The following is a 57,412-nucleotide window of genomic DNA, read 5'->3' as shown; positions in this document are numbered from 1 at the left end:
TTGCGGGCATCGCTGGTTTTAAATTCGTATTCGCGTGTCGCCGTGACGTTGTCATTGCAGATATTATTAACAAACTCTTCTCCCTGATCTTTGGAGATGAAGAGATCACGCAGATGCAGCTTTAACAGCTCTTCCTTGGAATAGCGCAGCGTTCTCAGTGCGGTGGGATTGGCATCGATGATATTTTTATCGCAATCGGCGAGGATGATGAGATCATGCGCCTTTTCAAATATGCCGTAATATCTTTTTTCACTTTCTTCTATAAAGCGGAGGTGACTGTATTCATCCAGGGCGTAACGGATGGACCTTTCGAGCAGGTCGGCATTGATCTCTCCTTTTACCAGATAGTCGTAGGCGCCGGCGAGCATGGCTTCGCGGTCGATGCTGTAATCGCCTTTACCGGTGAGCATGATCACCGGCATCTCATATTGCAATTGCTGGAAATGATGCAGGATGTCCAGGCCGGTGTAAGGCCCAAGACGGTAATCGACCAGGTAGATGTCGTGTGCTTTCCTTTCAATGGCGGCGATGCCTTTCTCAAAAGTAGGCGCCCATTCCAGTTGATATTGCCCCGGAGAGATATCGTTGAGTAGTTCACTTACCAGAAAAAAATCATCTTCATCGTCGTCGATCATCAGAATATTAACAGGTACTTCAGTCATGGTCAAAAGCTCGCGGTTAAAAACATGTAAAGGGCTGCAAAAAGTGGATGCTGCCTCATTTTGGCGACAGAGGTTCCATAGCAATAACGGTGCTAGGCTTTTTGTTGTTCAGTACTGCCGTTCACTTTTTTTGCGGCCTGATGCAATGGCAGGATGATCACGAAGGTAGCGCCTTTATCAGGATACCCATATGCCTGTATGAAGCCATGGTGGCTGTCGGTGATCTTTTTGCAGATGGCAAGTCCTATGCCAGTGCCGGAGTATTCACTGATGCCATGCAGGCGCTGGAATATGAGAAAGATGCGTTCGGCATAGGCCTGGTCGAAGCCGATACCGTTATCTTCAATGTTGATGCGGCAAAACTGGTCGTGCCAGCGGTTCTCTTTCACGATACCAAGATCCTGCCCGTCCAGTACTTCGCTCCGGATAGTGATTTCCAGCCGGCGCTCGGGGTGCGCAAATTTGATGGCATTAGCGAGGACATTCTGGAACAATTGGTGGAACGATGTGGCGCTGCCTTCTATCACCGGCATAGGGTCAAACTTCACCTGTACATTCTTTTCCTCGAGTGTTACCTCGAGGTCGCTGATCACTTCCTGCAGCAGCTCATTCATGTTCACTTCGGTAATACTTTCCGGTGTGATGCGGCCGGCGCGGGAAAATACCAGCAGGTCGTTGATGAGCACGCGCATGCGCGATACGGCAGCCACCATACGGTCCAAGAGCTGACTGGCATCAGGCGGCAATTGTTCCTTGTACTTCACCTGCAGGCGGTCGCTGAAGGTGGATATCTTGCGAAGCGGCTCCTGTAGGTCGTGAGAGGCTACATAGGCGAATTGTTCCAGCTCCTGGTTGGTTTTATTGAGCAGCGTGATGTTCTGTTGCAGATCGCGCTGATATAATTTCAGTTTGCTTTCAATATGCAACTGCAATTTAAATTCACGGGTGAGGGTAACGTAGGAATAGATACCGATCACAATGGCCACCAGTGAGGAAATGAAGATCATGGGCACCCATAGCACAGAGAAGAAGTGAAACAGTTCTGATTTCTCATGCACCTGGTTTTCTTCAATGCGTATCATATCCTGTACTTTGCGGTCGATCCGGTCCATGGAGCGTTCGCCTTCCTGTACGGTGGCTTTTTCGCTGCCGGCTACAGGTGTGTAGCTACCTCCCAGCAGTTGTTCATATTTGATGGTGAGCAGATCGCGGAGGGTGTCCAGATGTCTTTGCTGGCGCGGGTTATCAGCGGTTACTTTTCTTAGCAGCTGGTATTCTTTCTCAATACGCAGGCTGCGTTCTTTCATGGAGGGCACCAGAAAAGAGCTGTCTTTGGTGAGATTGAAACCGCGTATAGCGGCTTCGGCTTCTTTTAACTGCCGTGTAATCACCTCCAGGCGTTTGGATACTTCAATGGCATGATTCAGTCTGGCGGCGTTGTCCAGCAAGTTCTTCGCTACGAGATAGGAGAAGATCGATGCGGCGATGATCACCGTAAATGCAATAAAGAAACCAACCCGTATTTTTTTATGTACTGAAAAATGCATGTACTTCAAGTTACTAATTACCGCGCAAATATCCATCGAAAAAAGGAGGTCTTGCCCGCAATTGCAGACTGGGCATCATTTTCCACAGTATGCCTACTATTTCTACATCCATCCCGGGAAGTATAAACGGGAACTGGTCCGGAACGAACTTTGATTTTTGAAAGATAAAACCCATATCATGATCAGTATCGTACCGGAGCATGAACCATTGCCTCCAACACCCGATAAACCGAAGCCGGATAAGCCATCGCCGGGAACCCCGCAGCCGCTGCCTACGCAGCCGCCGCCGGACCAGCCGGAGATAGAACCGGTGCCGGAGGAGGTGCCCGATAGAGATATCAAGCGCAAACCTGCCAATCCGCAAACAAAATAGAAGGCCGCCACCGGCGGCCTTCTATGCAATGCGTTCCTTGCCTGCTACCCGAATAAGAGCTGTTCTTCCCGGTCTTCTACCGGTATCTGCTTGATGAAATCATTAAAGCCCGACTCCTCATGCGAACTATACACGCCGTAGGCATCTATCACATAGCCTTTATCGCCCTCCTTGTCTTCCATCACATAAAGAATAGATGCATCCGAAGGATCAGATTCGCCTTCAAAACGGTAGGTTTTGATAATGGTCAGGTCTTCCGGATTATAGATCTTTTGAGTATCAGCAGATTGCATACGCCCGTGGTCACTCATCCTGAGTTCATGATCAAAGCCACGCTCATGCAGCTTTTCAAGCACACGGGTCAAAGTGGTCATTTCTCCTGGCTTTTCCATAAAATAAGGTTTTGATTGAAAAGCAAAAAACCAAAAGTTATGCCGCCTTGTTATTCAATTATAAGCCTGCATAATGGTACCATTTGTGTAATGGGTAACAGTATTCATCACCTTAAAACTTCCAAATATGAGAGCGATCTGGTCTGGCGCCATCGGTTTTGGCCTGGTAAACATCCCGGTGAAAATGTACAGCGCCACACAAGACAGTCATCTTGATCTCGACATGCTGGACAGCAAAGGCCTGGCCCATATCAAGTACAAACGCGTGAACGAAGAAACAGGCCGCGAAGTGCCATGGGAGCAGATTGTAAAAGGTTATCTGTATAAAGATGAATATGTGGTGCTGGAAGATGAAGATTTTGAAGCAGCAGCGCCGAAGAAAAGCAAGATCATCGAAATAGCGTCTTTTGTAGAAGAGAATGAGATCGATGATATCTACTTCGAAAATCCTTATTTCCTCGAACCCGGCAAAGGCGGTGAGAAAGCCTATGAGCTGCTGCGGCAAACGCTGGAGAAAACCGGCAAAGCAGGCCTCAGCAGTTTTGTATTGCGTACCTCCGAACACCTCGCCGTTATACGTCCGCGCGAAAATTACCTGCTCCTGCAACAACTCCGCTTTCAGGAAGAACTACGCTCGCCCAAAGACCTCGAATTGCCCACCAACGTAAGGTTACAGAAAAAAGAACTGGATATGGCCATGGCATTGGTAAAGGAATACACCGAGAAATTTGATATCAGCGCCTACAAAGATGAATACAACGCAGAACTGCTGAAGATCATCAAAGCCAAAGCCAGCGGCAAGAAAACGGTGGTCAAAAAACTGCGCGTGGTACATACCAAGAGTGATGAATTGTTTGATCAGCTGAAAGCCAGCCTGAATAAAGGATCGAAGAAGCGTGCATCGTAAGAACACTAAAACTGTTCACTATGGCTACTTCCAACGAAGACCGCACCCTTACGCTCAATGGCAGGAAAGTAACCCTGACCAATCAGCGTAAACTATACTGGCCCGATGAGAAGATCACCAAAGGCCAGCTGATAGATTATTATCTCTCCATAGCAGATTATATCCTGCCACATATCAAAGACCGCGCATTGTCGCTGCACCGCTTTCCCAACGGTATCAAGCGGCCGGGATTTTATCAGAAAGACCTCGACCTGGACCAAACGCCTGACTGGGTCAAGAGCGTGCCCATGCTGGCCACCTCCACTGGCAAAGAAGTGGATTATCTCGTATGTAACAATGCCGCTACACTGGCCTATATGGTGAACCTGGGCTGCATTGAAGTGAATCCCTGGCTCTCCCGCATCCGCAAGCCGGAAACGCCCGACTATGCCGTGCTTGACCTCGATCCCGAACAGATCGATTTTAAATATGTAGTGGAAACGGCCCAGCACATCAGGGAATTATTGGACCATTGGGGCGTGAGCTGCTATGTGAAAACGTCCGGCTCCCGTGGCCTGCACATCTTTATCCCGCTCGTTCCCAAGCATTCCTACGACGATACCCGCGCTTTTGCCGAACAGGTAGCCAATGCCGTAAATGCGCAGCTGCCGGCTACTACCAGCGTTATCCGTTCCAAATCGCAACGCAATAAAAAAGTGTATATCGATTTCCTGCAAAACAGCCGTGGACAAACGATTGCGGCGCCTTATTCCGCCCGTCCCAAACCCGGTGCTACCGTATCGATGCCGCTACTTTGGGCAGAAGTAAATGAACGGCTGAACATTCATGACTTCAACATCTTCAACTCACTGCAACGGCTACACGAAAAAGGAGAGATATGGCATGATATGCAAAGCGATACCAACGATCTGCGCAAAATAGTGCGGACAGCAAGAGCAGGCTGACGCCTGTTTTTTGATAGCGCTTTCTGCTATCTTTGCAAATTATGTCAAAAGGTCAAATATTAATCATCGATGATGAAGACCAGCTGCGGAAGCTCATGAGCCGCCTGCTTGGCCTGGAAGGATATACCATGTTTGAGGCGCCTAACGTGCGCGCCGCTATGAAGATCCTCGAGAAAGAAGAGATCCGCGTGGTGCTCTCCGACGTAAAGCTCCCCGATGGCAACGGTGTGGAACTGGTGCCGGTGATCCGTTCCAAATACCCCGAAACAGAAGTGATCGTGCTCACCGCTTATGGCAACATCGCCGATGGCGTGCAGGCCATTAAGAACGGGGCTTTTGATTATATCACCAAGGGAGATGATAACAACCGTATCCTGCCGCTGGTGAGCAAAGCCATGGACAAGGCCGGCCTGCAATTCCGCATACGCGACCTTGAAAAGAAGATTGGCGGCAAATATAATTTCGATAACATACTGGGGTCATCTCCCGAAATCAGCGCTGCGGTGGCCCTCGCGCAAAAAGTGGCGCCTTCCGATATGACCGTGCTGCTCCTCGGCGAAACCGGCTCCGGCAAGGAGGTATTCGCCCAGGCCATCCACCAGGCCAGCAACCGCCGTCAGCAGCCCTTTATAGCGGTAAATTGCAGCGCCTTCGGCAAAGAGATACTGGAAAGTGAACTGTTCGGCCACATCGCAGGCAGCTTCACCGGTGCGGTGAAAGACAAAAAAGGTTTTTTTGAAGAAGCCCGCGGCGGCACCATCTTTTTGGACGAGATCGGCGAAATGGCCATAGAACTGCAAGCCAAGCTGCTACGTGTGCTCGAAACGCAGGAGTTCTATAAAGTAGGCGAAGCCCGTCCTACCAAAACGGATGTGCGCATCATCGCCGCCACCAACCGCCACCTCGATCAGGAGATCGCCGATGGCCATTTCCGCGCCGACCTTTACTACCGCTTGTCGGCCTTCCAGATAAGACTCCCCTCGCTCAATGAACGCAAAAAGGATATTCCTTTGCTGGCTACCTGGTTCATGCAGCAGTTCGCCCCCAAGCTCAATAAACGTCTCAGCGGCATGACGCCCGCCTTCCTGGCGGCTTTGCAGCACCACAGCTGGAAGGGCAATATACGCGAACTGAAAAATGTGATCGAACGTGCCGCCATCCTAACGGATACGGATATACTGGATACCTCCGTGTTGCCCTTTGATTTTCAGCAGGGCGCCGCGGAAAACGAATCGTCCATGAGCCTGGCCGATATGGAAAAGAGGCATATCACCCGCGTGCTGACCTTTGCCAAAGGCAACAAAACCAAAGCCGCAGAAGTACTGGGCATCGGTCTTACAACGCTTTATAACAAGATCAAAGAATATAATATACTGGTATCATAGCAGCCATCCCATTAACAGGCAGGCCAGTACGATAAAAGGAGAGGGCAGGCGGGTAAACAGCAGCAATGCCAGCGTGGCCACCATTACAGACAGGTTCACGCTGTTCACCGGGATGGCAAAGAAGAGGATAAAGGTGGCTGCCCACATGATCCCCACCACCACCGCATTGATACCTTCCAGGGCGCGGTAGATGACCACATATTTTTTCAGGTTATGCCATATCGGGAAGAAGAACAGCACCAGTAACAGGCTGGGCAGGAATATCGCTACAGGCGCCAGTATGCAGCCCAGGAACTGATAACCCATCCCCAGGTTGCGCATAGCCATACCGCCCACATAAGCTGAGATAGAGAAGGTAGGCCCCGGCAAGGCCCGCATGATACCGGCGCCCGTCAACAGCTCTTCTGCCGTCAGGAACTGCGTTTTGGCGCGGGTTACGTACTGTTCCAGCATCATCGCAATGAGGATATCGCCGCCGCCAAATACCAGGCTGCCGAAACGGTAGAAGTTCTCGAAAAGGTTGAAAGGCCGCCGTGTGATCCAGTGATGCGTACGTGCCAGCTCCGAAAAAAATCCCGCCAGCACAAATAGTAATACAAACAACCAGATATTACCCCACTGTATTTTTTTGGGCTTGTCTTCAAAATCAGGGATACGCTTGTTACTGAAGTTGGATACGATGCCACCCAATATGATCAGGGCCGGAAAAGTCCAGGGCGATTTCAGGTAAAAGGCCGTGAACATGGCCACTATCATGATGATGAAGGTGGCGGTATTATTGATGCTGATGCGGAAAGCCTTGATACCGCCATAGGCGAGGAAGCCTACCGCCATCGGCTGTACGTATTTGAAGATATCGGTCCGCAGGGTGCTGCGGTCGAAATACTGCAATAAAAAGCTCAGGGAGCCCATCAGCAGGCAGGCCGGCGTGATCCATATCAGCAGCGTTAAAATGGCCAGGGATACGCCTCCGCGCTTATAGCCGATGAGGGTGAGGGTTTGGGAAGAAGAGGCCCCCGGCAGCAGCTGGCAGAAGGCGTTATACTCCATCAGTTCCTGCTCCGTCACATCCTTACGTTGATGTACAAACGTTTTCATCATCATTGCCAGATGGCCTTGCGGGCCGCCATATGCAGTGAGGCTATGAAATAACACAGCTTTCAGGAAAGGAATGTGACGTAAAAACACAGTTTTTCAGGGATTTCCTTGTTCAGGAAAATAAGTTAATGAAAAAAAACAGCACAAAATACAACAGCGTTGCTAATAATGCCAGCGCACAGTTGCAATAAAGGCACGGTACTTGTAATATGGGTGGCTATCGATAATGATATGGCCTTTTATCCGTTGTATTCTATTGATTAGCCGCCGAAAACTGTCCCGCCAGACGGACAAAAGAATAACCATATTTGTACCATTAAAGAAATACCTGCGCCTAGAGCAACGATAAACTTAAAGTCCCGGGAAGTCAATTCTTACCGGGACTTTTCTATTGTTGGATGTTAAATGTAAAAGAGCATTATTTCTTCAGCCCGATCTCGCGCAGGCGTTCATCGAGGTATTCGCCGGCAGTGATAGGCTCGTAGGCCAGCGGATTTTCTTTGGTGATGCAGCTTTCCAGGCTATCCAGTTTCATCCCTGATTTAGGATGCAGGAAGAAAGGAATGGAGAAGCGGGAGGTGCCCCAAAGTTCGCGCGGCGGGTTCACCACGCGATGGGTAGTGGATTTCAGACGATTATTGGTGAGGCGTTGTAACATATCGCCTACGTTCACCACGATCTGCTCTGGCAGGGAGGTGACCGGTACCCAGTTGTTTTGCTTGTCGAGGATCTGCAATCCATCGGCAGAAGCGCCCACCAGCAGGGTAATCAGGTTGATATCTTCATGCTGTTCGGCCCTGATGGCTGATTTCGGCTCCTGTGTAATAGGAGGGTAGTGGATCGCTCTCAGGATGGAATTACCATTATGAATTTTGTCGTCGAAATAATGTTCATCCAGGCCGAGGAACAAGGCGATTGCCTGGAGCAGGTAACGGCCTGATTGCTCAAAGCCGCGGTAGGCCTTGAAGAAAGTAGGCGTAAACGCCGGCACTTCCTTCACCTGCACGTTCGGCGGATAATTTTCATCTACCTGCTCGTTATCTTCCACGGTTTGCCCGAACTGGAAAAACTCTTTCAGGTCAGGGGCTTCATAGCCTTTCGCATGTTCTTTTCCGAAAGACGTATAGCCGCGCTGGCCGGCCAGTTCCGGGATCTCGTATTGATGCTTGATATCAAAAGGCAGCTGGAAAAACTGCTGTACGTACTTGTAGAGGTCTGCAATCAGTTCATCAGGAATACCATGATTCTTTACTGCCACAAAACCTACTTCCTCATAAGCCTTCCCAAGTTGTTGCACAAACGCTGCTTTTCTGCCGGCATCTCCGGACGTGAAATCCGCGAGGTCCACGGATGGGATAGTGTGGGTGGTAGCCATAAATAGATTATTGTTTTGGAAGGTTAAAGGTACGTAATTCACTCAAAATACCTTTGTTCCTCCGGCGTAATATCTACTATCGCATACCGGTCTATCTTGTTGATCAGCATTTCGTCCATGATATCTACCAGGTTGGCGTAGTTCGCTTTCCTGTCTGCTTTGATAAGTATCATCAGCTCATTTTTGTGATAGGCACGCTGCACTTTTTCTTTTTTTCCGATGATCACATCACGGATACCTTTTTGGTTGGAGAAGCTGGAATAGTGCACGGACGGCGCATCTCCGCCACTGCCTTCATACCATGCAATGCGGCCGCCGGGGCCAAGGATCACTGTCAATGCTTTTTTTTCCGCTAAGGCCATGGAGTCGCCATCACTGCGGGGCATCAACAGTTGCATGGTCTTGGGTTGCGCCATGGTGGTGGTAAGCATAAAGAAGGTGATCAACAGGAAGCCCAGGTCTACCATTGGCGTCATATCCACGCGGGTAGATTTTTTGGTGGCGCGCGTTCCGGAGTGGCCGTGGCGGCCACTTTGCGGGGATGTATTCATCTCTGCCATAAGGATCAGTTTTTCTGTGAGGAAAATATTTTGTGGAAGCGCTTCCTGTTATCAAGACGCGTGGAGAGATAAATTCCATAAAAAAGCCCGGCTATGGAAGCCGGGCTTGATATGATGATCGGGCGCTGATTAAAACTCGGCGCTCTTGGGTGTTCTCGGGAACGGGATCACGTCGCGGATGTTGGTCATGCCGGTCACAAACAGGATCAAACGCTCAAAGCCAAGCCCGAAGCCGGAATGCGGCGCCGTACCAAAGCGGCGGGTATCGAGGAACCAGCTCAGTTCTTCCACGGGTACGTGCATCTCTTTCATGCGCGCTACCAGTGTGTCGTAATCTTCTTCACGTTGCGAACCGCCCACCATCTCACCGATGCCCGGGAAGAGGATATCCATCGCACGTACGGTTTTGCCGTCTGCATTGAGCTTCATGTAGAAAGATTTGATCTCTTTCGGATAATCGGTGAGGATCACCGGTTTTTTGAAATGTTTCTCTACAAGATAGCGTTCATGCTCGCTTTGCAGGTCGGCGCCCCAGCCTTCGATGAGGTATTGGAACTTTTTATTTTTGTTAGGTTTACTGTCTTTCAGTATCTCGATCGCTTCCGTGTAGGTGAGTCGCATAAACTCGTTGTTGAGCACGAATTCGAGCTTTTCGATGAGGCCCATTTCGCTGCGTTCCTGCTGCGGCTTTTGTTTTTCTTCTTCTACGAGGCGTGCCGCGAGGAAATCGAGGTCTTCGCGGTTATGTTCCAGTACGTAACCGATTACGGATTTGATGAAGGCTTCGGCGAGGTTCATGTTATCTTCCAGTTCATAGAAGGCCATTTCGGGTTCTATCATCCAGAATTCAGCGAGGTGGCGGGCTGTGTTGGAGTTCTCCGCACGGAAAGTAGGCCCGAAGGTGTAGATATCGCCGAAGGCCATAGCGCCCAGCTCACCTTCCAGCTGGCCGGAAACGGTGAGGTTGGTGGAGCGGCCGAAGAAATCTTCTTTAAAGTCTACTTCGCCGGATGCTGTGCGTGGCGGCTTGTTCACATCGAGTGTGGTTACCCGGAACATCTCGCCGGCGCCTTCTGCATCGGAGGCGGTGATGATCGGCGTATGGAGATATACAAATCCGCGTTCGTTGAAAAACTTGTGCACAGCAAATGCGAGCGTATGGCGAATACGAAAGATAGCCCCGAAAGTATTGGTCCGGAAGCGCAGGTGCGCGATTTCGCGGAGGTATTCCAGGCTGGGCTTGTTCTTCAGCTGCAGGGGATATTTTTCAGGGTCGCAATCGCCGAGGATCCCGATGGTGGAGGCTTTCAGCTCCACGCGCTGGCCTTTGCCGAGAGAGGCGATCACCTCTCCGGTAGCACTGATAGAGGCGCCGGTGGTGATGCGCTTGATCAGCGCAGCATCTATATTATCTGTATTAATAACGATTTGCAGATTATTATTGGTAGAGCCGTCGTTCAAAGCGATAAACTGGTTATTGCGGAAAGACCGCACCCAACCCTTTACTGTGACTTCGTAGTTCGTCCTGTCGTCTGCCAGGATCTGTTTGACTTTCGTCCTTTGGCTCATAATATTAAAATTTTAGGATTGCAAAAATAAGTGGAAAACTTCAGAGTGCATAGCCTGCCTGCTTGCATTTACCGCGAATTTTGCAAGCGGAGGTTGCAAAAGAAATGTTAAAAATCACGATAATATAATATTCGGAGGGCTGAACGGAGGGCGCACTGCTGCTGGGATGCCGGGGGGCGGGAGCCCTGCAAGTGAGTAGCTGCAAGGTAATCAGGGGAATTTGGCGGTCAATTTTATTTGGATAATAATAAAACTTGTTTTAATCTTGCGTTACAATCTGTCTGATTAAGTTCACATTTCCATCTTCATCAGCAGTTCCTGAACTCAATCATTCCCTATCAAATTTAATAATCAAATTAAATTTATTGACTCAAAACAATTATTAGTAATTGGTGTATGTTGGTATGCAGTGGTACCCACCTCACAACACTCCTAAAATTTGACAACACAGATGATGTACGACATCTTACAATTGAACGACATGCTCGTTCCTGAGCTGCTTGATATTGCAGAGAAGCTTGATGTTCCCAACGCAAAAAAACTGAACAAACAGGACCTTATCTACAAAATCCTCGATAAACAAGCAGTAATGGCTTCTGAAGATAACCCGGCCAACGGAGAAGAAAAGAAAGCACGCAAACGCAAACCAGTAAAGAAAGACGAAGCAAATCACACCGCCGAAGAACCTGTTCACGCTGAAGAGAAACCTGCCGCTAAAAAAACCAAAAAGGTAACCGGAACCAAAACAAAAGAAACGGAAGAAACTCCAGAACCCGCTCCCAAAGCTAAGATCAAAGACTTTGACATCGACCTGGACAGCATCCCTTCTCTTACTTTCGACGACGATGATGATATTATCATTCCCGCTTTTACAGAAGATGAGGAAGAAGAAGTAATACCCGCACCAGCGCCGGTTGCACAGGAAGAGGAAGAAGAAGAGGAAGAGGATGATGATTTTGTAATGCCGGATGAAATAGAAACTGTTTCTCCTGCTGCACAGAAAAACCGTTTCCCTAACAAGAAAGAACCTGTTTTTAATATAGAGTTTGATGGCGTGATCGTCAGCGAAGGCGTACTGGAAATGATGCCCGATGGCTATGGTTTCCTGCGTTCTTCTGATTACAACTATCTCAGCTCACCGGATGATATTTATGTATCTCCATCGCAGATAAAACTCTTCGGCCTTAAAACCGGCGATACCGTGAAAGGCGCTGTACGCCCACCGAAAGAAGGAGAGAAATATTTCGCGCTGCTCAAAGTGGAAACCATCAACGGTAAATCACCGGAAGAAGTGCGCGACCGCGTGCCTTTCGATTATCTCACACCGTTGTTCCCCTTCGAGAAACTGCGGCTCACCACCACTTCCAATAACTACTCTACCCGTATCATGGATATGTTTACGCCTATCGGTAAGGGCCAGCGCGGACTTATTGTTGCGCAACCCAAGGTAGGTAAAACCATGTTGCTGAAAGAAGTGGCCAACGCCATCGCTACCAATCACCCTGAGATCTACCTGATGGTGGTGCTCATCGATGAGCGCCCGGAAGAGGTGACCGATATGGAACGTAGCGTGAAAGCAGAAGTGATCGCATCTACCTTCGACGAACCCGCAGAGAAACACGTGAAAGTATCCGCTATCGCTTTACAGAAAGCAAAACGCCTGGTTGAATGCGGCCACGATGTAGTGATCCTGCTCGACTCGATCACCCGTCTTGCCCGTGCACACAACACCGTAGCACCCGCATCTGGTAAGGTGTTGAGCGGTGGTGTGGAAGCTAACGCCATGCAGAAACCTAAACAGTTCTTCGGCGCCGCCCGTAAGATCGAAAACGGCGGCTCTCTTACCATCCTCGCTACTGCACTCATCGACACCGGTTCCAAAATGGACGAAGTGATCTTCGAAGAGTTCAAAGGTACCGGTAACATGGAGCTGGCACTCGATCGTAAACTGGCTAACAAACGCATCTTCCCGGCTATCGATGTTTCTGCATCTTCTACCCGCCGCGACGACCTGCTGCTGGATAAGGATTCATTGAAACGTATCCACATCCTGCGTAACCACCTCGCTGATATGAACACAGATGAGTCTATGCACTTCATGCTGCAACATATGCGTGGCACAAAGAACAACGAAGAATTCCTGATCTCCATGAATGGATAATCAGTAAGGATATCAAACAAAAATCCCGCTGTGGCTTACCGCAGCGGGATTTTTTTATTGGATCAATAATTATATTGTTTCTTTTGTTGCCCCGGCGCAAATGGTTTGGCCGATTGCGTGCCGTAGATCTTTTTCGCCTGCCCCGGCGGCAGGCCATGCGGGTTGCCGCCTTGCGTTTGATAAGTAACGCAACTGCCCATTGAAATAATTAGCGCGGCTGCGGTGAAACAGTACTTCAGGTTCCTCATGACTGGTTAATTTGCTCTGTTGCAAAGATACAAAAAAACGCCCCACTGTATTGCTACAGCGGGGCGCACCGTTTATTAACCTTTAACTATTTCACATAAAACATGTGTGCAACAACTAGAAGATGAAGTTAACACCCAACGCGAATTCCTTCGTGAAGTTGAAGTTGAAATCGTTGTTGTTGGTTTTGACGCCGGAAACTTCGTTCTTGTCCTGTCTGAAAGCGTAACCCAGACCACCGAACTGACCTTCCAGCATAAAGTGTTTAGTCACGAAGTAAGTGATACCAGGAGCTACATTTACTTTGAAACCATTGTAGCTGCTTACTTTATCGCCACCTATTTTTTTGTTGCCAAAATCATAAGCTGCATTCGCTTCTGCGAAGAAAGCAAATTTGCTCTGACCCAGCATGTGGTAGTTACGAACGAAAACGCCCGGAGCAATGCCGAAAGTTTTGGTTTTTACATCTTTAATGTCTTTTTCGAAGCCGAAGTTTGATTCAGCGAAAACACCCAGTACCCAGTTAGGATTCAGTGCTACGCCTACTTTGGGGCTGATACCGAAGGAAGTATTGGTATTTTTGTCGCTAGCGTCTTTTACTTTGTCGGAGTGACTTTTTACGTTAACATTGCCGCCCAGGATAACATCGCCTTTTGAAAACTGAGCCTTTGCTACTTGTGTGCCGAACAGTGCTACTGCGGCCATTACAATCAACTTTTTCATCTTTCGTAAATTTAAATATTCAATAAAACTGTACTTACATTCTTTGATTCTTCTACATACATTAAAGCCAATCTCAATTGATTGTTGGTCGATATCTTAAGCCATTAAAGAAAATGGCGAGTACTTCTTTTTCCTTGTCCATAAAGCATCTCAGGCCTTCGCGGTCATGCGGGTCGAAGCCCGAAGCCTGCCACTTGCACCAGATCACCCACAGGCCAAACAACACATTTACCAGCAGGTTGGCCGCTTGTGAAGCATCGGTGCGCTCATTCAATTCGCCGCTGCTGACGCCCTTTCTGATAGTGCCCTCCAAAAACGCGATCTCCACCTGTTGCAGCAATTCAATGATCTGCCGCATCATCTTCGAAGGCGCTTCCTTTACCCATTCATTCACACCGAAGAGAAAATGATATTCCAGTAACATCCGCTCTTTCAGCTCCAGGTAACGCGCTATCACCGCATCCACGCAAGGCGCCGCTTCCACATAGGCCGACATGTCAATGAAACAATCGGCTATCATCCGCTCCACCACCGCCACATAGATGGACTCCTTGTCGGAAAAATAGTAATACAAAGAGCCTTTGGAGATTTCCAGGTCACGGGCTACCTCTTCCATGGTCGTTTTCGACAGACCGAAACGCTTGAATCGCTTCAGTGCTGCTTCCAGTATCATTTCCCGTTTCTGATCCTGTTCTACCATAGTATAGTTCTCCACAAAATGGTCATACTGACCGTTTGACTATTTTGTTTTGCGGGTCAAATGTACGACCAAAACCTAATCCACCAAATTTTTTTGTTAAGAAATTGTTACGTACTCTTCGCGCGCTTGCATTATCAGTATAAAAAACAGGGATATCACTTTCATTTATAAAAAAACGAAGAAGCGGGATTGAACAAATCGGAAAAAGAGACGCTGAAATTTTGAAAAACCTGAAACCACGGAGCCGGATATACGTTTTTCCTAACGGTTGCTGTGGAGCCGCACGATGAGGTCTTTCCTTCTTCTCTCTGCAATCTCCAATACAGTACCGCTTTTGAGCACTATCTTGCCATCGTCGGGGGAGAAGTAGCCAATACTCGAAAGCTGCACCAGCTGCTGATGATTGATCTGGAAGAATTTCAAGCCGGCAAACAGATCGGCATAGTAGCGGAAAGGCCGCGCCGACTGTATGTACGTGCCGGAGCCGAGTTGGAAATAACATTTGTCCATACTGGATTCCACATATTCTATAGAAGGCAGCGTTATCGTATATTCTTCTCCGTTAGCGCCGGGTATCACTATTTTCCAGGAGGATGGCAGGCTGTTGTTGAAATTATTCATCAATACCTGGTAACGTTGTTTGCTTTGCATGGCCTCGATCCGGCGTGTGATCGTATTCACGGCCTGCAAGAGGCTTTCCTTGTCGATAGGCTTGAGGATCAGCTCCACTTCACTGAAGCGGATCACATGCAGGAATTTTTTCTCGAAGGCGGTAACGAAAATTGATTCAAAGCAGCCATCGGACTGTGTATTGGCGAGTATGTCAAACCCGGTGCCATCGGGCATTTCGAGATCCAGGAATACCAGTTGTGGCTGATGTTCTTTTATTTTGCTGATGCCGTCAGCGCAATCGGAGGCCATAGCTGCAATGCTCACTTGGGGGCAGTACTTTTCCAGCATAAGGGCAATAATGTCCCGGCTGTTCCGCTCATCATCAATAATAATTGCCTTTATCATATTGCATGCTCTAACATTAATAATTATAACTGGGGGATCAGGATATGTACAGTGGTGCCGCTATCTTCCTTATTCTGCGCTGATTTGTCGATGATCTCTATTTGTATTTCGGTATTATACATTTTGTTCAGCAGCTCTGCGCGGTTCTGGCTGATCTCCATTCCTGAAGACTGATGATGATTGGGCAGGGCGCGCAAAGCGCGGCTGCGGGCGATGCCGATGCCGTTATCTTCCACCACGCATTCGAGCATGTCGGAGGCTACCTGCGTAAAGCGGATGCTTAATTTACCAATAGCCTGCGAGGGGTTGGTCATGCCATGTTTCACGGCGTTTTCCACATAAGGCTGTAACAACATGGCAGGTATTTCCAGTTCAGCGGTGGCAATGGCCGGATCTACAATGATCTCATATTCCATCCGGTTCTCGAAGCGCATTTTTTCCAATCCAAGATATGTGTTGAGATACGTGATCTCATCGGCCAGCGAGATGAAGTTGCGCCGGGAGAAGTCGAGCGTTTTGCGGATAAGATAGGAGAAGTCAGAGAGATATTTTTGCGCATATTCAAAATCCCTTTGCATCACGAACAGCTGGATGGAGTTGAGGCAGTTGAAAATGAAGTGGGGATTGATTTGCGCGCGGATGGCCTTCAGCTCTATCTCCGTTAATTTTTTATCGTATTCTGTTTCCAGCTGTTTTTTTCTTTGTTCTTCCAGCTCTTGTTTCTTGCGGAGTATTTCGGTAGTTTGTTCTTTTACCAGTTCTTCGAGTTGTTCATTCAGTTTGCGTTGTAATTCCTTGTTCTTGTTGAGCTGTTTAATGAGCAGTTCCTGTGTGCGGGTGCGTTCATGATGCACCAGTTTATTACGGTAGCTCAGGCCGGCGAGGAAGAACATGGCCTGTAGCAGCACGCCGCCGATGAGCAGCATGGTAGGCGCCGCGAGCTCGCCGAGCGCGCCCAGTAGTCCGAGCGGCCGCACATGCATCAGAAAGGAGCCACAGCAGGCCAGGTACAGGCATACCGATCCGAAAAGGAAAAACCGCACCAGCGGATGATGCCGCGAACGCCGCGCCAGCGCTACGAATACAGCCAGCAATGGCGCCAGCGTTCCAAAATATACATAACTGTAAATGATCGTAGGAAGATGGTATTGATCTTCTGAAATACAATACATGCACACAATGATCAGCCCGCCCACTGCCGCCGCCACCCAGGTAAACACCCGTTCCATAAAGGGATAGCGTTCTTTCAGGTTCAGGAAGGCGTTGCCGAAGAGCAGGTACATCAGGTAAAAACAGAATAGCAGCGCCGGAATATCCCAATAATATTTCAGCATGGGCCAACGATGGAAGAAAGAAAGCTGATAGGGCTTGCTTTCCAGTCGCAGGGCAAAGAAAAATATCAGGCCCAGCACATATATCGCAAAGTAAAGGTAGGAGCGGTCCGGCAGCTGGATATAGTTGATGATCGAGATGCTGAAAAATACCAGTAGCATGCCCAGCAACACGAGTATTATCACGGCTTCCTTGCGGTAAACGTCCAGTTGTTTGTTATGGAACTGCACAAAGGCGGCCGCGTTGAAAAGCACCGGCATCAGCGGGTTTTCGTTGAATGATTTATTAACGATGTGGAGATAGAAAGTTCGGGTTTCGCCAGGTGGAACGGCTACCTGGAAACCATAGTGGTCCCACCTTTCCACGCCGCCACGGTCGAGCATGAGGCCTGTTTGCATGAGCAATTGCGGTTCGCTGCCTGGCGTTTGCACATACCAGTACATATAGTCGTGCCAGCCGGCAAAAAACGTATAGTCGATCGGGTTAGTGCCTGTATTTTTTACGTGCAGTTGTAGCCAGCAATTATTGGAGCGGCCGTTATTGCGTTGGGCGTCATGGAAAGCGGCGTCATTCCTGGAAAAGCTCATCCGGGAAACATCCTGGATGCCCATCTTTCCATGCTGGTTGGCGTAAACGCCGGTATAGGGCCGCAGGTCCAGTTTCAGGAGTGCGGGGGCCAGGGAGGTCACCAGCGTATCAGCTTGCTGACGGGGATTGATGGCAAAGGTACCTGCCGTGTAGCAATACAACAGCAGCATTAGTAAGATGCGCTTCACGAGGCGGCGTATATAAATGATTACAACAATTTATCGATGGCGGCAGCCAGCTTTTTGTCTTTCTCTGTGATTATATTACCTGCATCGTGTGTACTGAGGTAGATCTCTACTTTGTTATACACATTGATCCAATAGGGATGATGATCCATCTTTTCAGCTACCAGCGCCACTTTGGTCATAAATGCAAAGGCCTCCCGGAAGTCTTGGAACGTGAATGCGCGATAAAGCTGATTATTTTTTTCTTCCCACATAACAGGAATTTTTTAAGATTTATTTTCAGGGGTTTCTCTGTAGGTCTTTGGTCAAATTATCAAAAAATAAGGTTCATCTTATTCCTGATGTCCCGGATATCCAGTAAAGATACTAATTGTACCGGCGGAACGCTACGTAATTCTTCCAATAATTTTTTTACATCTTCGGGGCGGTAGTAGTCGCCTTTGATCAGCCAGAGATAGTGAATATGTTTCAGCTCGGGCAGCAGGAATTCGGCGCGGCAGTGGTTGTTGTAGAGATAGTGTGATACAGAATTGGTAGGCTCCTGAAATTCAAATACGGTAAAATGAAAGGAGCGGGTCTTCTTCGACAAGGTAATTTCCAGCGAATTATTTGCCCGGAAATTGGTGTGCAGTTGTTTGTTGATATGCCAGCAGAGCTGGTAATCACGGGCGGAAGAGACAATGCCTATCAGGTGGGAGCTTTCAAAAAAATCTTCCACCAATTGATCCTGGTCCAGCTTGAGTTTGAGTATTGACATACTGAAATTTACGACAAATTTTTTCCGCCGGGCGGCCATAGCGGATTTTTCTCGCAAAGTCGCAAAGCAGCAAAGATCAGAGCGGATTTTTAAGCTCGCAGAGCGAGAAGCTGATATGGTTTGCGGGCTTAAAGTTCGTTCTGATCTTTGCTGCTTTGCGACTTCGCGGGAGGAATTTGCCGGCGGGCGAGCAGCTCGCTCCGCTTGGGTTCCGGCACTCTCTCGTAGGAATAAGGACAATGTTTGCAGCCGTTGCCGCAGCAGTGGCCTCTGTCCAGGTGGTATTTTTCCGTGAATACCATATACCCGTCTTCATTATAATAGAAATCAATCTTCTCCACTAAGGGCTTCATCGGAAGGAAGTTTAATGCTGCGCCAATCGATCGGCGCTTCGGGTAACCTGAATTTCAGGTAGCGGATGGTGCGGCCATCTTTCAGGTGCATGCCTTCATAATAGGTTTGGATACGCAGGAGGGCGGGCACTTCCGGCATAGCGTATACGTCAGCTATGTCTTCAATGGTGGTGCAGCCTGCTGCGGCGATCACTTCCTGTGTAAAGCGGTAGAGCTCTGCCGAATCCGTTTTCAGGTTGATGGTAGCGCCTGGGGCCAGCAGCGGCTGATACAGCTGTAGGAACTTCGGATGGGTGAGTCTTTTCTTGGCTTTCGACTGCCGCAGGAAGGGATCGGGGAAGGTGATCCATATCTCTTCTATTTCGCCGGGGGCGAAATAGTTATTGAGTTTATCTATTTGTGTGCGGAGGAAGGCGGCGTTAGACAGCTTTTCATCCAGCGCGGTTTTGGCGCCTCTCCAGATGCGGTTGCCTTTAAGGTCCACACCGATGATGTTCCTGTTGCTGAACATACGTGCCAGGCCCAGGGTGTAATCTCCTTTACCACAGGCCAGTTCCAGGGTGAGGGGATGATTGTTTTGAAAGTGTTCGTGCCATTTTCCCTGCATGCCTTCCGGGTAGATGAGTACGTTGGGGAAGGTCTCTATTTCTGCAAAGCGTTGTAATTTTTTCTGTCCCATTCCGGCAAAAGTAAGCCGAAAGCGGAACATTGGAAAGGGGATAAAAGCAAAAAAGCCCGCGAAGCAATGCCCGCGGACTCTTTAAACCAATTCAGCTGTAGGAGGAGGATTCGAACCTCCACGGGGCAGTTAGCCATAACACAAGTAAGATTAGTGGTCAACCCAATTATGTTACGTTTATCCTGGACTCCCCACCCCCGAGACAAGAGGGCATGTCTGCCAATTTCATCACCCCACAAAGTTTGTGTAATCATTGTCAGCGGCGCTTTTCGATCGCTGTATCAGTAACGATTATAATGCAAATCTAAAGAGATGGGGAATTTCTTGCAAATTTTTTAAGAAAAATTTTTGAATTTTCGATATTTTTTAAATATTTGCATATAAGTTTAAAACAATCAAAAACAAATTGTAAAAATGAGCCACAATTTGAATATTGACAAACTCGACCTGCAGATCATCAGCGAGATGATGAACAACGCTGAGATATCTTATGCAGACCTGGGAAAGAAACTGTTCGTTTCCGGGGGCACTATCCACGTGAGAATGAAGAAATTGCAAGAACTAGGTATAGTTAAAGGTACTAAATTACATGTAGATTTAAAAATGATCGGCTACGATGTGATCGCCTTTATCGGTATCTATCTTGAAAAAAGTTCCATGTACGACACTGTGGCCAAAGAACTGAGAAAGATCCCTGAAATGGTACGCCTCAACTACACCACCGGCAGCTATAGCATGTTTGCGGAAATCATCTGTAAAGATATCACGCAATTACGCCGCATCCTGCATGATGAACTGCAAAAGATCAAAGGCATAGAAAGAACCGAGACCCTTATTTCTCTCGAAGAAAGTTTCTATCGTACCATTAACGTGGTGGAATAATTAGAGATAAAGAGTGATAAGCGGTAGTGCGCTATATCGTTCTTAATCGTTAATTTTCGCCATGGTTACAACAGAAATTGCCGAGAAAATAAAACGGCTGGAAGAAAAATATGCCGCCATGGGTCAGAACCTGTCGTCCTACCTGGACGGCCTTCTGTACGCGGATTATCTGACTTACTGGGACTATATCCAATTGGATGTGTTGCTCAACCTGCAACACCCCCGCACGCCGATTCCAGATGAAAATATTTTCATCATTTATCACCAGATAACGGAATTGTATTTCAAACTGTCGCTACAGGCTATCGAACAGATCTGCCTGGCGCCCAAGCTCACAGCTGATATTTTCAAAACACAGCTGAAAAGGATCAATAACTATTTCCGTAACCTGATCCATTCTTTCGAGATCATGGTAGACGGGATGGACAAGGAACAGTTCCTGAAATTCCGTATGGCGCTGCTGCCTGCCAGCGGCTTCCAGAGCGGACAATTCCGCATGATAGAGATCAGCTCCACCACGCTGGTGAACCTGGTATACGAGCCGCAACGCCCGGCTATGGCGGGTAAGGAGCTGAAAGAAGTACTGGATAATATCTACTGGAGAAGCGGCGCCACAGAACTGGCCACCGGTAAAAAAACATTGACCCTGCGTCAATTCGAGCTGAAATACATGGAACCTTTCCTGAAACTGGCTACCCGCTATGAACACTGCAATATCCAGCAGTGCTACCGGCAGCTGTCGCCCGCAGATCAGCAGGAAGTTGCGCCACTCCTGAAAGAATATGACCTGAACATCAACGTGCGCTGGCCGCTGATGCACTACAAATCAGCAGTAAGGTACCTGCATAAAAAACCGGAAGACATTGCCGCCACCGGTGGTACCAACTGGCAACAGTTCCTGCCGCCGAAAAATAAACGGATCATTTTCTTCCCTGAATTATGGTCAGAAGAGGAATTGGACAACTGGGGCAAACTGGCCATGGGAGAGTAAGCGCGCTTATATCTTCTGGGTCGTGAATCGCCTGATAAAATATGCCAGCAACGGTACATCCACTTTCTCGAGTGGGTGTACTGTATCCGGCAATACCGTGAATTGCGCCAGGGGCAAGGCTTTATAAACTTCTATCGTTTCCTGGAAAGACACCATATGGTCTTTGTCGCCCAACATCAACATGCAAGGTGATACCACCTGCGCATAGTCCTGCATCTTTAAAGGCGATTGTCCTCCCAGCTCGCTGATCAGCTGTGCTGTTTTATTCACTACTTCTTTCCAGTCTTTGGGCGCATGCCGTTCCGCCAGGGTTTGAGCGAAGGCAGGCACTTTTTCTTCGATCAGTGCAGGGTCCAGCTGTTTTACTTCCCTGCCCGCAGTGGCTTCATTCCAGTTGTATTTGGTGGCCAGCGTGATCACATGGCCTATCCGTTCAGGTGCATGCCGTGCGAGGTACATGGCTACGTAGCCGCCCATGCTGTAACCGAATATGTGTACAAAGGCCAGGTCATGCTTTTCCAGGAACTGGATCACTTCGTCTGCAAATACAGGTATATTAAAACCTTTCCCGGAGAAGGGGACATCGCCATGCCCGCTGAAGTTCAGCGTATATACGTCATAGTGAGGCTCGAGCAAAGCGGCCAGGGATGCGAATTGCGAGCTGGCGCCCAGCGCACCGTGCAGGAGCAATATGGGGAGTTTGGTCATGAGGAAATCCGGATTTTTTTGCCCGCTGAAATTAGGCTTTTTTTCTTCATGCTCAAGACTTACGATGCGGTGAAATGTTCCTCGCTTTTTTTTATTATGTTTGCACAGATGTTGCCGATTTACTTCTTCACTTGAGATGTTCCATCATCAAATAATACTTTTAAATAACACTAATGGAATACAATACCACGCGTAATCACCTGATAATGAAAGAGTATGGCAGAAATATCCAGAAAATGGTAGAATTTCTGCTGACCATCGAGGACGATATGGACCGCCAGCGCAATGCCATGGCAGTAATAGAGCTGATGGGTACGCTGAATCCGCATCTGAAAAATGTGGAGGATTTCAGGCATAAACTCTGGGATCACATCTTCAATATCTCCAGTTTTAACCTGAAGGTGGAATCACCTTACCCCATCCCCACTCAGGAAACACTGAGAGCAAAGCCCGACAGACTTCCTTATCCCAAAAAATATCCCCGGAACCGCCACTTCGGCAAGAACCTGGAAATGGTGATCGATAAAGCTTTACAGGAAGAGAACCCTGAAAAGAAAGAAGGCTTTACACAAACCGTTGCCAACTACATGAAGCTGGCTTATTCTAACTGGCACAAGGAAAGCGTGCATGACGACGCCATTAAAGCGGAACTGGCTTCTATTACCAATGGCGGACTGGAATATTTCCCGGGCAATGCTCCCGTTGGAACACCTGCTCCTGCTGCATTCGGACAGGGCGGTAATACCCTTGCCAATGGCAATGTAGGAGAACATTTCCGCACCAGCAGCGGCAAGCGGAAGAGCTTCCAGCAAAACAAATTCAAAAGCGGCAATAACAGCGGCAAGAATAACAACAACAAGCACAATAACAAATACAACAAAAACAGGAACAAGTGAGCAGTGCTTTTGAAGTAAGAGGCGGCCACCGTCTTAAAGGGGAAATTATACCCCAAGGCGCCAAAAACGAAGCTTTACAGATCATCAGCGCCGTTATGCTGACACCGGAAAAGGTGACCATTACCAATATTCCCGATATCGTAGATGTTAACCTGTTGATAGAATTGTTGGGAGATTCAGGTGTAAAGATTAACCGTATCAGTCGCGATACCTGCGAGTTTCAGGCAGATAATATCGATCTCGAGTATTTGCAGAGCGCTGAATTCAAGAAGAAATCAGGCAGGCTGCGTGGTTCCGTGATGATCGCGGGCCCGCTGCTGGCGCGCTTCGGCAGGGCTTTTATCCCCAAGCCCGGCGGCGACAAGATCGGCCGCCGCCGCCTGGATACACATATCATCGGTTTTGAGAAACTGGGCGCTAAATTCCTTTATGATGCGGACGATAATTACTTCCGCCTCGAAACGGATGGTCTCAAAGGCACTTACATGCTGCTCGATGAACCCAGCGTTACCGGTACCGCCAATATCGTGATGGCCGCCGTAATGGCGCAAGGCGTTACCACTATCTACAACGCCGCCTGCGAGCCTTACCTGCAGCAACTTTGCAAGATGCTGAACCGCATGGGCGCGCGCATTTCCGGCGTAGGCTCCAACCTGCTCACCATCGAAGGCGTTTCCCACCTCGGCGGCTGCGAACACAGCATGCTGCCTGATATGATCGAGATAGGTTCCTTCATCGGCCTCGCCGCCATGACGCAGAGCGAGATCACCATCAAGAATGCCGGCATCGAACATCTCGGTATCATCCCTGAAAAGTTCCGCCAGCTGGGCATCCACATGGAATTCAGAGATAACGATATCTACATTCCTTCACAGGACGCTTACGAGATACAAACCTTCCTCGACGGTTCTATTCTCACTATATCCGATCATCCCTGGCCCGGCTTCACGCCTGACCTGCTCAGCATCGTGCTGGTAGTGGCTACGCAAGCCAAAGGCAGCGTGATGATCCATCAGAAAATGTTCGAGAGCCGCCTGTTCTTTGTGGACAAGCTGATCGACATGGGCGCACAGATCGTGCTTTGCGATCCGCACCGTGCCGTTGTGATCGGCCTGGGACGCCAGCATCCTTTGCGCGGCATCACCATGTCGTCGCCGGATATACGTGCCGGCGTATCCCTGCTCATCGCTGCGCTGAGTGCAGAAGGAAAGAGCACCATTCAAAACATCGACCAGATCGACCGCGGATACCAGTACATCGACGAAAGGCTCAGAAAACTGGGCGCAGATATCAAGAGAGTGTAAATAATCCGAAAGAACTTTACCAAAACCCAAATTCCAGGCAACTTTCCGCCGGTTTTTGGGTTTTGCATTTGTGGTAACCGACAAACAGTTATGGAAAAAAAGATCATCATCATCACCGCGCCTTCCGGCGCCGGTAAAACTACCATCGTAAAAAAACTGCTGGCCGAACTGCCGCAGCTGGCTTTCTCCATTTCCGCCGCTACCCGCGCCCCGCGCGGCAATGAGGTGAATGGTAAAGATTACTATTTCCTCACGCTCGAAGAGTTTCATCAGAAAATAGATGCGCATGAATTTGCAGAATATGAAATGGTGTATGCCGGCAAATATTATGGCACCCTTAAAAGTGAGCTGGAACGCATCTGGAACAACAACCAGGTGCCCATGGTGGATATCGATGTAAAAGGCGCGCTTTCCATCAAAGAACACTATCATCAGGAAGCATTGACTATATTTATACAACCGCCTTCGATCGATACCCTGCGCGAGCGCCTCAGCGAGCGCGGCACCGAAACTGCGGATTCGCTCGACGAGCGGCTGGCCAAGGCGCGTTACGAGCTGTCGTTCTCCCATGAATTCGACAAGATCGTGGTAAACGATGTATTGGAGCGGGCTTACGAAGAAGTGAAAGATCTGGTGACAGATTTTTTAAATATAAAATAGCTGGTTGATTGTTGCTTTTCCTAATTCATTATTTTTGTTGGGATGGACGGATACACAATTATTATTTTAGTTTTCCTGGTATTGCTGGCCGGCTTCTTTGCTGGTATTGAAGCGGCTTTTGCCAATGTGAATAAACTCAGCATCGAGTTGAAGAAGAAGCAGGGCAGGGCTACGGGCAAAATTTTGGCAAGCTTTAATGAAAATCCCAGCCGTTTCCTGGCCACCAGCCTGGTAGGTCTTACGATCACGCTGGTGATCTACAGTATCATGGTAGCGGGCGTGTTACAAGCTCCGCAACCTACGCCGCCTGCGGAGGCCGACAAAGCGCCGCTCATGATCCTCGTGGGCATCTTGTTAGCTACGCTGCTGATGTTGTTCCTTGGCTTCTTTGTGCCCAGAGCTATTTTCCGCTCAAGGCCGGAAGCATTGCTCAGCTTCTTTGCATTGCCGATCTCTTTCGTGGCAAAACCGCTGTACATCATCGGTAATGTGCTGGTGTCTATCTCGGAATGGATGTTGAAATATCTCTTCAACGTAAGGATACTGGAAACCCGCGAATCCTTTACCCGCGTGGATGTAGAGCATTTTATCCGTCAGTCGCAGCAACACATGGCAGAGAATCAGGAGCTCAACACCGAGCTGTTTGAAAATGCATTATCACTTGCACATGTGAAGATCCGCGGTTGTCTTATTCCCCGTAAAGAGATCGAATCATTGGAGATCAACAGCCCTATCAGTGAAGCCAGAACGAAATTCATGGATACCAAGCTGTCGAAGATCATCATCTTCGAAGGCAGTATTGACAATATTCTTGGCTATATCCATCAGTTAGACCTGTTCCGGTCGCCCAAGGATATCGCCAGTATTATACACCCGATCCTGGCTGTTCCGGAAACGATGAGCGCTATTGATTTGCTCAGCAAGTTTAACAAGGAACGCAAGAGCATTGCCTGGGTAGTGGATGAATTTGGTGGCACTGCAGGTATTGTAACGATCGAAGATGTGCTGGAAGAGATCTTCGGAGAGATCAAGGACGAGCATGATGAAGAAGAATTTGTAGAGAAGCAGATTGCAGAAAAAGAATACATTTTCTCCGGTCGTCTGGAGCTTGATTATTTGAATGAAAAGTACGGACTTGATTTTCCGGAAGACGAAAGTGAAACTTTATCCGGTTATATCATCAATCATCACGAAACTATTCCGAGGATTAAGGAAAGGATCATTATAGATGATTATGAATTTGATATACTCAATGTAACGGACACCAGGATTGAAATGGTGAAAATGAAGATTTTAGTATAATAACTTGATCAGTTTTACCGTTCATACAATTGTTGAGAATAAATTAGGTTAATATTAATTTTTTAATAATATTTGTATTAACGGAACAATAACAATTACTGCTAAAACGTTTTTCAAAAAAGTAGTAGGAATTTAACACGGATTATATACATTTGCTGTAGGTGATGTAACACAATGATTTGATTTTTGTTAAAAGGTTGTAAAAAAAGTGTTCCAACATTGATAATAAAATAATTCTTGTTATTTTTGTATTACAAAATAAAAGCTACCAGAGATTCTTACTTATTCTGAACGCTTGCCATCAATTAGGTAAGTAGTTGATCTGGAAGCCAAAGACATTCTCGAATTCAACTTTTTTGGGGTTAACAAACAATGGATGAAAGGCCGGCTCTTGATTCTTCTCGGGCTGGCTCTTTTTTTGTACCTACCTCAACGCCCGCTCCGCTTCACTTTCCAGGAAATACATTTTTACTGTTGATTGTTTCCATTATGTGGAAATGACGATCGCTATTGTCTTAAAGCCCGATTAAAAACAATCTGAATTATGATCAACGGGCTGTAATTTGTAGTATGCAACAGCTATATTTGTGATCCTGAATACAAACCGCATTCAACATCGTTCGATCGCATAAACATGTTAAAGAAAATATTTAAGAACAATAACGACAAGGCAGAGATGTCGTTCTTCGACCACCTGGAAGATCTCCGCTGGCACATCATCAGATCATTTTTCGCCCTCGTTATTTTCAGCATATTCGGATTTATCTACACAGAAGAGATATTGGACAAAATAGTCTTCGGGCCTACCAATCCGAATTTTCCATCGTATCGTATTCTTTGTGCATTGGGCCGTTCAGTGGGCCTGGGGGATAATCTGTGTATCACGCCTGTAAAGACGCAATTTCAGAACCACCTGATGGTGGGGCAGATCATGCTGCAATTCAGATCGGCGTTCATTATCGGCTTCGTATGCGCCTTTCCTTACATTTTCTGGGAGTTCTGGCGCTTTGTAAAACCAGCATTGAAAGAAAGAGAGCTGAAAGGCGCCAGAGGCGTGATCTTCTGGGTATCTTTCCAATTCTTCCTGGGTATCCTCTTCGCTTATTTCCTGATGGCTCCTTTTACCATCAACTTCCTCGCATCCTATACCGTTACTACCAAAGCGGTGAACCAGTTCTTCATCGATGATTATTTTGATCTGATGACACAGATCATCTTGGGTATGGGTATTTTGTTCGAGTTGCCGGTGCTGGTGTTCTTCCTCACGAAAATCGGTATCCTCACGCCGCAATTCCTGCGCAGCTATCGCCGCCACGCGATTGTAGTGATCCTCGTTCTTGCAGCGATCATTACGCCGCCGGATATCGTGGATCAGCTCATCGTATTTACGCCGCTGTACTTACTCTACGAAATCAGTATCTTTATATCCAAGAGAGCATTGCGTGACCGCGAAGGAAAACTCGCCAAGGAAGAAAAAGAAGTAGAAGAGTGGTCGTGATAACAGCATAACGCGCCAACATTTTTAACAAACAAACCGTATTGTTATGGAACAAACTACCTTTAATCTTGCGCTGCCTGTAGCCATAGGCGCCGATCACGCAGGATTTGAATATAAAGAAGAAGTGATCTCTTACCTGGAAGCGAAAGGATTGAAAGTAAAAGATTATGGTACGCACTCAAAAGATTCGGTAGATTATCCTGATTATGCGCATCCTGTGTCTACTGCGGTAGAGAGAGAAGAAGCGGCATTCGGTATATTGATCTGTGGCAGCGCCAATGGCGTAGCTATCACGGCTAACAAGCATCAGGGCATCCGCGCAGCGATCTGCTGGGGCGAAGAGCTGGCGAGGCTTGCACGCTCCCATAACAATGCCAATGTGCTTTGCATCCCTGCACGTTTTGTGGATACGGCTGCTGCTAACCAGATGGTGGATGTTTTCGTGGCTACGCCATTTGAAGGCGGCAGGCACGAAAACCGCGTGCGTAAAATGGCCTGTCTGTAAGCCGCAGTGGTTTGCCACACAACATTTTCTATTATAACGATTACATAAATTTTGTATATTAAAGAGCTGTGTGATGTTACGCAGCTCTTTTTTTCTCCGTAAAAATAACCACATGAGAGTTTTTGTCACGGTTTGTTGTTCATTGCTGTTATTGAATGCCAGCGCCCAGATGGCGAAGCAGGCGCCTGCGGCGGCCCGTCCGGTAGCAACGCTTTACGGCGAAGGTATTACGGCAGCAGCAGCCAGGCAGCAGCTCCATGTGATTGCAGGCCCCGGCATGGAAGGCCGCGAAACGGCTACCAGGGGGCAACAGAAGGCAGCCGCCTATATCATCAGCCAGTTCGAGGCCGCAGGCCTTCAACCTGGCGCTAATGGACAGTGGGAGCAACATTATCCCATGTACAATGACACCCTGGTACACAGCTCCATCACGGTTAATCATAAAACCTTTCAATACGGAGAAGAATATCTCGCCGACCTGCGGGCCGCACACAATGAGGATTTCAGCGCGCCGGTGGTATATGCAGGATATGGTATCAATTACGACAGCCTGGATGTGAAAGGCAAGATCGTACTGGTCAGGGAAGGGGGAGAGAACGGACGCGCCATCAATAAACCCAAGCTGGCAGCCGATGCCGGCGCCAAAGCGATCCTCTACACCAGCGCCTATGCGAGGCAATATCGCAAGCTCGACGCGGAACAGATACGTAAAACAGGCCTGTACATGGATCGGCAGCCTACCACAGCTCCCAACCTGTATTACATTACGCCCGCGCTGGCCGCGGCCATATTGGGCGTGAGCAGTGGCGACAGTCTTCTGGTGGATATCGACAAAGGACTGCGTGTGCCCGTTAACGTTAGCGCGCCCATACATATCACATTGGAGAAATCAAGTATTACCTATTCTCCTTCCAATGTGCTCGGCTTTCTGGAAGGCAGCGATAAAAAAGATGAGATCGTTTTTGTGACCGCTCACTATGATCACCTGGGTATTCACGACGGGAAAATATATTACGGGGCTGATGACGACGGCTCCGGCACTACTGCTGTTATCGAGATCGCAAAAGCTTTTGGAAGGGCTAAAAAGGCCGGCCATGGCCCTCGCCGGAGCATGGTGTTCATGACTGTTTCCGGTGAGGAAAAAGGTTTGCTGGGATCACGCTACTATACGGAACACCCCATTTATCCTTTGGCGAATACCGTGGTAGACCTCAACATCGATATGGTGGGCAGGATAGACCCCGCGCATGAAAGAGATACCAACTACGTATACATCATTGGCGATTCCAAACTCAGTTCCGAACTGCGTCCTATCAATGAAAAGGCTAACCACGCCTACACTAAAATGCAACTGGATTATAAATTTAGTGGTCCTAATGATCCCGAAGGTTTCTATTATCGCTCAGATCACTACATGTTTGCCCAGCATAATATTCCCATCATTTTTTACTTCAACGGCACCCATGCAGACTATCACAAACCCACTGATACTGTAGAGAAGATCAATTACGAATTGCTGGCGCGCCGCGCCCGGCTGGTGTTCTATACGGCCTGGGATATTGCGAACCGTGATGCGCGACTGGTGGTAGACAGGCACGAGCCTTAGTACCCGCAATATTGTTTTCTTGTTAAGCCCTTATTTCTTTTTTGTTTATTTTAACAAAAAATGATAAATTTATTTAAGAGTCTAATTTTTTGTGGATGTTATTGTGTGTCAGAAGGTCCAATCATTAACGAGAGTCAGACCTCCCTTTAAAAATTTTTACTAACCTGTTGTTGTTCAAATCGATATAATATCAGGCGGTTAAGAAGATCCTAGAACGAGTAAATCAGCTTTGGCCCCGTTTATCGACAATGTTGTTAAACTACCATTTTGTATGAAAACACCTGTCTCCGTAAATTTTTCAGCGCTGAGTGATATACCTGGCAGGGTTCGTGTAGCCGTTAAGGTTATACGGTATATAGCATGCTGTACATAAGTGGTATGTTAGAGCAAAGCTGAGCATTGTTAAAGAGCAAAACGGAAATGCTTACATGTGCGCGAATTGTCTGTCTTCCCTGTCCAGCCTGAATTTAAGCCGGTGATTGTGAAACCATAAAGCGAGAATGCATGCCTAATTTTTATAGTGCATACTGGTGGATTTTTCTGTTGAGAGGGATTTTTGCCCTCGTGTTGGGTGTATTGGCCATCTTCTGGCCGGGTATTACCTTTACCACATTGGTTGTTTTCCTGGGAGCCTACCTTTTCATTGCAGGTCTCTTTTCTGTTATAGGCGCCATTGCGGCGCGCAAGACCACCGAAAACTGGGGAGTCTTTCTGTTATCTGGCCTGGTGGGTGTTGTATTAGGCATCCTAACGTTGTACAATCCTTTTGCTACAGGAGCGGCATTGATCTACCTCGTAGCATTCTGGGCCATGATCGCAGGCTTGTTCGAGATCATCATCGCGATCCGCCTGCGGAAGCTGATTACTGGAGAAGGCTGGTATATATTGGGCGGTTTGCTGACAGTCCTGTTCGGCATACTGCTGGCCGCCAACCCGGTGGCGGCAGCCATCACACTTACCTGGATGTTTGGCTTCTATGCAGTAATATCAGGCATTATGTTGATCTCGCTGGCATTACGATTACGGAAGCGCTGAGTATTGTTTTTTGTCATTTACCTGTTCCAAGTGGATTAAACAAGCCCCATATGCAAGTAGATTTTTTAAAACTAAAACACAAACTTATGAGACCCAGAACACCTGGATAGTCGCCGGCAAAGGCATGGACCAAGGTGTTGATACCGCCGCTATCCGTGTCTTTCCTGTATGCAGGCAGTAGCACCGGTGCCGGAGTACCCGGTGAGTACCATCGCTGCAGGCATCTTTACTCCCGGTCCCCCGGAGGGCCCTCACTGTAGCCCGATTACGAAAATTTTAAAGTTAACCGTTATGTCATCCACCGAATTCAACAATTTGTTACTGGGAAACGCCGATTTTTTGCGGCCTTATGCCGTTACCTTGACAAAGGACGCTGAGTCGGCCAAAGACCTTTACCAGGAAACCCTTTTCAGAGCATTGTCCAACCGCGACAAGTACCTCGCCGGCACTAATATCCGCGCCTGGCTGTACACGATCATGCGGAACATCTTCATCAACAATTACCGCCGTGGCAACCGCCAGTTCCGGTTGCTGGACAGCGCAGTGGGCGATTACCTGCTGAGCCATCAGCCTTCTGCAGTGGGGAACTTTGCAGAGTCTGACCTGCGGGTGAAAGACGTGCAGATGGCCGTGTATAATCTGCCCATCATCTTCAAACAACCCTTTATGCTGTACTTCGAGGGGTACAAATATTACGAGATCGCCGCTATCCTGGATGAGCCGCTTGGAACAGTGAAAAGCCGTATCCACTTTGCAAGAAAAATGTTGAAAACACGTATTACCCGGCACTAAAGAACATTCGGGAGGAAAACATATTCAAGGATGCCATGCTGCCTTGCCCGCACCCCGCGCGGCGAGCTGCCAGTATCTACTGCACCTTCGTTTGTGGCCCTCGTCTGCGCATCATCAATTCTTAATTCGTAAATCGTCGTCGATTTTCGTACTTTTACACCCTTCGGGAATCTAAAAAAATACCATAAACAGCATTTTTCGTGATGAAGGCAAACTACCTAGACGAGCTTAACGAACGGCAGCGGGAAGCAGTGATCCATCTCAACGGGCCTTTGATGATCGTGGCAGGCGCCGGCTCCGGCAAAACAAAAGTACTGACCACCCGTATTGCCCATTTGATGAACAATGGCGTGGACGCGTTTAATATTTTGTCGCTCACCTTTACCAACAAGGCCGCACGCGAAATGAAAGAACGCGTGGAAAAGATCCTCGGCGGCAGCGAAGCCCGTAACCTCTACATAGGTACCTTTCACTCCGTATTTGCCCGCCTGTTGCGCGCAGAAGCGCATAAACTGGGCTATCCCAACGATTTCACCATCTACGATACCGACGACGCCAAGAGCGTGCTCAAAACCATCATCAATGAACTCAATCTTGATGATAAACATTATAAACCCAACTTCGTCTATAACCGCATCTCCGCTGCTAAAAACAGCCTGATGAGCCCCGAGGAGTACCAGCACGACTACTACGTGCAACAGGAAGATATGCGCGCCAACCGCCCGCTTATCGGCAAGATCTATGATATGTACGCCAAACGCTGCTTCAAGAACGGCGCGATGGACTTCGATGATCTCCTGTTTAAAATGTATGTGCTGCTCAAAAGTTTCCCGGAAGTACTGCATAAGTACCAACACAAGTTCAAGTACATCATGATCGATGAGTACCAGGATACCAACCCTGCACAGTACGAGATCATCAAATTACTGGGAGCCGTGCATGAAAATATCTGCGTAGTGGGAGATGATGCACAAAGTATCTATTCCTTCCGTGGCGCCACCATACAGAATATCCTGCAGTTTGAAAAAGACTACGACGATGCCCGTGTGGTGAAGCTGGAACAGAACTACCGCAGTACCAAATCCATTCTCAACGTTGCCAATGAAGTGATCGCGCATAATAAAGGCCAGATCGAAAAGAACCTCTGGACCGACAATGCCGAAGGCGATACCATCAAACTGGTGCGCACCATGACCGACAACGAAGAGGGCAAATTTGTGGCAGATACCATCGCGGAACAGAAACTGCGCAATCACTACGATAACCGCGATTTCGTGATCCTTTACCGTACCAATGCGCAAAGCCGCTCCTTTGAGGAAAGCCTGCGCCGTAAAGCAATCCCTTACCGCATCTTCGGTGGCCTGTCGTTCTATCAACGTAAAGAGATCAAGGACTTTGTAGCCTACCTGCGCATTACGATGAATACCCGCGATGAGGAAAGCCTCAAAAGGATCATCAACTATCCCGTGCGTGGCATCGGTAAAACCACCATCGAAAAAACGGTGGTGCTCAGCAACGACCATAACATCACCATGTGGGAAGTGCTGGAAAGGGCCAGGGAGTTTGGTTTCAAAGGAGGCACGCTCGAAGCGATCGAAGGTTTTGTGACCATGATACGCAGCTTCCAGGCGATGCTGACCAGGCACAATGCTTACGATGTGGCCGTAGCGGTAGGTAAATCCACCAATATTGTAAAAGAGCTCTTCAACGATAAAACTACGGAGGGGCTTGCCCGTTATGAGAACGTGCAGGAACTGCTCAACTCCATCAAGGAATTTACGGAAACGCCCGATGAAGAAGGGGAGCTGCTGGACAAGAGCCTCGGCTCTTACCTGCAGCAGATCACGCTGCTCACCGATGCCGATCAAGGCGGCAATGAAGACAGCGACGTGGTGAAGCTGATGACCATTCACGCGGCAAAGGGCCTCGAATTTCCGGTAGTATTTACCGTAGGATTGGAGGAAACGCTCTTCCCAAGCGGTATGTCTATCAATACCCGTGAAGAGCTGGAAGAAGAGCGTCGTTTGTTCTATGTGGCCATTACCCGTGCAAAAGCGCGCCTGTGGCTTACTTACGCCAACAGTCGTTATCGTTTCGGGAACCTGGTGCAGAATGAGCCCAGCCGCTTCCTCGAAGAGATGCCGGAGAAATATATCGACCGCAGCTATGCCGGCGGCGGCAGCGTACGCAATGCCTTTGGCAGCAGCAACAATGGCGGCGGATGGGGCAGCGGCGGCAATATGTTTGACCGCATGCAGAAGAAAACGCCTGCATCACCACCGCAGGGCAGCAACCCCCGGCCTGCTCCCAAACCCGTATCCTCCGCGGCTTCTACGCATGTGCCTACCCCGGGCTTCGCCCCCGATGACCCGGCAGAAATGACGCCAGGCATGGAAGTGGAGCACCAGAAATTCGGATTCGGCACCATCACTGCCATGGAAGGCGCACCCAACAACCGTATTGCCACCGTGGTGTTTCCCAAAGGCGGCGGTGAGAAAAAGATCATGCTTAACTACGCCAAACTGCGCATCGTAAGATAAGGCCATGCTGCAACAAGCGATTGAAAAGCTGCGCCAGTACTGCGCTTACCAGGAACGCTGCCACCAGGAGGTGAAATACAAATGCCTGGAGCTGGGGATCCGTGGCCCCGAAGCAGAGGAGGCCATCGCGCTGTTGATAGCTGATAATTTCATCAACGAAGAGCGCTATGCGAAAGCCTTTGCCGGCGGCAAGTTCCGCATGAAGCAATGGGGCCGGAAAAAGATACAGGCAGCGCTGAAACAAAAACAGGTATCTGCCTATTGTATCAAAAAAGGGATGGAAGAGATCGATGAAGAAGATTATTTCGCTACCCTGCTGAAAATCGCAGCGAAGAAATATGAGTCGGTTCATGAGGCGCAGCCCTACAAAAGAAAATACAAAACGGCCCAATACCTGCTACAGCGGGGCTTTGAGCAAGAGCTTATCCAGGAGGCGCTTGAACAAATCGCAAATAATGAGGAATAAGCAGCACATAATTTGAAAAGTTTCTAACGGTGCAGGCTGTAAATTTGTTTCACAATTTTCAACGATGTCAGATTTAAAGGTAACACTGATACAGACGCAATTACATTGGGAAGATATCGCCGCCAATCTCCGCATGTTCGATGAAAAGATCGACCGCATCGGGGAGCGTACGGAAGTAGTTTTTTTACCGGAGATGTTCAGTACCGGCTTCAGCATGGCGCCGGAGCGCCTCGCCGAAACCATGGATGGCAGCGCCGTTCAGTGGATGAAGAAAAAAGCTGCTGAAAAGAATATCATCCTTACCGGAAGTCTGATCATCGAAGAAAACGGCCAATACCTCAACCGCCTGATCTGGATGCTGCCCAACGGCACTTTCGGCACCTACGACAAACGCCATCTCTTTGGCTATGCCGGCGAACAGGAGCACTACCACCCCGGCAGCAAGCGCCTGATCGCACAGGTGAAAGGCTGGAAAATAAATCTCAACATCTGCTATGATATGCGCTTCCCGGTATGGGCGCGCAATACCATCCTGCCGGAAACCGGCGCCCCTGCCTACGACCTGCTGGTATACGTTGCCAACTGGCCCGAAAGAAGGAATACCGCCTGGAACACCCTGCTGCAGGCCCGCGCCATCGAAAACCAATGCTTTGCGATCGGCGTAAACCGCGTAGGCAACGATGGCAATAACATCTATCATAGCGGAGAAACCAGTCTCATCGACCCTATGGGCGAAATCATCTACCGTAAATCTCACGACGAAGATATTTTTACGTATACCCTTCAACGTGAGCGACTGGATGAAGTGAGAAAAAATATTCCTTTCCTCAAAGACGCCGATGCGTTCACCATCCTGGGCTGATGCTGAAAGCGATCCACCATATTGCTATTATCTGCTCTGATTATCAACGTAGCAAACAGTTCTATACGGAAGTATTGGGGCTGACCATCATTCAGGAAGTATACCGCGCCGAGCGCGACTCCTGGAAGCTGGACCTGGCGCTGGACGGGCATTACGTGATAGAACTTTTTTCCTTCCCTGCTCCTCCGGAGCGTGTAAGCCGGCCCGAAGCCCGCGGGCTGCGGCACCTGGCGTTTGTTGTCGACGATATCGACAAGGCCGTGGTACAACTCAACAGCAAAGGCGTAGCAACAGAGCCTGTGCGCATTGATCCGTATACAAATCAGCGATTTACTTTTTTTGCTGATCCTGATGGATTACCTTTAGAGTTATACGAAGTACCCGCCTAAACTTTATTGACATGCCCACTGCGTACGTAAATGCCCGTGTTTTCACTGGAGAACAGCTGTTGGAAGATCATGCCGTGATCTCGGATCAGGGCCGTATCACTGATGTAGTGCCCGCCGCCACACTGCCTGCCGGCCTCGATACAATTGACCTGCAAGGCGCTTTCATGGCCCCGGCGCTGATCGATTTACAGATCTATGGCGGCAATGGCAAACTGTTTTCGCTCTATCCTGATGTGGAAGCACTCACCGCTATTTATGAATACAGCAAGGCCGGTGGCGCCGCTTACTTTATGCCTACCGTGGCTACTATTTCATCCGATATTATGTTGAAGGCCATAGAGGCCGTAAGGGAATACTGGGCACAGGGCCTCCCCGGCGTGCTGGGACTGCACCTGGAAGGGCCTTTCATCAATCCCGTCAAGAAAGGCGCTCACCTGTCGCAATATATCCGCACGCCTGCGCAAGAAGATATCGACTGGATACTTGAAAACGGCAGCGATGTGGTGAAGATGATCACCCTGGCGCCAGAATGCTGCGATCCCGCACTGGTAGCGCAATTGCGGGAGGCTGGCATCACCGTGTTTGCTGGCCATAGCAACGCTACTTACGCACAGGCCTATACGTCGTTTAACGAAGGCGTGCATCATGCTACCCATCTTTTCAATGCTATGTCGCCGCTGGAAAGCCGTGCTCCTGGCCTGGTAGGGGCGGTTTACGATCACCCGCAGGTATATGCCAGCGTGGTGGCGGATGGCATACACGTAGATTTTGCGTCTATCCGTATCAGCAAAAAGATCATGGGCCAGCGTCTTTTCCTCATCACAGATGCCGTGGAAGAGAACCACGAAGGCCATTATATTTATATCCGGGAGAAAGACCGCTATGTAAGCGGTACGGGTGTTTTGTCCGGCTCCTGCCTTACCATGTTGCAGGCAGTGCGCAACTGTGTGAAGAATGAGGTGTGCAGCATCCGCGAAGCATTGCGTATGGCATCGCTGTATCCCGCAAGGGCATTGGGCCTCGACGACCGTCTGGGGCGCATCGCTGCCGGCTGTGAAGCTGTTTTTCTTGTCATGCCCAAAAACGGTGAAACAGTAGTTTACTCTTAATAGCAGTATCTTCGCAGGATTAATCATTGTGTTTTACGAATGGATGCTATAAAGCGCTTCTTTATAAAAAATCAGTACAAAAACCTTTTTCTGCTCGGCTGGCTGGTGCTGGGCCTTCTACAGGCCTGCTTTTCAGAGCTCTGGGATGATGAGGCGTATTATTGGGTGTACTCCCGGCATATGGACTGGGGTTACTTCGATCATCCTCCCATAATCGCACTGATGATCAAAGCCGGTTACAGCATCTTCCACAACGAGCTGGGGGTAAGGTTCTTCGTGGTGATCGTGAATACGCTCACCCTCTGGGTAACGGCGAAGCTGCTGGCTTCGAAGGACAATAAACTTTTCTACCTGATCATCGGCTCCATGGGCGCCATGCAGATAGGCGGTATCCTGGCGGTACCGGATGTGCCGCTGATCTTCTTTGCCGCATTATATTTCTGGGCATACCGCACTTTCCTTGCTGAACAGAACTGGCGTAATACGCTGCTGCTGGGCATCTCCATGGCCCTGATGTTTTACAGTAAATATCATGGCGTGCTGCTGGTGTTCTTCACGGTGGTCTCTAACATCAACCTGTTGCGGGTTTTCAAGTTCTATATTGCCTGCATCATCACTACCATCCTGTTCCTGCCGCATATCTACTGGCAGTACACGCATGGTTTCCCTTCCCTGCAATACCATCTGGTAGACCGTAACGCGTCTTCCTATGATATCAGCTACACGCTGGATTATCTAGCGGGGCAGCTGTTGCTCTTTGGTCCGCTGCTGGGATGGCTCATTCTCTATTATGCTTTCCGCTGCCCGATACAGAATACTTTTGAGCGTGCGCTGAAAGTAAATCTCATCGGGGTACTGGTATTTTTTATGATCAGTACCTTCAAAGGCAGGGTGGAGGCCAATTGGACGGTGATGCTGTTTACGCCTGCCGTGATCCTCGCACATCAGGCTATTGTGAGAAAAGGATTCTCCCAGAAAATATTATTGTACACCTTACCGGTATCGCTATTGCTGGTGCTGGTAACGCGCGTATATATGATATGGGATTTCATGCCGCAGTTCGAGATCAGGCCGGAGATACACCATAACAAAGAGTGGACCGCGAAGATCGCCGCCCGTGCGGAAGGCAAGCCAGTGGTGTTTTTGAACAGTTACCAGTTGCCGTCAAAGTACATGTTCTATACCGGCGGATTATCGTATAGCCTCAATACGAGGTATGCGCGCAGAAGCCAATATAATTTCTGGGATACGGAGAAGGAATTATGGAGAAAACCGGCGATGATCGTATTTGAGCCAGGGGCGGGCATTCCCGTAAGCGACAGTATCAAAACCCATCGTGCCAACTGGGACTATTATATGATGCCGGCATACTATTCTTATTCATTGATACAGCTGAAACCCGCCATGCTGAAGATAAAGGCGCACCGGGGCGAACATGTGAACGTGTTCCTGCAACCGCAGAACGGTTATCGCCAGCCTATTCCGATCGATTGGAAAAATGAGCCGGTGCTGGGATACGGGTTTACAAAGAAAGAGGAAATGTTCCCGCCGGTGAAATCCACACTCACGCTGGAAAGGGCCATGGTAAGGCGTTTGATCAGCCTGGAAGTGGTGATGCCCGACAAGCCCGGTGATTATCAGTTGAAATTCTGCGTATTTGCGGGTGAACTTCCACCCACGCATAATAGTCCTACTATAAAGGTAACCGTGGAGAAATAATTTAGGGATTTTTTGATTTACGGATTTAAATCAAAAAATCCGTAAATCCGTAAATCAAAAAATATCTATTGCTTGAAGGCATTCCAGCCTTGTGAAACCAGCTTGAACTTATTGCCTCCTTTGGTGAGGATGTGTACTCCTTCGGAGATATCGGCCATGTAGCCGATTACGCTGATCTGCTCATTCAGCACGATTTTATCGTAGTCCTGTTGTTTCATGGTGAAGAGCAGCTCATAGTCTTCGCCGCCGCTCAATGCGCAGGCGGTGGGGTCGAGACCGAATTTGAGCGCCATTTCGCGGCTTTCCTGGGCCACGGGAATTTTATCTTCATAGATGACGGCGCCGAGGTTGCTCTGTTTGCAGAGGTGGAGTACTTCGGAGCTGAGGCCATCGCTCACGTCCATCATGGCGGTGGGCACGATCTCGCTTTCGTGGAGGAAGTCGATGATATCTTTTCTGGCTTCCGGCTTGAGCAGGCGGCCGATGATATAGGTTTGATTTTCGAGATCGGGGGAGAGAGAAGGATTTTCCAGGAAGATCTTTTTCTCTCTTTCGAGGAGGGTGAGGCCGAGATAAGCTGCGCCAAGATCGCCTGAAACGCAGATCAGGTCGCCTTTTTGGGCGGTAGATCTTTTCACGAACTGGTCGGGCGTTACTTCACCGATAGCGGTAATGCTGATGATCAGACCTTTTTGTGAGTTGCTGGTATCGCCGCCCACAAGGTCAACGCCATATTTTTCGCAGGCGGCATATATGCCTTCATAAAATTCGTCGAGGGCTTCCAGTGAGAAGCGGTTGGAGAATGCGATGCTGACGGTGATCTGCGTTGGCGTAGCATTCATGGCGTAGATATCTGAAAGGTTCACCACCACTGATTTGTAGCCCAGGTGTTTGAGGGGCGTGTACATCAGGTCGAAGTGGATGCCTTCCACGAGCATATCGGTGCTGATCACGGTTTGTTTGCCGAAATGGTCGATAACGGCGGCATCATCGCCGATACCTAATACGGTACTGGCGTTTTGTATTTCTACGTTGCGGGTGAGATGGTCTATCAGGCCAAATTCACCGAGGTCGTTTATTTCAGTTCTTTCTTGTTCCACAATAATTATTTACCATTTACCAGGTTGGCCAGTGGTTCATGGATATGACCATTGGTAGCCAGGATTGTTTGTTGATAAGGAGAATATTTTCCGCCGTTAAAGTCGGTTACTTTTCCGCCGGCTTCTTCCACGATGAGATATCCTGCTGCGGCGTCCCAGGCGTGGAGGGCATGTTCATAGAAGCCATCGAAGCGGCCGCAGGCCACCCAGCAGAGGTCTATGGCGGCAGAGCCGAGGCGGCGTATAGGCAGGCCCTGTTTGATAACACGTTCAAATACGGCGAGGGGGCTGTTCACAGAATCTTCCCATTTGTATGCGAAGCCTGTTACCAGGCATGATCTGGCGATATTTGTATTGGAAGATACCTTGATAGGTTTGTCGTTGAGGGTAGCACCTTTACCTTTTTCCGCGATGAACAATTCGTTCATGAAGGGATTGTAAACTGCGCCCAGCACCATTTCTCCGTCTTTCTCCACACCGATGGACACACAGCACAGGGGGATGCCATTGGCAAAATTCACAGTACCATCTATCGGGTCAATGATCCATTTCACCTCGGAGTTCTTCCTGATCTCGCCCACTTCCTCGCTGAGGATAAAGTGGTCTGGAAATGCCTCATGGATGGTGCTGATGATGGCTGCTTCCGATTTTTTATCTACCTCTGTTACGAGATCGTTCAGGGTGCTTTTGCTGCTCACTTCAAAAGGGCCATTAAAATATTGTTGCAGTATTTTTCCGCCGGCTTCTGTAGCTTTGAGTAAAGTTGCTTTTAACATTGGACTAGTAGTTTTTATCCGTACTTGAAGTATGCCGCAAAGGTAGCATGATTTGGGTATTTAGGTATTTAGATATTTTGGTATTTTATTGTGGAATTTATGGATGTGAGAATTTTTGAATTTGTTTGTGAAAAGAACAGCTCTAAATTCACAAATCCGTGAAACCGACAATATTATTCGATATTTTTGCAGTTTAATAGAAAATTAATGGCCATAATAGGTAATCTTATTTCCCGGTCGTTACGGATCAGGAAAAAGTTCACATTTAAGTTAGGAACACCGCGCCAGTACCAGCTTCAGGTGTTACACCGTTTGCTGGAGAAAGCCAAGAACACTGAATTCGGGCGCCATTACCAGTTCCAGGAGATGTTGGATAGCGCCAACTTTATCAGTCAGTATCGTGAGAAAGTACCGGTGCATAATTATACCAAGATGCACAAAGAGTGGTGGTACCGCTGCCTGGAAGGGGAAGCTAACGTGAGTTGGCCGGAGAAGATCAAATATTTTGCCTTGAGCTCCGGTACCTCGGAGTCGGCGAGCAAGCATATCCCTGTTACCCGCGATATGCTCAAAACAGTGAAGAAAGTGGGCGTGAAGCAGCTCTATTCCATGGCTAACTTCAACGTGCCGCCCCGCTCTTTTGAAAAAGGTATCCTCATGCTGGGCGGTACCACTTCGCTTTTCGAGAAAGGCGACTACTACGAAGGCGATATGAGCGGTATCCAGGCGAAGAATATCCCGAAATGGTTCCGCCGTTTCTACAAGCCTGGTGGCAAGATATCCCGCAAACCCAATTGGGAACAGCGTATCAAGCTGATTGTACGTAAGGCCCGGCAATGGGACGTGGGCACCGTATGCGGCGTACCTGCCTGGGTGCAGATCGTGCTGGAAGAGATCATCAAATACCACGGCGTAAAAAATATTCACGAGATATGGCCTAACCTGGCCATTTATATCCATGGCGGCGTATCGTTCGAGCCTTATCGCGAAAGCTTCCAGAAGCTGCTCGGCAAGCCGATCACCTTCATCGAAACGTATATGGCTTCCGAAGGCTCCTTCGGATTCCAGGCCCGCCCCGGCACAAAAGGTATTAAACTGGTACTCAACGCCGGCATCTTCTTCGAATTTATTCCCTTCAACGAAGAGAACTTCGATGCCGATGGCGAAGTGAAACCCAACCCTAAATCTTACATGATCAACGAAGTGGTGGAAGATGTGGAATATGCGGTGATGCTCTCCACCTGCGCCGGCGCCTGGCGTTACCTCATCGGCGACGTTGTGAAATTCACTTCTGTAAAAGAACATGAAATCACGATCGTTGGCCGCACCAAACAGTTCCTCAGCCTCTGCGGAGAGCACATGAGCATCGATAACATGAACAAAGCCATCGATACTGTGCAGAAAAAACTAGGTATCACCGTGAAAGAGTTCACGGTAGCGGGTTTCCCGTACCAGAACCTCTTTGCACACCGCTGGTATATCGGTACCGATAATGTGAATGTGGATGCTGCCAAAGTGCGCGAGATCATCGATCAAACCCTCGCAGAGGTAAACGACGATTACGCCGTAGAACGAACATCTGCCCTCAAAGATGTGTTTGTAGAGATATTGCCTAACGATGTGTTCATCGACTACCTCCGCTACAAAGGCAAGGAAGGCGCCATGAACAAGTTCCCCAGGGTAATGAAAGGCGACAAGCTGAAAGACTGGGAAAAATTCCTCGCAGGAAAAACAGTGAAGCAGCAAGCATGATAGCAGCAATTGTAGCAGGACTCGGATTGGGATTATTTCTGTCGTTATCGGTAGGACCGGTAATATTTGCCATTATCAAATACAGCATCAACAATGGTTTCAAGGCAGGCATCAGTTTCGCGCTGGGTGTGTCTTTGAGCGATATATTCTTTGTATCTGTCGGTAATCTGTCTACCTCTTTCATCAGTGGCCTGGAAGGTTATAACCGTTCTATCGGTATCGGGGGCGGTATCCTGCTGATCTGTATGGGGATTTATGGATTGTTCTTCAAGAAAGTGAAGATCAGTACGGGAGAAGAGAAGCCGGAAATGTTCCGTACGCACGACTATCTGAAGATATGGCTGGCGGGCTTTCTGATGAACACCCTCAACCCGGGTGTGGTGATCTTCTGGTTACCGGTATGTATTGCCTACAGCGCTACGCCGGTGAGCCATCGCCTGGTAATGTATGGAGTATGCCTCAGTCTTGTGTTATCAGCAGATATTCTCAAAGTATTTATATCAGACAAGATCCGTCATAAACTTACCCTCACCAATGTGATCTGGCTCAACCGCGTTGCCGGCGCCAGCATGGTGATCTTCGGCCTCGTGCTGTTGTATAAAGTATTATTTGATGTTGGCACATTAGGCCATTAAGTAATAAAACAAAAAGCCCCGCCAGATGGCGGGGCTTTTTGTTTTATTACTTAATGGTCCAGGTTTCATTCCCTGCGAGCAGCTTATCCAGGTCGCCAGGGCCTCTTTTAGCGATGGCATCGCTTAACTGGGTAGCCATAATATCTTCGTAGGTAGCGCGGTTTACCTGATAGAACACACCGAAAGGCCGCGGAAGATGGCCTTCAATGCGCGCATCGTCGAACATGCGGGTGAGCAACTGCGCTTTATAGAAATCATTTTCATCATGCACCCAGAGGTCGGCGGCGCTGTATTTGCTGCCCAGCTCCACCACTACGGGTTTCAGGCCGTCGAGGCGGATGCCTTTGTTTTTCTGTGCACCAAAGATGAGCGGCTGTCCTTGTTCCAGGAAGATGGTTTCATCTGCCTTGCTGGACTTTTCGGTAAATACCTCAAATGCGCCATCATTGAAGATGTTACAGTTCTGGTATATCTCCAGGAATGACGCGCCTTTGTGGGCGTGGCTGCGTTTCAGCATTTCCTGCAGGTGTTTGGGATCACGGTCCATGCTGCGCGCAATGAAGGTGGCGTCGGCGCCGAGGGCCAGTGCCAGCGGGTTGAACGGGTGATCGATACTGCCGAAAGGCGTGGATTTAGTGACTTTGTTCTCCTCTGACGTAGGCGAATACTGGCCTTTCGTTAAACCATAGATCTGGTTATTGAACAGCATCACGTTCACATCGAAATTGCGGCGTAACAGGTGGATGGTATGGTTACCACCGATAGAGAGGCCGTCGCCATCGCCGGTCACGATCCATACGCTCAATTCCGGGCGGGTAGCCTTGAGGCCAGAGGCAATGGCCGTAGCGCGGCCGTGGATCGAGTGCATGCCATATGTGTTCATGTAATAAGGGAAGCGGGAAGAGCAGCCGATCCCTGATACGATCACAATATTTTCGCGGGGAATACCCAGCGAAGGCATAATGGTCTGAACCTGTTTAAGTATAGAGTAGTCGCCGCAGCCAGGGCACCAGCGCACTTCCTGGTCCGTTGCAAAGTCTTTTGCCGTTAAGGCCTGCGGAGCTATAGTTGCTGTTGACATTTGTATGAATTAATGTAAAATGTAGTCTGTAAAGTTACGACAGATACCTGTAAATAAATGATCACTGTGCCTGCAATTCTTCCCAATACTCGGCTGCACGGCGGGTATGCGGTATTACGATCGTGCCACCCACAATATTGGCCACGGCAAATATCTCATACATTTCTTCCGTGGAAATGCCCTGTTCATGGCACTTTCCGAGGTGGTATTTGATACAGTCGTCGCAGCGCAGCACCATAGAGGCCACCAGCCCCAGCATTTCCTTCGTTCTGGTGCTCAACGCACCTTCGGCATACGTGTTCGTGTCCAGGTTGAACAAACGGTTGATCACCTTGTTCTGCTTGCCCAATATAACTTCATTCATCTTGGCGCGGTAGTCGTTAAACTCCTGTATCGCGTTTGACATATCTATGCTGTTTACAATTAATATTAATGTTTCACAGGGTTAAAGCTATGAAAGGATTTACAAATATAGAGTAATCTACTGGTTAAGTAGACTGTTTGCCCTATAACCTGTATTTATCCTTCATAACAAAAAGTTATTCGTCAATAATCATCCATCAAAAAAGTCTATCATTATGATGGACTATTCGTATCTTGTTTGGATAAAACCCGAATCAACCATCATATCTGGATCTTCTTATGACAAAAAATTATTTCGCCCGCATACTGGCTGTATCGCTCGGTATCAGCGGGTTAGCACATGCGCAGGGGAAGAAAATGCTGGGATTCCCCGACGACCTTGCCAACCGCCAACTCCAGCTGGAAGCCCGTTTCGATCAACAGCTCAGCGCCCGGAACATCGGTGAAACCATCAAGGAACTATCGTCGCAGCCACATCACATCAGCTCGGCCCGCGGCAAAGCCATAGCAGAAGAGATATTGCGCCGCTTCAAAAGCTATGGCTGGGATGCGAATATCGTCACCTACCAGGTGCTATTCCCCATCCCGAAAGAGCGGCAGCTCGAACTCATCAGCCCCACCACCTATAAGGCCGTGCTCAAAGAGCCCGCCCTCAAGGAAGACGCTACCTCCGGCCAGGATGGACAACTGCCCACCTATAACTGCTGGAGCGCTGATGGCGATGTAAATGCAGAACTGGTATTCGTGAACTATGGCCTCCCCGAAGATTATGAATACCTCGAGCGTGCAGGCGTAAGCGTGAAAGGCAAGATCGTGATTGCCAAATACGGCCATTCCTGGAGAGGCATCAAACCCAAAGTGGCACAGGAACACGGCGCCATCGGTTGCCTCATCTACTCCGATCCCAAAGACGACGGCTACTATAACGGTGACGTATATCCGAAAGGGCCGTATAAAAATGAATATGGCGTACAGCGTGGCTCTATCATGGATATGGTCATCTATCCCGGCGATCCGCTTACACCCGATGTTGGCGCTACGGCCGATGCCAAAAGGCTCGACCGGCAAGCGGCTACCAACCTCCTCAAGATCCCCGTACTGCCTATCAGCTATCACGATGCCGAACCGCTGCTCAAGGCGCTTGAAGGCCCCGTGGCGCCCGACGACTGGCGCGGCGCACTGCCCATCACTTACCACATCGGGCCGGGAAAAGCCAAAGTGCATCTGAAACTGGCGTTCGACTGGCAAATACGCCCCTGCTATGATGTGATCGCGAAACTGAAGGGCAGCGAACTGCCCGACCAGTGGGTGATCCGTGGCAACCACCACGATGCCTGGGTAAATGGCGCAGCCGATCCGATCAGCGGTCTTGCGGCACTCCTTGAAGAGGCCAAAGCCATCGGCGCCCTCGCCAAAGACGGATACCGCCCTCGCCGCACCTTGGTATATTGCGCCTGGGATGGCGAAGAGCCCGGCCTGCTCGGCTCCACCGAATGGGTGGAAGATCATGCTGCCGAATTGCAACAAAAGGCAGTGGTATATATCAACTCCGATGGCAATGGCCGCGGATTCCTCGGTGCCAGCGGCTCCCATGCCCTGGAAACGCTTGTCAATGAAGTAGGTCGCGAAGTGATTGATCCGCAAACTAAAGTGAACGTAGTGGCCCGCAAACAGGCCCTCGACGTATTCCGCGCCGCCACACCTAAGCAGAAAAAAGAAAAACTCGCGAAGCAAGGCATCGCCATCGGCGCCATGGGCTCCGGTTCCGATTACTCTTCTTTCCTGCAACACCTCGGTGTGCCATCGCTGGATTTCGGCTATGGCGGCGAAGATCCGGGAGGAGAATATCATTCTATCTACGACTCTTACGACCTGTATCGCCGTTTCAAAGATCCTACTTTCGATTACGGCGTAGCCTTGTCTAAAACTGCCGGCCATACTGCTTTGCGTATAGCCGATGCCGTTACCCTGCCTTTCGACTTCCGCAAACTGTACGAAACCGTGAACGGCTATGTAACAGAACTTACAGAAATGGCCGCCAGCCTGCGCGAATCCACCGCTATCGACAACCAGCTGATACAGGAAAACAAATACCAGCTGGTGACAGATACCGCCAAACACCTGCTGCCACCGGCTCCCAAAGCAGCTGTACCTTACATCGATTTCTCGCCATTGCAAAATGCATTGGTAGCGCTGGACACCGTTACGCAAGCCATCTCCCTTAAAAAGATTGATGGAAAAAACGAACAGGTAAACAAAGCCTTGTTCCAGGCCGAGCAACAGCTGCTTTCCGACAAGGGCCTGCCATCACGCGCATGGTACAAGCACACGCTGTATGCTCCTGGCTTTTACACAGGCTATGGTGTGAAAACTATTCCTGGCGTACGCGAAGCCATTGAGCAACGCAAATGGACAGAGGCGAAAGAACAGATCAGCGTAGCAGCTGCGGCCATCAACAGGCTGGCTGCTTATCTGCAAAAAGAAGTACTGGAAAAAATTTAGAGGATATTAAAATGACTGCGGCAGCAAACTGCGGTTCCGTAAGCCCTTGAAGCGCTCAAAGCGCTTCAAGGGCTTACGCGTTTCAACGACTTTGTATTCCGGCCAGGTAATCTTTCAAGCCCATCACGATCTTCTCCACCATCAGCTGCCGGAAGGCAGGTTCCAGCACTTTCTCTTCATCGGCAGGATTGCTGAGGAAGAGTGTTTCTACCAGCGCATCTGGAAATTCAGTTGGATTATTAAGAATGAAATTGAAGCCGTCGTTGTTGCCAAAATCGTTGAGGCCCGTTTCCAGCAAACGCTTGTGGATAGCGGCACACAGCGGTTCGCAGAAAGGATGTTTATAGTAAGTGGCGGTGCCGTTTACATCTACCGGGTTCACGGAAGAATTGAGGTGGATGCTGAGCAGCAGGTCGGGATCAGCATTGCGGTAATAGGAGAGACGGTCTTCATTGGCTACAAACTGGTCGCTGGTGCGGGTGATGAGCACACGTGCGCCTTCCTTTTCCAGTGCGGATTTCAGCAGCAGGGAAAGCACGAGCGTTAATTGTTTTTCAGAGGAGCCCGTGAGGCCGGAGGCGCCGGGATTACTGCCGCCATGCCCCGGATCGATGCCGATGGTGAGGTTGCGCAGAGACAAATCTGACGGAACACGTTTAACCCTTACCGTTAGCCTGTTGCCTTCGTAGTAAATTTTATATCCCCAGGGAGCGTGTTTCAGTGACAATATCATACGAAACACGTCTGGCGCGGGTTTGCCCCAGGATACCTGCGTAATTTCCCTGGTGTTTTGCATGGCATTGCTCACCGACTGCTCGGCATATACGCCGTGTACATCGATAATGATCTTACCGGGAGATACGATCTGGGTAGATGTGTAGGGCATCTTGTCACTTAATGCGATTGACACATAATCGAATTGCTCGTCTCCCCATATTTTCGCATCTGATACAATGCTGACGGGCAGCTGTTCTTGCGGTATTTCGGTGTCTACGAGCGGTTCGGGAATGAAAGCAGTTTGTCCGGACGACAGGCGCACTTTGTAGTAGTCGTGCTGCTTGCCGATGATGTGCATCAATACGCCTTTATCGAGGTATCCGATCTTTTCCGGCCCCAGGCGGTCGCCTTCGGGGCTGGAGGTAAGATAGGTCATGTTGTCGATGGTGCGCCCGGTGAGTGGTGTTTCACGGTGCATGACGGTATAGCGGTAAGGGCTGTAGAGAGAAGCGGCGTTGCCGTTCGGGAGCCGCAGTTGCACTAACAGCTTGCCATTGAGCAACGAATCTTCAGGCCCTATCACATGTATGCCCGTATAGATGCCCGCTACGCCTGCCTGATCGGCCGGCAGCTCCCGCAGGGGAACATCATCGAACCAGCTAGCCTTGCCACCTGGATAACCTTTCATTTTAATGCGCAGGGTATCGCCTTCAGATAGCTCCACATTGCCTTTTGGGCTGATATCAATATAGTCGATACGGAATGCCGAGGTGGCAATGGGCGCTGGTGGCGGATTATAATAAAAGCTGACGGATTTCGTGTAGGTTTCACCGTTAGGATCGGTGGCGGTGATATTGAAGGTGCTGCGGCCCTGTTGTAAATCTCTCCTCACAGCAAATGCGCCGGTAGTATAAACATGCACAGTGTCGTTGTTGATGGTGATTTTGCAACCGGTGCAGGTACGTCCGGCAATGAATTGTTTGGGGCTGCTGACATTATTTTGTTCTCTGGCAGGCTGGCTCAATCTGACAGAAGCCTGGCTGCTGGCCAGTAAGGGGAAACAGATTACTGCGAAAAGCTGTAGGAAGATTTTTACTGACTGCATTGAATTTTTTGATTTGAAAATTTCCTGATTTACGGATTTGATCTTATTAACATCCTTGTAATCAAATCCATAAATCAGGAAATCCATCAATCAAAAATCAAAAATTATACCTATTGTCTGAGATCAGTTTATCAGCGATCCTTCTGCGGGCATCTTTGGTATTGAGCGGATCGGCTTTGGTAAAGCGTTTGAGGCCGAGGAGCATCATACGTTGTTCATCGCCTTCTGCGAAAGCATTGATCGCGTCTTTACCGGATTTGTTGATACGGTCGGCGGCATCATAGAGATAAACGCGTACCATATCAGCCTGTAGGGCGGCGGCGCTTTCACCTTGTTTTTCGCTGAGCTTGATGAGGCGCAGCAGGGCGCTTTCGGCTACAAAGGTTTCGATGGCCATATCAGCAATATCCATGAGTATCTCCTGTTCATTTTCCAGTTTGGCCATCAGTTTCTGCGCGGCGGCGCCGGCGGTCATGAGGATCGCTTTTTTGAAATTGGCGACTAGCTTCTTCTCTTTGCTGAAGGCGGTTTCATCGTCGCTGCCGAAATCGGGGATGCTCATGAGTTCCTTCATCACGTTCATGGCGGGCGTCATGAGATCGAGTTTGCCTTTGAGCGCGCGTTTGAGCGTCATATCCAGTGTGAGGAGACGATTGATTTCGTTGGTGCCTTCAAAGATGCGGTTGATGCGGGAATCGCGGTAGGCTTTCGATATCACGTATTCATCGCTGAAGCCGTTGCCACCGTGGATTTGCACGCCTTCGTCCACAACAAAGTCGAGCACTTCAGAGCCATTCACTTTCAGGATGGCGCATTCTACTGCATATTCTTCTGCGGCGCCGAGCAATGCTTCATTGAAAGGTTTGCCGGCTGCCAGCAGTTCTTTTTCTTTATCATCGATCAGTTGAGCGGTACGGAACAGGGCGGATTCGGAGGTCCAGGTGCGGATCGCCATTTCTGCCAGTTTATGTTTGATAGCGCCGAAATTGGCGATCGGTTGTTTGAACTGTTCGCGGGTAACGGCGTATTGAACGGAGGTGCCGATGCATTTCTTGGCGGCGCCCAGCGCGGCTGCGCAGAGTTTCAGGCGGCCGATGTTGAGGATGTTGAAAGCGATGAGATGACCTTTACCGATCACGCCCAACACGTTTTCTACAGGTATCTTGGCGTCCTGGAAATAGATCTGGCGGGTAGAAGAGCCTTTGATGCCCATCTTGTGCTCTTCAGGTCCGAGCGTGAATCCGGGCGTACCTTTTTCAACGATGAAGGCAGTGAATTTATCACCGTCTATTTTAGCGAAGACGGTAAATACATCCGCAAACCCCGAGTTGGTGATCCATATCTTCTGGCCGTTCAGTACATAGTGTTTGCCATCTTCGGTGAGTTTGGCGGTGGTTTTGGCGCCGAGGGCATCGGAGCCGGAGCCTGGCTCTGTGAGCGCGTAAGCGCCTTTCATCTCGCCGGTGGCCAGTTTGGGAATATATTTCTGTTTCTGTTCTTCAGTGCCAAAATACAGGATCGGTAATGAGCCGATACCCGTGTGAGCGGCCATCGCTACAGAGAAAGAGTGACCCGCGCCCAGTCCCTCATTGATGATGGTAGCGGTAACGAAGTCTTTACCCAAGCCGCCCAGTTCTTCCGGGAAGGCGGCGCCCAGCAGGCCTTGTTCTCCTGCCTTCTCCAGCAGCGATTGCATCAGGCCCTCTTCCTGTTTGTCAATGCGTTCAAGTATAGGCGTCACTTCTTTGCTGATGAACTGATCGGCCATATCTTTGATCATCAGCTGCTCTTCTGAAAAATCTTCAGGGGTGAACACTTCTTCAGGAGTACTTTCCTTTACCAGGAATTCTGCGCCTTTCAGCGCCGTCTTATTTTCAACTGTTGCGTCCATGTTATCTGAGTTTTGGTAGTTCTGTAATTTAACTAATTAAAGTGAATTAAAGCCACATCAGGAAGGAAGCCGCTTACAGTTTACATTCTCCGAAAAAATTATTTTGCTTATCATTGTTGCCTTTTCGGTTATGCCTGAATTTTATCTGTCATATGAGAAGAGCCGGTTTCACGGCGCCTGTGAAGGTACGGGCGATCAGCTGCTGATCTGCCTGCACGGCTTTGGCGAAACCGCCATGCACTTCCAGCCGCTCACGGCAACTTTAGGCGATACCTTTACCATCGTGGCGCTGGATATGCCGCTCCATGGCGGCACACAATGGAATGAAGGCCGCGCCTTCGAAAAAGAAGACCTGGCCGCCGTGATCCGCATGGTGCTGCAACAACAGGGCAAAGAACGCTACTCACTGCTAGGATATAGCATGGGCGGTCGTTTGGCGCTATGTCTCGTAGAAAAGATGGCGCCGCAGATCAACCACCTGATCCTTGCGGCGGCTGATGGCCTCAGGAACAATCCCTGGCATATGTTTGTTACGCAAACAGGAGTGGGCAACAAAATATTCAAATACAATACGCATCATCCGCAATTATTTTTCGCCCTGTTGAACGGATGGCGCAAACTCGGACTACTCAACCAAAGCGTGTACAAGTTTGCCTTGCACCGCATGGACCAGCCCGAAAAACGGATACAGGTATACGAAATATGGACACTGATGCGCAGGATGATGCCGGATAAAAGATATTGTAAACAACTATTGTCCCGTTATAATATTGCCACGCTGCTGATCTTCGGGAAATACGACCGCGTGATTCCCCCCGTGTTGGGCAAGCGCTTTGCAGATGGATCATTCCCCTGTAAAATGTTGGTACTGGAGAAAGGGCACCAGCTGATATCCGCGCAGCTGGGGCATATCATTAAAAATAATCTATAACCCGGATGCACTTTTTTTTAATTTTATTGATCGGATTGGCGCTGGGCTACGGCGTATTAATGCTGTGGTATAGCCTCGGCTGGAGCCGGATGAAAAAATTCAGCAGTCCGCTGGCGCCATCGGGCAACACGCGCGTAACGGTGATCATCCCCGCGCGCGATGAAGAGCGCAGCCTGCCTCCCTTGCTGGAGGCCTTGCGCCATCAAACCTATCCTGCGCACCTGTTGCAGGTGATCGTGATAGATGATTTCTCTACTGATAATACTGCCGCCATTGTCCGCGATTTCCCGGCAGCTAATATCCAGCTCTTACAGCTCAGCGATCATCTCAACAAATCTGAACGGCTGAATTCCTACAAGAAAAAAGCTATTGAAATAGCAATTTCACAAGCATCCGGCGACCTGATAGTGACTACAGATGCGGATTGTGTGATGGGGCCGCGATGGATAGAGATCATCGTACAATTTTACGAAGCGCGCAAACCCAGGTTCATAGCGGCGCCGGTGAGTTTTTATAAAGAAGATAATTTCTTCAAGAAATTGCAATCGCTGGATTTCATGACCATGCAAGGCATCACCGGAGCGGTGGCGCAGCTGCAATCCGGCACCATGTGCAATGGCGCCAACCTCGCTTATGAAAAGGCTGCATTCCATGATGTGGGCGGTTTTGCAGGGGTTGATAATATCGCCTCCGGCGATGATATGCTGTTGATGTATAAAATTTACAGCGCCTATCCCGATGGCGTGATGTACCTTAAAAATGAAGAAGCAGTGGTGCGCACTTTGCCGGTAGATACGCTGAAAGGCTTTATGAACCAGCGTATCCGCTGGTCGTCGAAGGCGGATAAGTATGAAGATAAACGCCTTACCTGGGTGCTGCTGCTGGTATATCTTTTCAACGTGGGACTGCTGGCAATGGGCGCTGTTGCCCTGTTTGCGCCGGTATGGTGGCCCTGGTTCCTGATATTGATGTTGTTCAAAATCACGCTGGAACTGTATTTCCTGCTGCCGGTAGCACGCTTCTTCAACAAAACAGGATTGCTGGTCTGGTTTATTCCCGGACAAATTTTTCATATTCCTTATATTGTAATCGCCGGCTGGCTGGGGAAGTTTGGTTCCTATGAATGGAAAGGCCGCCAGGTGAACTGATATCATCATGCCTGATACCAAAACCGCGTGGAAGCGGCTGCAACGTAACAAGGGCGCTGTGGCCGGACTGCTGGTGATCACCATCGCCGTGATCATCAGTGTGGTCGCGTATCTGATAGCGCCTGATCCCACACCCGATGCCAACCGTATGGTACTGGAAATAGAAGGGCAACATCCGGGTTTTCGTATAGCCATGCTGGCTATGAAGAAAGAACAGCCCGTGCCCCGTGTATCCTTTTTTCACCGGTTACTTTATGGCCAGGAGTCGGATGTAACGTGGACGCCTGTACGATCCTGGCAATTTGCCGATAGCATACTGATCATTCAGCATTATGCAGATGAAACCACCTCTCAGGAAGAGCGCTATCCGCTGGATGAAATATGGTACGGCCGGAAAACGGCCACCCATGCGCCCTGGGCGCAGCTCCGGGAAAACATCAGCCGGGAGCGGCTTTTCAAACAAACTTATTGGCTGGGCACCGACAAGTTCGGGCGCGATATCCTGAGCCGCCTGTTGGTAGGCACCCGTGTGAGCCTGGGGGTGGGCTGCATTGCCGTGATCATCTCCCTGAGCATCGGTGTGCTCCTGGGCGCGCTGGCAGGCTATTTCGCCGGTCGTACCGACGATGTGATCATGTGGCTCGTGAATGTAGTGTGGTCGATGCCTACGCTGCTTGTGGTATTTGCCCTCACCCTGGCGCTGGGCAAGGGTTTCTGGCAGGTGTTCATTGCGGTGGGCCTCACCATGTGGGTAGGGGTGGCGCGCATTATCCGCGGCCAGATCATGTCGTTGCGGCAGCTGGAATTTGTAGAAGCCGCCAGGGCATTGGGTTATGGCCATCTGCGCATTATCGTGAAACATATTCTGCCCAATATTATGGGGCCGGTGATGGTAGTCGCTGCCGGCAATTTCGCTACCGCTATTGTAGTAGAGGCCGGCCTGAGCTTTTTGGGAGTAGGTGTGCAACCCCCGCAGCCCTCCTGGGGACTGATGATCAAAGAAAACTACAATTTCATTATCACCCATAATCCTTTACTGGCCCTGGCTCCAGGTGTGGCCATCATGCTGCTGGTGCTGGCATTCAACCTGTTAGGCAACGGCCTCCGTGACGCGCTGGATGTGAGAAGTAAAATTTGAATTGCATGTAAAAAAAATATAATTTTATTCCCATCTTATACCGCTTGATATGTTATTGAAAACCTGTCTCACCGGATGCCTGGTATTTACCGTACTCGTATTTGCTTCCTGTAAAAAGAAGAACAGGAAAGATGACCTGGGGTCTACCCAGGAAGAGGCCTTGAAATTTGATTTTGCGGGAGTAGAGGAAGGGGCTTATAACAAAGCGCTGGACAGCACTTTCACGTTCCAGGTGCATATCACTTCCAAAGTGCCAACGGCAGGCGTAGGCACCACATTGAACGTAGTGTCGGACCCGGCGGGCTTTGGCCTTGATCAGGCGGCCGTTCCCAACGATACCGCCGCTACTTTCAGCATCTCGCTCAATCATCTCAAAGAATTGAAAACGTACAAAGTCACCGTGCAGCTGCGCTCCCTGGGCAATACGTCCAATGTGTCCCTGCCCAAGATATTCTACATCACCAACAAGGTAACACCGTAAGAATTTAGGAATGTGAGAATGTGAGGATTTATGAATGTGAGAATTTGAGGGATACTTAGATCCGCCATAAATCCTCACATTCTCACATCCTCACATTCTCACATCCTCACATCCTCACATCCTCACATCCTCACATTCTCACATTCCTAAATTCTCACATCAAATAGCCAAATATTCAAATAACCAAATAACTAAATTGCTTAGGTTTGCAAGCTGGCAAATGAACCTTTATGCAAATTGCAGTTAATGCCGCTTGCCTGCGACAGGACCAGCCTGCGGATACGGGCGCAGTGGCAACACAGATCATCATGTCCATGTGCCGGCAACAGCCGGATCACCATTTTATATTCTTCTTTGACGGAGATGTTCCCGCACATCTCAAGTTACCTTCCAACGTAACGCCAGTGGTGTTGCCGATGAAAGGCAATAAAGGCTGGCACCTTTACTGGTGGCTCGAATGGCAGCTGCCGCGTGCGATGAAGGCCTTCAAGCCGGATTATTTCCTGGGCCTCGATGGTATGTTACCGCAGCGCAGCAAAGTGCCGGCCACGATCCTCATGCGCGATCTCAGTTTCCTGCTCGATGCAGGCCTGCAATCGCCACGGGAACATAAGTTCCTGAAGAAAAATATCATGCACTATCTCTGGAAGGCCAAAAGCATTGGCGTGCTGTCGCACACCGGCGGCAAGGCCCTGCTGGATTATGCGCCCTCGATCGTAGAAAAGCTCTATCGCCTGGAAACCGGTGTGAGCGACCTTTACAAGCCATTGGAATGGGACGAGCGCGAAGCGGTGAAGAAAGAATTTACCGGCGGCGCGGAATATTTCGTGGTAATAGCGGCCATGCATCCACGCAACAATATTACACCGGTGTTCAAAGCTTTTTCTTCCCTGAAGAAAAGGCAGCTTTCGAGCATCAAGCTGGTATTTGCGGGCAGCGCTTATCCCGCGGGCGCCGGCATTGTTGAGGCGATGCAGAGCTTCAAGTTCCGCAACGATGTGGTATGGCTGCCTGATCCCGACGAGGCCACCCTGGCGCGTCTCACCGGCGCTGCCTATGCCATGATATATCCTGTAAGGCTGGATGGTATTGCATTGCCGGTATATGCCGCACAGAAATGCCAGGTGCCCGTGATCGCCATCGAAGGCGCCGCGGCACACGAAGCTGGCGGTGACGCCGTACTGTACTCCGATCCCGCCGATCTCGACGACCTGGTGGATAAAATGAGCCGCTTGTATAAAGATGAACAACTGAGGGCCAGGCTGCTCCTTGACGCAACGCCGCCAGCAACGAAAATCAGCTGGGAATATGCCGCAGAACAGCTCTGGAAGGCCATCACAAAATAATAAGCTATTTTTGCGCTTTAATCGACAATCATGAGTAAAACATCTACCATAAAGATCCAGGTGGGCCTGGACGACAATAAGGTGCCGGAATCAATAGAATGGAGCGCTACAGACAATAAGGAAGACAGGATGATCAAGGCCAAAGCCATGATCGTTTCTTTCTGGGATCAGGCCGAGAAGGCCGCCCTGCGCATCGACCTCTGGACGAAAGATATGATGGTAGACGAAATGGCTGATTTCTTCTATCAAACAATGATGACGATGGCCGATACCTATGTGAGGGCCACGCAATACCATGACCAGGCGGATGAAATGCGCGCATTTGCGAAAGACTTCCTCAAAAAGTTCCAGGAAAAACAAGGTGCTGAAGGAAAATAATCCATTAAACTTAACCATATGTCATTAGAATCAACTGTCAATGCAGGAATAAAAGCGGCGATGCTGGGTAAAAAAGAAGCGGAACTCCGCGCCCTGCGCGCCATTAAGGCGGCCATCCTCGTGGCGAAAACAGCCGAAGGCGCCAGCGGTGAGCTCACCGAAGCCGACGAAACCAAGCTGTTACAGAAAATGGCGAAGCAGCGGAAAGACTCCCTGGAGATCTTCCAACAACAGAACCGCCCTGATCTGGCCGTAAAGGAAGAAGAAGAGCTTGCAGTGATAGAGCAGTTCCTGCCTAAACAGATGACGGAAGCAGAATTACGTGTAGCCCTTTCCGATATCATTGCCTCCACAGGCGCCAGCTCGCCTGCCGATATGGGCAAGGTGATGGGCGTTGCCACCAAGCAACTCGCCGGAAAAGCCGATGGTAAGGCCATTTCGGCTATGGTAAAGGAACTTCTTAAATAATTGACGAATGTGAGGAGGTGAGGATTTGTGGATTGGGACCCAATCAGGAAATTCTCACATCCTCACATGCTCAAATTCTCTTCATGTCGATAGACATCATTTTCGCCATCATCATGGTGTTTGCCATTTACAGAGGCTACACCCGTGGATTGATAGTGGCGGTATTCTCACTTGTTGCAGTGGTGCTCGGGATGATGGCGGCACTCAAACTCAGTACTGTAGCGGCCCTATATGTGCAACAACATTGGGATATGCATTCCCGTTGGCTGCCGGTATTGTGCTTCATATGCCTTTTTGCCGGCGTAGTGCTGTTGGTAAGGCTCGCCGCACGCGCCCTGCAGAAGATGGTAGAAGTGGTATTGTTGGGCTGGCTCAATAAATTGGGGGGAATATTATTGTACAGCGTTATATTTATAATAATTTACAGCGTATTGCTGTGGATGGCCAATCAGCTTTACTGGTTGAGCCCAACAACAAAATTGCAGTCTGTAGTATATCCGTATATCGAGAAAGTAGGCCCCTGGACAGTGGATCATATTGGAATCGTAATGCCCGTTTTCCGGGATATGTTTACCCAACTGCAATCTTTCTTTGAAAAAACAGCACAGCAGCTCCAGGCTGGCTGACACGCTTCAAAGATTATTTAGATTAATAAAAAGAATTATTTTAGCGTAAAATTGACTTTCAAGATTTGGCAATGGATTACGAAATCAAAACACAGGGTAAGTTTAATTTTATAGAAGAAGGAGAGGGCGAGCCACTGTTATTATTGCATGGATTGTT

Annotated in this window: 57 protein-coding genes (2 of these 57 only partly in view); 34 read left to right on the top strand and 23 right to left on the bottom strand. The window is 49.1% G+C overall.

Annotated features, from left to right (window positions below):
* Together FPG75_RS17255 and FPG75_RS17250 are read right to left on the bottom strand one after the other, a co-directional pair.
* Nucleotides 1-662 carry the start of a hybrid sensor histidine kinase/response regulator gene (locus tag FPG75_RS17255; RefSeq protein WP_143308221.1) on the bottom strand. It extends 778 nt beyond the left edge of the window, so 662 of the gene's 1,440 nt are visible here — the first part of the coding sequence; its start codon is at nucleotides 660-662; the stop codon falls past the left edge of the window.
* A 92-nt stretch (nucleotides 663-754) separates the two neighbouring features.
* Nucleotides 755-2,209: a sensor histidine kinase gene (locus tag FPG75_RS17250; protein ID WP_161596836.1), complete on the bottom strand. Its 1,455-nt coding sequence runs from the start codon at nucleotides 2,207-2,209 to the stop codon at nucleotides 755-757.
* 178 nt (nucleotides 2,210-2,387) lie between these two features.
* Between FPG75_RS17250 and FPG75_RS17245 the strand changes: the two genes are divergently transcribed.
* Entirely contained in the window at nucleotides 2,388-2,582 is a 195-nt protein-coding gene (locus tag FPG75_RS17245) for a hypothetical protein (protein ID WP_143308217.1), read from the top strand.
* A gap of 44 nt (nucleotides 2,583-2,626) precedes the next feature.
* On the opposite strand, the gene FPG75_RS17240 is transcribed toward FPG75_RS17245, so the two are convergent.
* On the bottom strand, nucleotides 2,627-2,974 hold the full coding sequence (locus FPG75_RS17240) for a hypothetical protein (RefSeq protein WP_143308215.1): 348 nt from the start codon (nucleotides 2,972-2,974) through the stop codon (nucleotides 2,627-2,629).
* 127 nt (nucleotides 2,975-3,101) lie between these two features.
* On the opposite strand from FPG75_RS17240, the gene ku reads away from it, so the two are divergent.
* From ku to FPG75_RS17225, 3 genes are read left to right on the top strand one after another with little or no spacing between them, the layout of a single operon-like run.
* Entirely contained in the window at nucleotides 3,102-3,881 is a 780-nt protein-coding gene (ku, locus tag FPG75_RS17235) for a non-homologous end joining protein Ku (RefSeq protein WP_143308213.1), read from the top strand.
* A 20-nt stretch (nucleotides 3,882-3,901) separates the two neighbouring features.
* Entirely contained in the window at nucleotides 3,902-4,825 is a 924-nt protein-coding gene (ligD, locus tag FPG75_RS17230) for a non-homologous end-joining DNA ligase (RefSeq protein ID WP_143308211.1), read from the top strand.
* Nucleotides 4,826-4,866: 41 nt separating this feature from the next.
* Entirely contained in the window at nucleotides 4,867-6,210 is a 1,344-nt protein-coding gene (locus tag FPG75_RS17225) for a sigma-54-dependent transcriptional regulator (RefSeq protein WP_143308209.1), read from the top strand.
* Here FPG75_RS17225 and chrA read toward each other — a convergent pair.
* The 4 genes from chrA to asnS all read right to left on the bottom strand — a co-directional run bounded on the left by chrA (nucleotide 6,205) and on the right by asnS (nucleotide 10,812).
* Nucleotides 6,205-7,398 carry a chromate efflux transporter gene (chrA, locus tag FPG75_RS17220; protein ID WP_143308207.1) on the bottom strand — a complete coding sequence of 398 codons (1,194 nt, stop codon included), beginning with the start codon at nucleotides 7,396-7,398 and terminating at the stop codon, nucleotides 6,205-6,207. The genes FPG75_RS17225 and chrA overlap by 6 nt on opposite strands.
* 328 nt (nucleotides 7,399-7,726) lie before the next feature.
* A complete protein-coding gene (locus tag FPG75_RS17215; protein ID WP_143308205.1) occupies nucleotides 7,727-8,683 on the bottom strand; it encodes an isopenicillin N synthase family dioxygenase in 957 nt (318 codons plus the stop codon).
* Between the two features lie 38 nt (nucleotides 8,684-8,721).
* On the bottom strand, nucleotides 8,722-9,243 hold the full coding sequence (locus FPG75_RS17210; RefSeq protein WP_143308203.1) for an ExbD/TolR family protein: 522 nt from the start codon (nucleotides 9,241-9,243) through the stop codon (nucleotides 8,722-8,724).
* Between the two features lie 129 nt (nucleotides 9,244-9,372).
* Nucleotides 9,373-10,812: an asparagine--tRNA ligase gene (gene asnS / locus FPG75_RS17205; RefSeq protein WP_201747976.1), complete on the bottom strand. Its 1,440-nt coding sequence runs from the start codon at nucleotides 10,810-10,812 to the stop codon at nucleotides 9,373-9,375.
* A gap of 454 nt (nucleotides 10,813-11,266) precedes the next feature.
* On the opposite strand from asnS, the gene rho reads away from it, so the two are divergent.
* Nucleotides 11,267-12,973 carry a transcription termination factor Rho gene (gene rho, locus FPG75_RS17200; RefSeq protein ID WP_143308789.1) on the top strand — a complete coding sequence of 569 codons (1,707 nt, stop codon included), beginning with the start codon at nucleotides 11,267-11,269 and terminating at the stop codon, nucleotides 12,971-12,973.
* A 62-nt stretch (nucleotides 12,974-13,035) separates the two neighbouring features.
* Here rho and FPG75_RS17195 read toward each other — a convergent pair whose 3' ends face one another.
* From FPG75_RS17195 to trmB, 9 genes are all read right to left on the bottom strand, one after another.
* Entirely contained in the window at nucleotides 13,036-13,221 is a 186-nt protein-coding gene (locus tag FPG75_RS17195) for a hypothetical protein (protein WP_143308198.1), read from the bottom strand.
* 115 nt (nucleotides 13,222-13,336) lie between these two features.
* Entirely contained in the window at nucleotides 13,337-13,942 is a 606-nt protein-coding gene (locus FPG75_RS17190) for an outer membrane beta-barrel protein (protein WP_143308196.1), read from the bottom strand.
* A gap of 73 nt (nucleotides 13,943-14,015) precedes the next feature.
* Complete coding sequence (locus FPG75_RS17185; RefSeq protein ID WP_143308194.1) at nucleotides 14,016-14,657, bottom strand: TetR/AcrR family transcriptional regulator; 642 nt, start codon at nucleotides 14,655-14,657, stop codon at nucleotides 14,016-14,018.
* Between the two features lie 246 nt (nucleotides 14,658-14,903).
* The gene (locus FPG75_RS17180) at nucleotides 14,904-15,659 is read right to left on the bottom strand and encodes a LytR/AlgR family response regulator transcription factor (protein ID WP_143308192.1); all 756 of its coding nucleotides are present in this window, start codon (nucleotides 15,657-15,659) and stop codon (nucleotides 14,904-14,906) included.
* A gap of 23 nt (nucleotides 15,660-15,682) precedes the next feature.
* Entirely contained in the window at nucleotides 15,683-17,767 is a 2,085-nt protein-coding gene (locus FPG75_RS17175; protein ID WP_143308190.1) for a histidine kinase, read from the bottom strand.
* A 20-nt stretch (nucleotides 17,768-17,787) separates the two neighbouring features.
* A complete protein-coding gene (locus tag FPG75_RS17170; RefSeq protein ID WP_143308188.1) occupies nucleotides 17,788-18,018 on the bottom strand; it encodes a 4a-hydroxytetrahydrobiopterin dehydratase in 231 nt (76 codons plus the stop codon).
* Nucleotides 18,019-18,077: 59 nt separating this feature from the next.
* Nucleotides 18,078-18,521, bottom strand: coding sequence for an IPExxxVDY family protein (locus FPG75_RS17165; RefSeq protein WP_143308186.1), 444 nt, complete (start codon nucleotides 18,519-18,521; stop codon nucleotides 18,078-18,080).
* 128 nt (nucleotides 18,522-18,649) lie between these two features.
* The gene (locus FPG75_RS17160) at nucleotides 18,650-18,874 is read right to left on the bottom strand and encodes a DUF5522 domain-containing protein (RefSeq protein ID WP_143308184.1); all 225 of its coding nucleotides are present in this window, start codon (nucleotides 18,872-18,874) and stop codon (nucleotides 18,650-18,652) included.
* On the bottom strand, nucleotides 18,849-19,553 hold the full coding sequence (gene trmB, locus FPG75_RS17155; protein WP_143308182.1) for a tRNA (guanosine(46)-N7)-methyltransferase TrmB: 705 nt from the start codon (nucleotides 19,551-19,553) through the stop codon (nucleotides 18,849-18,851). Before trmB ends, FPG75_RS17160 begins: the two co-directional genes overlap by 26 nt.
* 414 nt (nucleotides 19,554-19,967) lie before the next feature.
* Between trmB and FPG75_RS17150 the strand changes: the two genes are divergently transcribed.
* Both FPG75_RS17150 and FPG75_RS17145 read left to right on the top strand, forming a co-directional pair.
* Nucleotides 19,968-20,435, top strand: coding sequence for an Lrp/AsnC ligand binding domain-containing protein (locus FPG75_RS17150; protein ID WP_029465139.1), 468 nt, complete (start codon nucleotides 19,968-19,970; stop codon nucleotides 20,433-20,435).
* Nucleotides 20,436-20,496: 61 nt separating this feature from the next.
* Nucleotides 20,497-21,426 carry a tryptophan 2,3-dioxygenase family protein gene (locus FPG75_RS17145; protein WP_143308180.1) on the top strand — a complete coding sequence of 310 codons (930 nt, stop codon included), beginning with the start codon at nucleotides 20,497-20,499 and terminating at the stop codon, nucleotides 21,424-21,426.
* A gap of 6 nt (nucleotides 21,427-21,432) precedes the next feature.
* On the opposite strand, the gene FPG75_RS17140 is transcribed toward FPG75_RS17145, so the two are convergent.
* A complete protein-coding gene (locus FPG75_RS17140; RefSeq protein ID WP_143308178.1) occupies nucleotides 21,433-22,134 on the bottom strand; it encodes an alpha/beta fold hydrolase in 702 nt (233 codons plus the stop codon).
* A 173-nt stretch (nucleotides 22,135-22,307) separates the two neighbouring features.
* Here FPG75_RS17140 and FPG75_RS17135 point away from each other — a divergent pair, with 173 nt between their 5' ends.
* The 15 genes from FPG75_RS17135 to FPG75_RS17065 all read left to right on the top strand — a co-directional run bounded on the left by FPG75_RS17135 (nucleotide 22,308) and on the right by FPG75_RS17065 (nucleotide 38,817).
* Nucleotides 22,308-23,030, top strand: coding sequence for a DUF4290 domain-containing protein (locus FPG75_RS17135; RefSeq protein ID WP_143308176.1), 723 nt, complete (start codon nucleotides 22,308-22,310; stop codon nucleotides 23,028-23,030).
* Complete coding sequence (gene murA, locus FPG75_RS17130) at nucleotides 23,027-24,334, top strand: UDP-N-acetylglucosamine 1-carboxyvinyltransferase (RefSeq protein WP_143308174.1); 1,308 nt, start codon at nucleotides 23,027-23,029, stop codon at nucleotides 24,332-24,334. The genes FPG75_RS17135 and murA overlap by 4 nt, the downstream gene beginning before the upstream one ends.
* 90 nt (nucleotides 24,335-24,424) lie before the next feature.
* Nucleotides 24,425-24,994 carry a guanylate kinase gene (gene gmk / locus FPG75_RS17125; protein ID WP_143308172.1) on the top strand — a complete coding sequence of 190 codons (570 nt, stop codon included), beginning with the start codon at nucleotides 24,425-24,427 and terminating at the stop codon, nucleotides 24,992-24,994.
* Nucleotides 24,995-25,036: 42 nt separating this feature from the next.
* Entirely contained in the window at nucleotides 25,037-26,296 is a 1,260-nt protein-coding gene (locus FPG75_RS17120) for a hemolysin family protein (RefSeq protein ID WP_143308170.1), read from the top strand.
* Nucleotides 26,297-26,930: 634 nt separating this feature from the next.
* Nucleotides 26,931-27,794: a twin-arginine translocase subunit TatC gene (gene tatC, locus FPG75_RS17115; protein ID WP_143308168.1), complete on the top strand. Its 864-nt coding sequence runs from the start codon at nucleotides 26,931-26,933 to the stop codon at nucleotides 27,792-27,794.
* A gap of 46 nt (nucleotides 27,795-27,840) precedes the next feature.
* Entirely contained in the window at nucleotides 27,841-28,299 is a 459-nt protein-coding gene (gene rpiB, locus FPG75_RS17110; RefSeq protein WP_143308165.1) for a ribose 5-phosphate isomerase B, read from the top strand.
* A 112-nt stretch (nucleotides 28,300-28,411) separates the two neighbouring features.
* Complete coding sequence (locus tag FPG75_RS17105) at nucleotides 28,412-29,905, top strand: M28 family peptidase (protein WP_161596835.1); 1,494 nt, start codon at nucleotides 28,412-28,414, stop codon at nucleotides 29,903-29,905.
* 504 nt (nucleotides 29,906-30,409) lie between these two features.
* A complete protein-coding gene (locus FPG75_RS17100) occupies nucleotides 30,410-30,940 on the top strand; it encodes an HdeD family acid-resistance protein (protein WP_143308161.1) in 531 nt (176 codons plus the stop codon).
* A 291-nt stretch (nucleotides 30,941-31,231) separates the two neighbouring features.
* Nucleotides 31,232-31,732 (top strand): RNA polymerase sigma factor, encoded by a 501-nt coding sequence (locus tag FPG75_RS17095; RefSeq protein ID WP_143308159.1) that lies wholly within the window; start codon nucleotides 31,232-31,234, stop codon nucleotides 31,730-31,732.
* Between the two features lie 203 nt (nucleotides 31,733-31,935).
* On the top strand, nucleotides 31,936-34,272 hold the full coding sequence (locus FPG75_RS17090; RefSeq protein ID WP_143308157.1) for an ATP-dependent helicase: 2,337 nt from the start codon (nucleotides 31,936-31,938) through the stop codon (nucleotides 34,270-34,272).
* Nucleotides 34,273-34,276: 4 nt separating this feature from the next.
* Nucleotides 34,277-34,738 (top strand): regulatory protein RecX, encoded by a 462-nt coding sequence (locus FPG75_RS17085; protein ID WP_143308155.1) that lies wholly within the window; start codon nucleotides 34,277-34,279, stop codon nucleotides 34,736-34,738.
* Between the two features lie 64 nt (nucleotides 34,739-34,802).
* Nucleotides 34,803-35,600 carry an amidohydrolase gene (locus FPG75_RS17080; RefSeq protein ID WP_143308153.1) on the top strand — a complete coding sequence of 266 codons (798 nt, stop codon included), beginning with the start codon at nucleotides 34,803-34,805 and terminating at the stop codon, nucleotides 35,598-35,600.
* A complete protein-coding gene (gene gloA2, locus FPG75_RS17075) occupies nucleotides 35,600-35,989 on the top strand; it encodes an SMU1112c/YaeR family gloxylase I-like metalloprotein (protein ID WP_143308151.1) in 390 nt (129 codons plus the stop codon). Before FPG75_RS17080 ends, gloA2 begins: the two co-directional genes overlap by 1 nt.
* An 11-nt stretch (nucleotides 35,990-36,000) precedes the next feature.
* Entirely contained in the window at nucleotides 36,001-37,098 is a 1,098-nt protein-coding gene (gene nagA / locus FPG75_RS17070) for an N-acetylglucosamine-6-phosphate deacetylase (protein ID WP_143308149.1), read from the top strand.
* 39 nt (nucleotides 37,099-37,137) lie between these two features.
* Nucleotides 37,138-38,817 (top strand): ArnT family glycosyltransferase, encoded by a 1,680-nt coding sequence (locus tag FPG75_RS17065; RefSeq protein ID WP_143308146.1) that lies wholly within the window; start codon nucleotides 37,138-37,140, stop codon nucleotides 38,815-38,817.
* Between the two features lie 65 nt (nucleotides 38,818-38,882).
* Here FPG75_RS17065 and thiL read toward each other — a convergent pair whose 3' ends face one another.
* On the bottom strand, nucleotides 38,883-39,917 hold the full coding sequence (gene thiL, locus FPG75_RS17060; protein WP_143308144.1) for a thiamine-phosphate kinase: 1,035 nt from the start codon (nucleotides 39,915-39,917) through the stop codon (nucleotides 38,883-38,885).
* A 5-nt stretch (nucleotides 39,918-39,922) separates the two neighbouring features.
* Complete coding sequence (locus tag FPG75_RS17055; protein ID WP_143308142.1) at nucleotides 39,923-40,693, bottom strand: inositol monophosphatase family protein; 771 nt, start codon at nucleotides 40,691-40,693, stop codon at nucleotides 39,923-39,925.
* Nucleotides 40,694-40,900: 207 nt separating this feature from the next.
* On the opposite strand from FPG75_RS17055, the gene FPG75_RS17050 reads away from it, so the two are divergent.
* Entirely contained in the window at nucleotides 40,901-42,445 is a 1,545-nt protein-coding gene (locus FPG75_RS17050; RefSeq protein ID WP_143308141.1) for a GH3 family domain-containing protein, read from the top strand.
* Nucleotides 42,442-43,080, top strand: coding sequence for a LysE family translocator (locus tag FPG75_RS17045; RefSeq protein ID WP_143308139.1), 639 nt, complete (start codon nucleotides 42,442-42,444; stop codon nucleotides 43,078-43,080). The genes FPG75_RS17050 and FPG75_RS17045 overlap by 4 nt, the downstream gene beginning before the upstream one ends.
* A gap of 46 nt (nucleotides 43,081-43,126) precedes the next feature.
* Here the strand turns inward: FPG75_RS17045 and FPG75_RS17040 are convergent, their stop codons facing one another.
* Together FPG75_RS17040 and FPG75_RS17035 are read right to left on the bottom strand one after the other, a co-directional pair.
* Nucleotides 43,127-44,161 (bottom strand): 2-oxoacid:ferredoxin oxidoreductase subunit beta, encoded by a 1,035-nt coding sequence (locus FPG75_RS17040; protein ID WP_143308137.1) that lies wholly within the window; start codon nucleotides 44,159-44,161, stop codon nucleotides 43,127-43,129.
* Between the two features lie 61 nt (nucleotides 44,162-44,222).
* A complete protein-coding gene (locus tag FPG75_RS17035; RefSeq protein ID WP_143308135.1) occupies nucleotides 44,223-44,567 on the bottom strand; it encodes a carboxymuconolactone decarboxylase family protein in 345 nt (114 codons plus the stop codon).
* Nucleotides 44,568-44,803: 236 nt separating this feature from the next.
* Here FPG75_RS17035 and FPG75_RS17030 point away from each other — a divergent pair, with 236 nt between their 5' ends.
* Nucleotides 44,804-47,026 carry a transferrin receptor-like dimerization domain-containing protein gene (locus tag FPG75_RS17030; protein ID WP_143308133.1) on the top strand — a complete coding sequence of 741 codons (2,223 nt, stop codon included), beginning with the start codon at nucleotides 44,804-44,806 and terminating at the stop codon, nucleotides 47,024-47,026.
* An 82-nt stretch (nucleotides 47,027-47,108) separates the two neighbouring features.
* Here the strand turns inward: FPG75_RS17030 and FPG75_RS17025 are convergent, their stop codons facing one another.
* Complete coding sequence (locus FPG75_RS17025) at nucleotides 47,109-48,848, bottom strand: N-acetylmuramoyl-L-alanine amidase (protein WP_161596834.1); 1,740 nt, start codon at nucleotides 48,846-48,848, stop codon at nucleotides 47,109-47,111.
* Between the two features lie 97 nt (nucleotides 48,849-48,945).
* Nucleotides 48,946-50,739: an acyl-CoA dehydrogenase family protein gene (locus FPG75_RS17020; protein ID WP_143308129.1), complete on the bottom strand. Its 1,794-nt coding sequence runs from the start codon at nucleotides 50,737-50,739 to the stop codon at nucleotides 48,946-48,948.
* A 130-nt stretch (nucleotides 50,740-50,869) separates the two neighbouring features.
* Here FPG75_RS17020 and FPG75_RS17015 point away from each other — a divergent pair, with 130 nt between their 5' ends.
* The 9 genes from FPG75_RS17015 to FPG75_RS16975 form a co-directional block, all read left to right on the top strand.
* Nucleotides 50,870-51,670 (top strand): alpha/beta fold hydrolase, encoded by an 801-nt coding sequence (locus FPG75_RS17015; RefSeq protein WP_143308127.1) that lies wholly within the window; start codon nucleotides 50,870-50,872, stop codon nucleotides 51,668-51,670.
* Between the two features lie 5 nt (nucleotides 51,671-51,675).
* Complete coding sequence (locus tag FPG75_RS17010; RefSeq protein WP_143308125.1) at nucleotides 51,676-52,818, top strand: glycosyltransferase; 1,143 nt, start codon at nucleotides 51,676-51,678, stop codon at nucleotides 52,816-52,818.
* 7 nt (nucleotides 52,819-52,825) lie between these two features.
* Nucleotides 52,826-53,956 (top strand): ABC transporter permease, encoded by a 1,131-nt coding sequence (locus FPG75_RS17005; RefSeq protein WP_143308123.1) that lies wholly within the window; start codon nucleotides 52,826-52,828, stop codon nucleotides 53,954-53,956.
* Between the two features lie 49 nt (nucleotides 53,957-54,005).
* Nucleotides 54,006-54,437 carry a hypothetical protein gene (locus tag FPG75_RS17000; protein ID WP_143308121.1) on the top strand — a complete coding sequence of 144 codons (432 nt, stop codon included), beginning with the start codon at nucleotides 54,006-54,008 and terminating at the stop codon, nucleotides 54,435-54,437.
* 230 nt (nucleotides 54,438-54,667) lie between these two features.
* Nucleotides 54,668-55,783: a glycosyltransferase gene (locus tag FPG75_RS16995; protein WP_143308119.1), complete on the top strand. Its 1,116-nt coding sequence runs from the start codon at nucleotides 54,668-54,670 to the stop codon at nucleotides 55,781-55,783.
* A 30-nt stretch (nucleotides 55,784-55,813) separates the two neighbouring features.
* Entirely contained in the window at nucleotides 55,814-56,161 is a 348-nt protein-coding gene (gldC, locus tag FPG75_RS16990) for a gliding motility protein GldC (protein ID WP_143308117.1), read from the top strand.
* Between the two features lie 18 nt (nucleotides 56,162-56,179).
* Nucleotides 56,180-56,629, top strand: coding sequence for a GatB/YqeY domain-containing protein (locus tag FPG75_RS16985; RefSeq protein ID WP_143308115.1), 450 nt, complete (start codon nucleotides 56,180-56,182; stop codon nucleotides 56,627-56,629).
* Nucleotides 56,630-56,712: 83 nt separating this feature from the next.
* A complete protein-coding gene (locus FPG75_RS16980) occupies nucleotides 56,713-57,255 on the top strand; it encodes a CvpA family protein (RefSeq protein ID WP_143308113.1) in 543 nt (180 codons plus the stop codon).
* Nucleotides 57,256-57,326: 71 nt separating this feature from the next.
* A protein-coding gene (locus tag FPG75_RS16975; RefSeq protein WP_143308111.1) for an alpha/beta fold hydrolase crosses the window boundary here: on the top strand, nucleotides 57,327-57,412 show its start. Its footprint extends 703 nt past the window's final position; 86 of the gene's 789 nt are visible here — the first part of the coding sequence; it begins with the start codon at nucleotides 57,327-57,329; its stop codon lies beyond the right edge, outside the window.

This window comes from Chitinophaga vietnamensis, from assembly GCF_902167635.1.
Taxonomy (GTDB): domain Bacteria; phylum Bacteroidota; class Bacteroidia; order Chitinophagales; family Chitinophagaceae; genus Chitinophaga; species Chitinophaga vietnamensis.
The sequence above is the reverse complement of the archived record's forward strand: the minus strand, read 5'-3'. Positions and strand labels throughout refer to the sequence as shown.

Excerpts from the sequence above, each read along its gene's own strand:
- FPG75_RS17250 (WP_161596836.1), bottom strand. The coding sequence starts at position 2,209 with ATGCATTTTTCAGTACATAAAAAAATACGGGTTGGTTTCTTTATTGCA.
- FPG75_RS17245 (WP_143308217.1), top strand. The coding sequence starts at position 2,388 with ATGATCAGTATCGTACCGGAGCATGAACCATTGCCTCCAACACCCGAT.
- FPG75_RS17240 (WP_143308215.1), bottom strand. The coding sequence starts at position 2,974 with ATGGAAAAGCCAGGAGAAATGACCACTTTGACCCGTGTGCTTGAAAAG.
- ku (WP_143308213.1), top strand. The coding sequence starts at position 3,102 with ATGAGAGCGATCTGGTCTGGCGCCATCGGTTTTGGCCTGGTAAACATC.
- ligD (WP_143308211.1), top strand. The coding sequence starts at position 3,902 with ATGGCTACTTCCAACGAAGACCGCACCCTTACGCTCAATGGCAGGAAA.
- FPG75_RS17225 (WP_143308209.1), top strand. The coding sequence starts at position 4,867 with ATGTCAAAAGGTCAAATATTAATCATCGATGATGAAGACCAGCTGCGG.
- FPG75_RS17215 (WP_143308205.1), bottom strand. The coding sequence starts at position 8,683 with ATGGCTACCACCCACACTATCCCATCCGTGGACCTCGCGGATTTCACG.
- FPG75_RS17210 (WP_143308203.1), bottom strand. The coding sequence starts at position 9,243 with ATGGCAGAGATGAATACATCCCCGCAAAGTGGCCGCCACGGCCACTCC.
- asnS (WP_201747976.1), bottom strand. The coding sequence starts at position 10,812 with ATGAGCCAAAGGACGAAAGTCAAACAGATCCTGGCAGACGACAGGACG.
- rho (WP_143308789.1), top strand. The coding sequence starts at position 11,267 with ATGTACGACATCTTACAATTGAACGACATGCTCGTTCCTGAGCTGCTT.
- FPG75_RS17195 (WP_143308198.1), bottom strand. The coding sequence starts at position 13,221 with ATGAGGAACCTGAAGTACTGTTTCACCGCAGCCGCGCTAATTATTTCA.
- FPG75_RS17190 (WP_143308196.1), bottom strand. The coding sequence starts at position 13,942 with ATGAAAAAGTTGATTGTAATGGCCGCAGTAGCACTGTTCGGCACACAA.
- FPG75_RS17180 (WP_143308192.1), bottom strand. The coding sequence starts at position 15,659 with ATGATAAAGGCAATTATTATTGATGATGAGCGGAACAGCCGGGACATT.
- FPG75_RS17170 (WP_143308188.1), bottom strand. The coding sequence starts at position 18,018 with ATGTGGGAAGAAAAAAATAATCAGCTTTATCGCGCATTCACGTTCCAA.
- FPG75_RS17165 (WP_143308186.1), bottom strand. The coding sequence starts at position 18,521 with ATGTCAATACTCAAACTCAAGCTGGACCAGGATCAATTGGTGGAAGAT.
- FPG75_RS17160 (WP_143308184.1), bottom strand. The coding sequence starts at position 18,874 with ATGAAGCCCTTAGTGGAGAAGATTGATTTCTATTATAATGAAGACGGG.
- trmB (WP_143308182.1), bottom strand. The coding sequence starts at position 19,553 with ATGGGACAGAAAAAATTACAACGCTTTGCAGAAATAGAGACCTTCCCC.
- FPG75_RS17150 (WP_029465139.1), top strand. The coding sequence starts at position 19,968 with ATGAGCCACAATTTGAATATTGACAAACTCGACCTGCAGATCATCAGC.
- FPG75_RS17145 (WP_143308180.1), top strand. The coding sequence starts at position 20,497 with ATGGTTACAACAGAAATTGCCGAGAAAATAAAACGGCTGGAAGAAAAA.
- FPG75_RS17140 (WP_143308178.1), bottom strand. The coding sequence starts at position 22,134 with ATGACCAAACTCCCCATATTGCTCCTGCACGGTGCGCTGGGCGCCAGC.
- FPG75_RS17135 (WP_143308176.1), top strand. The coding sequence starts at position 22,308 with ATGGAATACAATACCACGCGTAATCACCTGATAATGAAAGAGTATGGC.
- gmk (WP_143308172.1), top strand. The coding sequence starts at position 24,425 with ATGGAAAAAAAGATCATCATCATCACCGCGCCTTCCGGCGCCGGTAAA.
- FPG75_RS17120 (WP_143308170.1), top strand. The coding sequence starts at position 25,037 with ATGGACGGATACACAATTATTATTTTAGTTTTCCTGGTATTGCTGGCC.
- tatC (WP_143308168.1), top strand. The coding sequence starts at position 26,931 with ATGTTAAAGAAAATATTTAAGAACAATAACGACAAGGCAGAGATGTCG.
- rpiB (WP_143308165.1), top strand. The coding sequence starts at position 27,841 with ATGGAACAAACTACCTTTAATCTTGCGCTGCCTGTAGCCATAGGCGCC.
- FPG75_RS17105 (WP_161596835.1), top strand. The coding sequence starts at position 28,412 with ATGAGAGTTTTTGTCACGGTTTGTTGTTCATTGCTGTTATTGAATGCC.
- FPG75_RS17100 (WP_143308161.1), top strand. The coding sequence starts at position 30,410 with ATGCCTAATTTTTATAGTGCATACTGGTGGATTTTTCTGTTGAGAGGG.
- FPG75_RS17095 (WP_143308159.1), top strand. The coding sequence starts at position 31,232 with ATGTCATCCACCGAATTCAACAATTTGTTACTGGGAAACGCCGATTTT.
- FPG75_RS17090 (WP_143308157.1), top strand. The coding sequence starts at position 31,936 with ATGAAGGCAAACTACCTAGACGAGCTTAACGAACGGCAGCGGGAAGCA.
- FPG75_RS17085 (WP_143308155.1), top strand. The coding sequence starts at position 34,277 with ATGCTGCAACAAGCGATTGAAAAGCTGCGCCAGTACTGCGCTTACCAG.
- FPG75_RS17080 (WP_143308153.1), top strand. The coding sequence starts at position 34,803 with ATGTCAGATTTAAAGGTAACACTGATACAGACGCAATTACATTGGGAA.
- gloA2 (WP_143308151.1), top strand. The coding sequence starts at position 35,600 with ATGCTGAAAGCGATCCACCATATTGCTATTATCTGCTCTGATTATCAA.
- nagA (WP_143308149.1), top strand. The coding sequence starts at position 36,001 with ATGCCCACTGCGTACGTAAATGCCCGTGTTTTCACTGGAGAACAGCTG.
- FPG75_RS17065 (WP_143308146.1), top strand. The coding sequence starts at position 37,138 with ATGGATGCTATAAAGCGCTTCTTTATAAAAAATCAGTACAAAAACCTT.
- FPG75_RS17055 (WP_143308142.1), bottom strand. The coding sequence starts at position 40,693 with ATGTTAAAAGCAACTTTACTCAAAGCTACAGAAGCCGGCGGAAAAATA.
- FPG75_RS17050 (WP_143308141.1), top strand. The coding sequence starts at position 40,901 with ATGGCCATAATAGGTAATCTTATTTCCCGGTCGTTACGGATCAGGAAA.
- FPG75_RS17045 (WP_143308139.1), top strand. The coding sequence starts at position 42,442 with ATGATAGCAGCAATTGTAGCAGGACTCGGATTGGGATTATTTCTGTCG.
- FPG75_RS17040 (WP_143308137.1), bottom strand. The coding sequence starts at position 44,161 with ATGTCAACAGCAACTATAGCTCCGCAGGCCTTAACGGCAAAAGACTTT.
- FPG75_RS17035 (WP_143308135.1), bottom strand. The coding sequence starts at position 44,567 with ATGTCAAACGCGATACAGGAGTTTAACGACTACCGCGCCAAGATGAAT.
- FPG75_RS17030 (WP_143308133.1), top strand. The coding sequence starts at position 44,804 with ATGACAAAAAATTATTTCGCCCGCATACTGGCTGTATCGCTCGGTATC.
- FPG75_RS17025 (WP_161596834.1), bottom strand. The coding sequence starts at position 48,848 with ATGCAGTCAGTAAAAATCTTCCTACAGCTTTTCGCAGTAATCTGTTTC.
- FPG75_RS17020 (WP_143308129.1), bottom strand. The coding sequence starts at position 50,739 with ATGGACGCAACAGTTGAAAATAAGACGGCGCTGAAAGGCGCAGAATTC.
- FPG75_RS17015 (WP_143308127.1), top strand. The coding sequence starts at position 50,870 with ATGCCTGAATTTTATCTGTCATATGAGAAGAGCCGGTTTCACGGCGCC.
- FPG75_RS17010 (WP_143308125.1), top strand. The coding sequence starts at position 51,676 with ATGCACTTTTTTTTAATTTTATTGATCGGATTGGCGCTGGGCTACGGC.
- FPG75_RS17005 (WP_143308123.1), top strand. The coding sequence starts at position 52,826 with ATGCCTGATACCAAAACCGCGTGGAAGCGGCTGCAACGTAACAAGGGC.
- FPG75_RS17000 (WP_143308121.1), top strand. The coding sequence starts at position 54,006 with ATGTTATTGAAAACCTGTCTCACCGGATGCCTGGTATTTACCGTACTC.
- FPG75_RS16995 (WP_143308119.1), top strand. The coding sequence starts at position 54,668 with ATGCAAATTGCAGTTAATGCCGCTTGCCTGCGACAGGACCAGCCTGCG.
- gldC (WP_143308117.1), top strand. The coding sequence starts at position 55,814 with ATGAGTAAAACATCTACCATAAAGATCCAGGTGGGCCTGGACGACAAT.
- FPG75_RS16985 (WP_143308115.1), top strand. The coding sequence starts at position 56,180 with ATGTCATTAGAATCAACTGTCAATGCAGGAATAAAAGCGGCGATGCTG.
- FPG75_RS16980 (WP_143308113.1), top strand. The coding sequence starts at position 56,713 with ATGTCGATAGACATCATTTTCGCCATCATCATGGTGTTTGCCATTTAC.